This window comes from Fructobacillus sp. ESL1129, assembly GCF_058507945.1.
On sequence record NZ_CP196668.1, the window covers coordinates 810,001 to 867,671 of the forward strand.

49 protein-coding genes, 6 tRNA genes and 2 rRNA genes (2 of these 57 only partly in view) are annotated in these 57,671 nt (G+C 43.8%); 14 read left to right on the forward strand and 43 right to left on the reverse strand.

The window, feature by feature from the left end; genetic code table 11:
- The 4 genes from ACSYSL_RS03945 to ACSYSL_RS03960 form a co-directional block, all read right to left on the reverse strand.
- Window positions 1-1,085: ribosomal RNA gene (locus ACSYSL_RS03945) — 23S ribosomal RNA — on the reverse strand (it extends 1,823 nt beyond the left edge of the window).
- Between the two features lie 181 nt (window positions 1,086-1,266).
- A tRNA-Ala gene (locus tag ACSYSL_RS03950) sits at window positions 1,267-1,339 on the reverse strand.
- A gap of 100 nt (window positions 1,340-1,439) precedes the next feature.
- A 16S ribosomal RNA gene (locus ACSYSL_RS03955) occupies window positions 1,440-2,989 on the reverse strand.
- The 16S and 23S rRNA genes sit together here with 1 tRNA gene alongside, the layout of an rRNA operon.
- Before the next feature lie 356 nt (window positions 2,990-3,345).
- Window positions 3,346-3,906, reverse strand: a complete 561-nt coding sequence (locus ACSYSL_RS03960) for a guanylate kinase (RefSeq protein ID WP_187753949.1) — start codon at window positions 3,904-3,906, stop codon at window positions 3,346-3,348.
- Between the two features lie 106 nt (window positions 3,907-4,012).
- Between ACSYSL_RS03960 and ACSYSL_RS03965 the strand changes: the two genes are divergently transcribed.
- Window positions 4,013-5,419: an APC family permease gene (locus tag ACSYSL_RS03965; protein ID WP_491708412.1), complete on the forward strand. Its 1,407-nt coding sequence runs from the start codon at window positions 4,013-4,015 to the stop codon at window positions 5,417-5,419.
- 38 nt (window positions 5,420-5,457) lie between these two features.
- On the opposite strand, the gene ACSYSL_RS03970 is transcribed toward ACSYSL_RS03965, so the two are convergent.
- Entirely contained in the window at window positions 5,458-7,161 is a 1,704-nt protein-coding gene (locus tag ACSYSL_RS03970) for a septation ring formation regulator EzrA (protein ID WP_491708413.1), read from the reverse strand.
- Between the two features lie 340 nt (window positions 7,162-7,501).
- On the opposite strand from ACSYSL_RS03970, the gene rpsD reads away from it, so the two are divergent.
- The 4 genes from rpsD to ACSYSL_RS03990 all read left to right on the forward strand — a co-directional run bounded on the left by rpsD (window position 7,502) and on the right by ACSYSL_RS03990 (window position 10,761).
- The gene (rpsD, locus tag ACSYSL_RS03975; RefSeq protein ID WP_056995000.1) at window positions 7,502-8,113 is read left to right on the forward strand and encodes a 30S ribosomal protein S4; all 612 of its coding nucleotides are present in this window, start codon (window positions 7,502-7,504) and stop codon (window positions 8,111-8,113) included.
- Window positions 8,114-8,225: 112 nt separating this feature from the next.
- Window positions 8,226-8,594 (forward strand): DUF1694 domain-containing protein, encoded by a 369-nt coding sequence (locus ACSYSL_RS03980; RefSeq protein WP_010690431.1) that lies wholly within the window; start codon window positions 8,226-8,228, stop codon window positions 8,592-8,594.
- Between the two features lie 65 nt (window positions 8,595-8,659).
- Complete coding sequence (locus ACSYSL_RS03985) at window positions 8,660-9,958, forward strand: replication-associated recombination protein A (RefSeq protein WP_491708414.1); 1,299 nt, start codon at window positions 8,660-8,662, stop codon at window positions 9,956-9,958.
- Between the two features lie 356 nt (window positions 9,959-10,314).
- Window positions 10,315-10,761: a universal stress protein gene (locus tag ACSYSL_RS03990; protein WP_491708415.1), complete on the forward strand. Its 447-nt coding sequence runs from the start codon at window positions 10,315-10,317 to the stop codon at window positions 10,759-10,761.
- Between the two features lie 35 nt (window positions 10,762-10,796).
- Here the strand turns inward: ACSYSL_RS03990 and ACSYSL_RS03995 are convergent, their stop codons facing one another.
- The 7 genes from ACSYSL_RS03995 to ACSYSL_RS04025 form a co-directional block, all read right to left on the reverse strand.
- Window positions 10,797-11,945 carry a D-alanine--D-alanine ligase family protein gene (locus ACSYSL_RS03995; RefSeq protein ID WP_010690434.1) on the reverse strand — a complete coding sequence of 383 codons (1,149 nt, stop codon included), beginning with the start codon at window positions 11,943-11,945 and terminating at the stop codon, window positions 10,797-10,799.
- 40 nt (window positions 11,946-11,985) lie between these two features.
- Window positions 11,986-12,975 carry a DUF2785 domain-containing protein gene (locus ACSYSL_RS04000; RefSeq protein WP_491708416.1) on the reverse strand — a complete coding sequence of 330 codons (990 nt, stop codon included), beginning with the start codon at window positions 12,973-12,975 and terminating at the stop codon, window positions 11,986-11,988.
- A 9-nt stretch (window positions 12,976-12,984) separates the two neighbouring features.
- A complete protein-coding gene (locus tag ACSYSL_RS04005; protein ID WP_187753951.1) occupies window positions 12,985-14,196 on the reverse strand; it encodes an FtsW/RodA/SpoVE family cell cycle protein in 1,212 nt (403 codons plus the stop codon).
- Window positions 14,197-14,266: 70 nt separating this feature from the next.
- Window positions 14,267-14,476, reverse strand: a complete 210-nt coding sequence (locus ACSYSL_RS04010) for a DUF2969 family protein (protein ID WP_491708417.1) — start codon at window positions 14,474-14,476, stop codon at window positions 14,267-14,269.
- An 11-nt stretch (window positions 14,477-14,487) separates the two neighbouring features.
- Window positions 14,488-15,471, reverse strand: coding sequence for a rod shape-determining protein (locus ACSYSL_RS04015; RefSeq protein WP_010690438.1), 984 nt, complete (start codon window positions 15,469-15,471; stop codon window positions 14,488-14,490).
- 233 nt (window positions 15,472-15,704) lie between these two features.
- The gene (locus ACSYSL_RS04020) at window positions 15,705-16,241 is read right to left on the reverse strand and encodes a ComF family protein (protein WP_491708418.1); all 537 of its coding nucleotides are present in this window, start codon (window positions 16,239-16,241) and stop codon (window positions 15,705-15,707) included.
- A gap of 104 nt (window positions 16,242-16,345) precedes the next feature.
- A complete protein-coding gene (locus ACSYSL_RS04025) occupies window positions 16,346-17,611 on the reverse strand; it encodes a helicase-related protein (protein ID WP_491708419.1) in 1,266 nt (421 codons plus the stop codon).
- A gap of 62 nt (window positions 17,612-17,673) precedes the next feature.
- Here ACSYSL_RS04025 and ACSYSL_RS04030 point away from each other — a divergent pair, with 62 nt between their 5' ends.
- Window positions 17,674-18,309 carry a YigZ family protein gene (locus ACSYSL_RS04030; protein ID WP_491708420.1) on the forward strand — a complete coding sequence of 212 codons (636 nt, stop codon included), beginning with the start codon at window positions 17,674-17,676 and terminating at the stop codon, window positions 18,307-18,309.
- A gap of 18 nt (window positions 18,310-18,327) precedes the next feature.
- Window positions 18,328-18,399 (forward strand) — tRNA-Arg (locus ACSYSL_RS04035).
- A gap of 45 nt (window positions 18,400-18,444) precedes the next feature.
- Here ACSYSL_RS04035 and ACSYSL_RS04040 read toward each other — a convergent pair.
- The 4 genes from ACSYSL_RS04040 to ACSYSL_RS04055 form a co-directional block, all read right to left on the reverse strand.
- Window positions 18,445-19,020 carry a DNA-3-methyladenine glycosylase I gene (locus tag ACSYSL_RS04040; protein ID WP_338342645.1) on the reverse strand — a complete coding sequence of 192 codons (576 nt, stop codon included), beginning with the start codon at window positions 19,018-19,020 and terminating at the stop codon, window positions 18,445-18,447.
- 95 nt (window positions 19,021-19,115) lie between these two features.
- Window positions 19,116-20,441 (reverse strand): phosphopyruvate hydratase, encoded by a 1,326-nt coding sequence (gene eno, locus ACSYSL_RS04045; RefSeq protein ID WP_491708421.1) that lies wholly within the window; start codon window positions 20,439-20,441, stop codon window positions 19,116-19,118.
- Between the two features lie 177 nt (window positions 20,442-20,618).
- Entirely contained in the window at window positions 20,619-21,395 is a 777-nt protein-coding gene (tpiA, locus tag ACSYSL_RS04050; RefSeq protein WP_491708422.1) for a triose-phosphate isomerase, read from the reverse strand.
- Window positions 21,392-21,727: a hypothetical protein gene (locus ACSYSL_RS04055; RefSeq protein ID WP_187753937.1), complete on the reverse strand. Its 336-nt coding sequence runs from the start codon at window positions 21,725-21,727 to the stop codon at window positions 21,392-21,394. Before ACSYSL_RS04055 ends, tpiA begins: the two co-directional genes overlap by 4 nt.
- A 122-nt stretch (window positions 21,728-21,849) precedes the next feature.
- Between ACSYSL_RS04055 and ACSYSL_RS04060 the strand changes: the two genes are divergently transcribed.
- Window positions 21,850-21,935, forward strand: a tRNA-Leu gene (locus ACSYSL_RS04060).
- 53 nt (window positions 21,936-21,988) lie between these two features.
- Here ACSYSL_RS04060 and ACSYSL_RS04065 read toward each other — a convergent pair.
- The 16 genes from ACSYSL_RS04065 to pth form a co-directional block, all read right to left on the reverse strand.
- Window positions 21,989-22,708 (reverse strand): SDR family oxidoreductase, encoded by a 720-nt coding sequence (locus tag ACSYSL_RS04065; RefSeq protein WP_491708423.1) that lies wholly within the window; start codon window positions 22,706-22,708, stop codon window positions 21,989-21,991.
- A 54-nt stretch (window positions 22,709-22,762) separates the two neighbouring features.
- Window positions 22,763-23,032, reverse strand: a complete 270-nt coding sequence (locus ACSYSL_RS04070) for an ArsR/SmtB family transcription factor (RefSeq protein WP_491708424.1) — start codon at window positions 23,030-23,032, stop codon at window positions 22,763-22,765.
- Between the two features lie 139 nt (window positions 23,033-23,171).
- Window positions 23,172-23,244 (reverse strand) — tRNA-Thr (locus tag ACSYSL_RS04075).
- Between the two features lie 3 nt (window positions 23,245-23,247).
- Window positions 23,248-23,320: transfer RNA gene (locus ACSYSL_RS04080), tRNA-Asn, on the reverse strand.
- A 182-nt stretch (window positions 23,321-23,502) separates the two neighbouring features.
- Window positions 23,503-24,753 carry an MFS transporter gene (locus tag ACSYSL_RS04085; protein ID WP_010690448.1) on the reverse strand — a complete coding sequence of 417 codons (1,251 nt, stop codon included), beginning with the start codon at window positions 24,751-24,753 and terminating at the stop codon, window positions 23,503-23,505.
- Between the two features lie 176 nt (window positions 24,754-24,929).
- On the reverse strand, window positions 24,930-26,189 hold the full coding sequence (locus tag ACSYSL_RS04090; protein ID WP_010690449.1) for an MFS transporter: 1,260 nt from the start codon (window positions 26,187-26,189) through the stop codon (window positions 24,930-24,932).
- Window positions 26,190-26,332: 143 nt separating this feature from the next.
- A tRNA-Asn gene (locus ACSYSL_RS04095) sits at window positions 26,333-26,405 on the reverse strand.
- Window positions 26,406-26,475: 70 nt separating this feature from the next.
- Window positions 26,476-27,960, reverse strand: coding sequence for a lysine--tRNA ligase (lysS, locus tag ACSYSL_RS04100; RefSeq protein WP_248657238.1), 1,485 nt, complete (start codon window positions 27,958-27,960; stop codon window positions 26,476-26,478).
- A gap of 105 nt (window positions 27,961-28,065) precedes the next feature.
- Window positions 28,066-29,025, reverse strand: coding sequence for an Hsp33 family molecular chaperone HslO (gene hslO, locus ACSYSL_RS04105; protein WP_491708425.1), 960 nt, complete (start codon window positions 29,023-29,025; stop codon window positions 28,066-28,068).
- A 51-nt stretch (window positions 29,026-29,076) separates the two neighbouring features.
- Window positions 29,077-31,167 (reverse strand): ATP-dependent zinc metalloprotease FtsH, encoded by a 2,091-nt coding sequence (gene ftsH, locus ACSYSL_RS04110; RefSeq protein ID WP_010690452.1) that lies wholly within the window; start codon window positions 31,165-31,167, stop codon window positions 29,077-29,079.
- Between the two features lie 84 nt (window positions 31,168-31,251).
- Window positions 31,252-31,788 (reverse strand): hypoxanthine phosphoribosyltransferase, encoded by a 537-nt coding sequence (hpt, locus tag ACSYSL_RS04115; protein WP_010690454.1) that lies wholly within the window; start codon window positions 31,786-31,788, stop codon window positions 31,252-31,254.
- Window positions 31,788-33,122 (reverse strand): tRNA lysidine(34) synthetase TilS, encoded by a 1,335-nt coding sequence (tilS, locus tag ACSYSL_RS04120; RefSeq protein ID WP_491708426.1) that lies wholly within the window; start codon window positions 33,120-33,122, stop codon window positions 31,788-31,790. Before tilS ends, hpt begins: the two co-directional genes overlap by 1 nt.
- A gap of 46 nt (window positions 33,123-33,168) precedes the next feature.
- Window positions 33,169-33,555 (reverse strand): FtsB family cell division protein, encoded by a 387-nt coding sequence (locus ACSYSL_RS04125; RefSeq protein ID WP_010690458.1) that lies wholly within the window; start codon window positions 33,553-33,555, stop codon window positions 33,169-33,171.
- 76 nt (window positions 33,556-33,631) lie between these two features.
- Window positions 33,632-33,907 (reverse strand): RNA-binding S4 domain-containing protein, encoded by a 276-nt coding sequence (locus ACSYSL_RS04130; RefSeq protein WP_010690460.1) that lies wholly within the window; start codon window positions 33,905-33,907, stop codon window positions 33,632-33,634.
- Window positions 33,897-37,448 carry a transcription-repair coupling factor gene (gene mfd, locus ACSYSL_RS04135; protein ID WP_491708427.1) on the reverse strand — a complete coding sequence of 1,184 codons (3,552 nt, stop codon included), beginning with the start codon at window positions 37,446-37,448 and terminating at the stop codon, window positions 33,897-33,899. The genes ACSYSL_RS04130 and mfd overlap by 11 nt, the downstream gene beginning before the upstream one ends.
- Window positions 37,449-37,450: 2 nt before the next feature.
- Window positions 37,451-38,017: an aminoacyl-tRNA hydrolase gene (pth, locus tag ACSYSL_RS04140; protein ID WP_491708428.1), complete on the reverse strand. Its 567-nt coding sequence runs from the start codon at window positions 38,015-38,017 to the stop codon at window positions 37,451-37,453.
- A 112-nt stretch (window positions 38,018-38,129) separates the two neighbouring features.
- Between pth and cbpA the strand changes: the two genes are divergently transcribed.
- Window positions 38,130-38,780 carry a cyclic di-AMP binding protein CbpA gene (gene cbpA / locus ACSYSL_RS04145; protein WP_010690464.1) on the forward strand — a complete coding sequence of 217 codons (651 nt, stop codon included), beginning with the start codon at window positions 38,130-38,132 and terminating at the stop codon, window positions 38,778-38,780.
- A 53-nt stretch (window positions 38,781-38,833) separates the two neighbouring features.
- On the opposite strand, the gene ACSYSL_RS04150 is transcribed toward cbpA, so the two are convergent.
- On the reverse strand, window positions 38,834-40,057 hold the full coding sequence (locus ACSYSL_RS04150; RefSeq protein ID WP_491708429.1) for a NupC/NupG family nucleoside CNT transporter: 1,224 nt from the start codon (window positions 40,055-40,057) through the stop codon (window positions 38,834-38,836).
- Between the two features lie 257 nt (window positions 40,058-40,314).
- On the opposite strand from ACSYSL_RS04150, the gene rbsK reads away from it, so the two are divergent.
- Window positions 40,315-41,250 (forward strand): ribokinase, encoded by a 936-nt coding sequence (rbsK, locus tag ACSYSL_RS04155; RefSeq protein ID WP_491708430.1) that lies wholly within the window; start codon window positions 40,315-40,317, stop codon window positions 41,248-41,250.
- 13 nt (window positions 41,251-41,263) lie between these two features.
- Entirely contained in the window at window positions 41,264-41,962 is a 699-nt protein-coding gene (gene rpiA / locus ACSYSL_RS04160; protein WP_491708431.1) for a ribose-5-phosphate isomerase RpiA, read from the forward strand.
- Window positions 41,963-42,028: 66 nt separating this feature from the next.
- Here rpiA and ACSYSL_RS04165 read toward each other — a convergent pair whose 3' ends face one another.
- From ACSYSL_RS04165 to ACSYSL_RS04185, 5 genes are all read right to left on the reverse strand, one after another.
- The gene (locus tag ACSYSL_RS04165; RefSeq protein WP_010690469.1) at window positions 42,029-42,676 is read right to left on the reverse strand and encodes a DUF421 domain-containing protein; all 648 of its coding nucleotides are present in this window, start codon (window positions 42,674-42,676) and stop codon (window positions 42,029-42,031) included.
- Entirely contained in the window at window positions 42,676-43,119 is a 444-nt protein-coding gene (locus tag ACSYSL_RS04170; RefSeq protein WP_010690470.1) for a DUF3290 domain-containing protein, read from the reverse strand. The genes ACSYSL_RS04165 and ACSYSL_RS04170 overlap by 1 nt, the downstream gene beginning before the upstream one ends.
- 146 nt (window positions 43,120-43,265) lie before the next feature.
- Window positions 43,266-44,900, reverse strand: a complete 1,635-nt coding sequence (gene groL / locus ACSYSL_RS04175) for a chaperonin GroEL (RefSeq protein WP_491708432.1) — start codon at window positions 44,898-44,900, stop codon at window positions 43,266-43,268.
- Between the two features lie 68 nt (window positions 44,901-44,968).
- A complete protein-coding gene (locus tag ACSYSL_RS04180) occupies window positions 44,969-45,253 on the reverse strand; it encodes a co-chaperone GroES (RefSeq protein ID WP_010690472.1) in 285 nt (94 codons plus the stop codon).
- Between the two features lie 129 nt (window positions 45,254-45,382).
- Complete coding sequence (locus ACSYSL_RS04185; protein WP_491708433.1) at window positions 45,383-46,126, reverse strand: nitroreductase family protein; 744 nt, start codon at window positions 46,124-46,126, stop codon at window positions 45,383-45,385.
- A 90-nt stretch (window positions 46,127-46,216) separates the two neighbouring features.
- On the opposite strand from ACSYSL_RS04185, the gene ACSYSL_RS04190 reads away from it, so the two are divergent.
- A complete protein-coding gene (locus ACSYSL_RS04190) occupies window positions 46,217-46,780 on the forward strand; it encodes an FUSC family protein (RefSeq protein ID WP_491708434.1) in 564 nt (187 codons plus the stop codon).
- Window positions 46,781-46,977: 197 nt separating this feature from the next.
- On the opposite strand, the gene ACSYSL_RS04195 is transcribed toward ACSYSL_RS04190, so the two are convergent.
- The 4 genes from ACSYSL_RS04195 to ACSYSL_RS04210 form a co-directional block, all read right to left on the reverse strand.
- Window positions 46,978-47,445 carry a hypothetical protein gene (locus tag ACSYSL_RS04195; RefSeq protein WP_491708435.1) on the reverse strand — a complete coding sequence of 156 codons (468 nt, stop codon included), beginning with the start codon at window positions 47,443-47,445 and terminating at the stop codon, window positions 46,978-46,980.
- Between the two features lie 21 nt (window positions 47,446-47,466).
- Window positions 47,467-50,430: a YobI family P-loop NTPase gene (locus tag ACSYSL_RS04200; RefSeq protein WP_491708436.1), complete on the reverse strand. Its 2,964-nt coding sequence runs from the start codon at window positions 50,428-50,430 to the stop codon at window positions 47,467-47,469.
- A gap of 241 nt (window positions 50,431-50,671) precedes the next feature.
- Window positions 50,672-52,438 (reverse strand): DUF2075 domain-containing protein, encoded by a 1,767-nt coding sequence (locus ACSYSL_RS04205; protein ID WP_491708437.1) that lies wholly within the window; start codon window positions 52,436-52,438, stop codon window positions 50,672-50,674.
- A gap of 155 nt (window positions 52,439-52,593) precedes the next feature.
- Window positions 52,594-53,205 (reverse strand): hypothetical protein, encoded by a 612-nt coding sequence (locus ACSYSL_RS04210; protein WP_491708438.1) that lies wholly within the window; start codon window positions 53,203-53,205, stop codon window positions 52,594-52,596.
- A gap of 809 nt (window positions 53,206-54,014) precedes the next feature.
- Between ACSYSL_RS04210 and ACSYSL_RS04215 the strand changes: the two genes are divergently transcribed.
- Both ACSYSL_RS04215 and ACSYSL_RS04220 read left to right on the forward strand, forming a co-directional pair.
- A complete protein-coding gene (locus ACSYSL_RS04215; protein ID WP_491708439.1) occupies window positions 54,015-55,352 on the forward strand; it encodes an AbiH family protein in 1,338 nt (445 codons plus the stop codon).
- A 652-nt stretch (window positions 55,353-56,004) separates the two neighbouring features.
- Window positions 56,005-56,574 (forward strand): SAV1803-related protein, encoded by a 570-nt coding sequence (locus ACSYSL_RS04220; protein ID WP_491708440.1) that lies wholly within the window; start codon window positions 56,005-56,007, stop codon window positions 56,572-56,574.
- A 127-nt stretch (window positions 56,575-56,701) separates the two neighbouring features.
- Here ACSYSL_RS04220 and ACSYSL_RS04225 read toward each other — a convergent pair whose 3' ends face one another.
- Window positions 56,702-57,671: the 3' portion of a hypothetical protein gene (locus ACSYSL_RS04225; RefSeq protein ID WP_491708441.1), read on the reverse strand. 485 nt of this gene lie beyond the right edge of the window; the window shows 970 of its 1,455 coding nt (coding positions 486-1,455); its start codon lies off the right edge, out of view; its stop codon occupies window positions 56,702-56,704.

Consider the following 57,671-nt stretch of genomic DNA (forward strand, 5'->3'; position numbering starts at 1 on the left):
TCTATGCACTATCACATCGTTTTCCACTTAACATATATTTGGGGACCTTAACTGGCAGTCTGGGCTGTTCCCCTTTCGACGGTGGATCTTATCACTCATCGTCTGACTCCCATTCATACATATCTGGCATTCGGAGTTTATCAAACTTTGGTAACCCGAGATGGGCCCCTAGGCTTAACAGTGCTCTACCTCCAGTATGCTTATAATGAGGCTAGCCCTAAAGCTATTTCGGAGAGAACCAGCTATCTCCAAGTTCGTTTGGAATTTCACCGCTACCCACAGTTCATCCGAGGAATTTTTAACTTCCACCGGTTCGGCCCTCCAGTAAGTTTTACCTCACCTTCAGCCTGACCATGGGTAGGTCACCTGGTTTCGGGTCTACAGCATCGTACTTGTCGCGCTATTCACACTCGCTTTCGCTGCGGCTCCGGTCTTTCCACCTTAACCTTGCACGATACCGTAACTCGCCGGTTCATTCTACAAAAGGCACGCCATCACCCATTAACGGGCTCTGACTTCTTGTAGGCGTCGTGGTTTCAGGAACTATTTCACTCCCCTTCCGGGGTGCTTTTCACCTTTCCCTCACGGTACTGGTTCACTATCGGTCACTAGGGAGTATTTAGCCTTACGGGATGGTCCCCGCAGATTCCGACCGGATTTCTCGTGTCCGGCCGTACTCAGGATCCTGTCTAGAGGTAAGTCATCTTTCGGTTACGGGATTATCACCCTCTTTGATAACGCTTCCCAACGTTTTCACCTAAATGCTTACTTGGTAACTCAACGACAGTCCTACAACCCCAAGATGCAAGCATCCTGGTTTGGGCTCTTCCCGTTTCGCTCGCCGCTACTCAGGGAATCGATTTTTCTTTCTGCTCCTGCTGCTAATGAGATGTTTCAGTTCACAGCGTATTCCTTCTAAAAGCTATGTATTGACTTTTAGATAACATTATAATGTTGGGTTTCCCCATTCGGAAATCTCCGGCTCATAGCGTACTTACCGCTCCCCGAAGCTTATCGTAGTTAGTCACGTCCTTCATCGGCTCCTAGTGCCAAGGCATCCACCACGCGCCCTTATTCACTTAACCACAACTATTTATAGTTGGATCAGTTTTATGAGTTGGTCATTTTTCAGACCTGCGATTAAACCGTTCTTTTTAAAGAACTTGTGTTGTTTCTCGGTTTATTTAAGAATCAATTTCTTGATTTTAAAAGATTTTCTTGATTATTCAGTTTTCAATGTACAAGCTTGGTTACCGAAGCAACCAATGGAGAATATCGGGATCGAACCGATGACCCCCTGCTTGCAAAGCAGGTGCTCTCCCAGCTGAGCTAATCCCCCGTACCCAAATTCGGTAGAGTTCACACACTCAAAACTAAACAAAACTTTGTAACAAATCAAATTGACACTTAAGTCCCTGTAACGTTCCGGTTATCCTTAGAAAGGAGGTGATCCAGCCGCAGGTTCTCCTACGGCTACCTTGTTACGACTTCACCCCAGTCATCAGTCCTGCCTTAGACGGCTCCTCCCCGAAGGTTAGGCCACCGGCTTTGGGCATTACCAACTCCCATGGTGTGACGGGCGGTGTGTACAAGACCCGGGAACGTATTCACCGCGGCATGCTGATCCGCGATTACTAGCGATTCCGACTTCATGTAGTCGAGTTGCAGACTACAATCCGAACTGAGACGTACTTTAAGAGATTCGCTTACCTTCACAGGTTTGCTGCTCGTTGTATACGCCATTGTAGCACGTGTGTAGCCCAGGTCATAAGGGGCATGATGACCTGACGTCGTCCCCGCCTTCCTCCGGTTTGTCACCGGCAGTCTGTCTAGAGTGCCCAACTGAATGCTGGCAACTAAACATAAGGGTTGCGCTCGTTGCGGGACTTAACCCAACATCTCACGACACGAGCTGACGACGGCCATGCACCACCTGTCACTTTGCTTCCGAAGAAGACAGCACTATCTCTAGTACCTTCAAAGGATGTCAAGACCTGGTAAGGTTCTTCGCGTTGCTTCGAATTAAACCACATGCTCCACCGCTTGTGCGGGTCCCCGTCAATTCCTTTGAGTTTCAACCTTGCGGTCGTACTCCCCAGGCGGGATACTTAATGCGTTTGCTTCGTCACTAAAGGGCGGAAACCCTCTAACAACTAGTATCCATCGTTTACGGTGTGGACTACCAGGGTATCTAATCCTGTTTGCTACCCACACTTTCGAGCCTCAACGTCAGTTGCAGTCCAGTAAGCCGCCTTCGCCACTGGTGTTCTTCCATATATCTACGCATTCCACCGCTACACATGGAGTTCCACTTACCTCTACTGCACTCAAGTTGCCCAGTTTCCAAAGCCATTCCACAGTTGAGCTGTGGGCTTTCACTTCAGACTTAAGCAACCGTCTGCGCTCGCTTTACGCCCAATAAATCCGGATAACGCTCGGGACATACGTATTACCGCGGCTGCTGGCACGTATTTAGCCGTCCCTTTCTGGTATGGTACCGTCACTGTCTAAGCATTTCCTCTTAAACCCGTTCTTCCCATACAACAGTGCTTTACGACCCGAAAGCCTTCATCACACACGCGGCGTTGCTCCATCAGGCTTGCGCCCATTGTGGAAGATTCCCTACTGCAGCCTCCCGTAGGAGTTTGGGCCGTGTCTCAGTCCCAATGTGGCCGGTCAGTCTCTCAACTCGGCTATGCATCATCGTCTTGGTGAGCCTTTACCTCACCAACTAACTAATGCACCGCGAATCCATCTTAAAGCGCTGCAAACGCAGCTTTTAACCTTAGTGCATGTGCACTTGGGTTTTATCCGGTATTAGTCACTGTTTCCAATGGTTATCCCAGACTTTGAGGTAGGTTATTCACGTGTTACTCACCCGTTCGCCACTTACTTGGAAAGTGCAAGCACTTTCCGCTGTTCGTACGACTTGCATGTATTAGGCACGCCGCCAGCGTTCATCCTGAGCCAGGATCAAACTCTCATGTTAAAAGTTTGAAGATTGCTCTTCGATTAAACTGACTAGTTGCTATCTCTCGATAACGCCTATCCGTTTATTGTTTGTTACGAATTGACTTCGCAAATTTGTTCGATTTAGCTGTCAAAGCTAAATCGCGTTACAGATTTGTTTGTTCAAAGTTTTGTTCAGTTTTCAATGTGCTAACCCGTTTGGGCAACTCATATATCATAGCAGGCATCATTTCTTTTGTCAACTACTTTTTATTGAGTTTTCTTGCCCTTCGACCTTTGCCGAAGCGCTTGTCCCTCGCAAGGAACAATAATTAGTATACTGACTTTCTTCCTCCTGGTCAATGCTTTTTTTGAAGAAAATTCTTAAGAAAAGGTTTAGTCACTTTCAAAGCCCTCAACCAGTGCGTCTACAACCTTTTTTGTCTTTTCCCAATCATCATTAATCACAACGTTTGCATCATTTTTCAAGATTTTGGGAAGGACGAGATCTCTTTTGAATTCAGTTGAGTGCAATCTTTTTTGGATTGCTGCTGATTGGTCGCCCCTCTTTTCAAGACGTTTTTCTAGTACCGTAACGTCAGAGACCGTGATGTACCAAAGCCAGGCTCTTTGCCCGAGCTCTTGGCGATACGTCGCGGCACCCTTTGTGTCCAATACAATGGAAATCAATCGATTTTGTTGCCAACCAGCAAGCAATCCCTCGTGAGAGGAACCGTATTGATGACCTGAGTACTCGACTTTCTCTAAATAATGGTTCTTTTTGAAGGAAGTTGGGCTTTCAAAATAGTAATCGCGACCGTTTATTTCACCAGTTCGCATTTGGCGAGTGGTATGGGTAATCACTTGTGGAATTCCCCACCGTTTTTTTAAATAGGAAGCAACCGAACTTTTACCGGCCCCAGCCGGTCCCATCAATACAATGACACGCTTTTCCATTACTTTTTAACTCCTTTATTATTGGCCTATTCTACCATTAAAAATCGACAAGCGAAAAGTGACCTGCTACAATAGTAACCAATATTAGAAAAAAGTGAGAAAAAACATGAATCTTGCGAAACGTGCCTTCCAAAAGGAATCAGTGGAAGGTTACTTGGAAAAAGACGGCCAAATGGCCCGTGTCTTATCGACTAAGGACTTGATTGGCTTGGGCGTTGGAACCGTTATTGGATCTGGAATTTTCATTCTACCCGGACATGAAGCTGCAAACAACGCCGGTCCGGCCGTTGCCATCGCCTTCCTACTCGCTGCCGTCTTTTCTGGCATTTGCGGCATGGCCTTTGCAGAGTTCTCTTCTGCCATGCCCGTTGCCGGTTCCGCCTACTCATATGGCTCTGTCATTTACGGTGAAGTCATTGGCTGGGTACTCGGATGGTCGCTTATTTTGGAGTATTTCTTAGCTGTTTCAGCCATTGCAACCGGTTTTTCAGCCTATTTCAACTCACTGTTAAAAGAAGTTGGCCTTTCTTTACCACAGACGCTACAGGCGGGGCCTGAACAGGGAGGCTTCGTCAACTTAATGGCCATCCTCGTCATTCTTGTGGCTACCTTCATTCTTTTTGCCGGATTATCCCAGTCAAAGAAAGTCGAGAACGCCGGCGTTGTTTTGAAGGTTGGTATCATCTTACTCTTCATTGTTGGGGGTCTTTTCTTTATTAAACCTGCTAATTACGCTGACTTTTATCCTAAGCAATTCCAAACTGGTCTTTGGGGCCTAGGCGGAATTACGGCAGCAACCGCATCAATCATCTTCTCCTTCCTTGGCTTTGATACCATTGCTGCCCATGCTGCAGAAGTAAAGAACCCGACAAAAACCATGTCACGTGGTATTCTCGGGACGGTTGTCATTTCGTCAACACTTTACACGTTGTTTGCCATTGTATTGACAGGAATTGTTAATTATAAAAAATTAGGTGTTGATGATCCTGCTGCCTTCGCCTTGCAAACAATTAAGCAGACGCAGTTTTCCGTTGTGATTACAATTGGTGCCTTGATTGGAATGTTCACAGCCATCCTGGCTTTGATTTTCGCCTCATCACGACTAGCCTACTCATTCGGCCGTGATGGTTTGATGCCTCGCACTCTCGGAAAAGTCAATCGACAACATCTTCCTAAAAACGCCATTATCTTGGCCGTTGTGGTCGAATCAGTTCTGGCCGGTTTTATTCCACTTTCCACGTTAACAAACCTAATTAACATTGGTACCTTAACCGCCTTCATGTTTATTTCCTTCGGCGTTCTCTTCCTACGTCGCCGAAAGGATTTGAAGCACAATGGTTTCAAAATGCCTCTTTATCCAGTATTACCTGCTGTTTCAGCGGCTCTATCGCTCTTCTTAATTATTCGCCTGCCATTGGCTACCTTGAAGCTGTACCTCGTCTGGGTCATCATTGGCTTACTTTGGTACTTCCTATACGGCATTAAGCATTCTGCTATCAACCAAGACCAATAAGAATTCAAAAAAAAGAATCCACGAAGTGGATTCTTTTTTTACAATTCAATTGAATTTTGGTTAGCAACCAAGCGCGCATAGGCGTCGGGCTCGATTTCATTGAGTACCGGTTTGATTTCGCCAATAACGGCAGCATAATCGAATTCATCATTGTACAACTTCGAAGCCTTCTGTAAGGCTTGCGCCATTTGGCCATTCTCGTCCACATAGCGACTGGCATATTGCATAAGGGCAACGGACAAGTCTGCCTGCTCTGCAACGACTTTTGCTTCTTCTTTCATTGTATCCAAGTCAGAAGAAACAATGTTAACTTGACGTTGAACGGCGTCCAAATCAACCTGTGAGGCGTTTACCGCTGTATCAAGACGGGCCATTTCGTCCGATAGAGCAAAGAAATGATCCAAGAAAAGCTTGGGAAGGCCTGGTAAATCACGACGTTCGAGCGAACGTTTCAAGTCCTTCAACTGGCCGATGTAGTCATCTGAATAGGTTTTAGCAGATTTCAAAGCCGGTTGGAAAGCCTCAATTTGCTTATACAGTGCCACCTGATCCCGGTCCAGCTCCTGCATCACCGTTAACCACTTTTCTTGACGAGCAACGGCTTCCGAATAAGTCATGGTTTTATCTGACAAAGCTGACGACACTTCCTGTTGGCCAGTTACTAAGTCTTCAATTTCCTTAGCATATCCCTGTTGTTGACCATCTTCATCATTAGCAAATTGAAAGCGTCCTTTGAGGTAAGCCAATTCAATCATCAAGGAATGGTTTTGTTCTGAAATTCGGTCAAAGGCTTCTTGGACGACTTCTTGTTGCTTAAAATACAGTCGGTAGGCATTTAATTCTTTTTCCAAAACATCATACAAATCCTGGATTTCTTGATTAAGACGCAACTGCAAATCAGTTGCTTCCTTTATTTTAAGTGATTCAAGCGCATCAAGCGCTTTTAATCGATCCTGATCAATTCTTTCCAAATCGGCTTGAACAAGCTGATTGTCAAAAATAACCCCACGTTTTTCTAAATCAGCCTTACCTGAAACAATCTCTTGAATCTGTTCAATAAATTTTTGGTTCAATTGTACAAAAATTAACGGAATTGACTGCAAATAGTGCGTCAACTGCCCTGCTTCCATACCGAGTGTTTCAAAGACTTCAGAGGCCTCAACGGCTTCACCCTGCTCAACCAAATCCAAATAACGTTGATAGTTATCTTCGCCATCTTTAACAAAGTCGATAAGGGCCTTGGCTGAAGGACCAAAGTTCTCAGGTTCGTCCTCAATGCGTTTCAAGATAACAGCACGTTCCTCGTGCAATTGATGAATAATCGCGTGATGACGTTCATTTTGCTTATAAAGATTATTCAAGCCATCTTTAATACTTGCCTGTACTTGAGCAGCTTCCTTCGTCAACGCTAAGAGTGTACGCAAGGAATGCTTCGTTGCCCAGACGTTTAACCCAGCAGTTTTTCGCTCCGCCTCTACGCGTACTTGATCCATTTGTGCAAAAAGCGTCTTCTTTAAATAGGAACACTGTCCTTGAATCGCTTCATATTCTTTCAACGCCTGCCCAGACAATGAAATCTTTTTAGCCTCTTTAATTGACTGGTCAACATGCTCATTCAAGAGGGCCTTTTTGGCTAATTCAAAATCAGCCACTTGTCCGGCGGCCTTACGCTGCTCCATAATTGCCCAAGAAACCGCTGCAAAAACGAGCAGTACAAGCATAATTCCAATGATAATCCACATGGTGTTGCCCTCTTCTTATCTCTAATCTTCTACCACAACTTTACACTATTTCATTAATAATGCTTACTTCAATAAAAGCTTTTAGACTTTTCTTAACTTTTTACCTAAGTAAAGTAGGAAGAAAGGCGGTCCATTCTTTCTAAACCTTGCCATCGCAACTTCTAACTGGTATACTTATCAGAGTTGTATTGGTAGCAGTCTGCAAAGAAGCGCGTCAACAACGTCCCAACTCGTTAGTAAGAACTGAGCTACGGTTTCTGAGAAACGAATCAATCGACGTTGCACGCATCTGGTGCAGGCCCTCAAATGTACAGCAAACTACATTTTGGAGGACATATATATGTCACGTTATACTGGACCAAAGTGGCGTGTTTCACGTCGTTTAGGTGTTTCTCTTTCAGGAACTGGTAAGGAATTGGCACGTCGTGCCTACGCCCCTGGTGACCACGGACAAGGTCGTCGCGGTAAGGTTTCTGAATATGGTGTTCAACTTCGCGAAAAGCAAAAGTTGCGCTTTACTTACGGTTTGACTGAACGTCAATTCCACGGTTTGTTCAACAAGGCTGGTAAGATCCGCCAAGGTACTCACGGTACCAACTTCATGATCTTGCTCGAACGTCGTTTGGACTCATTGGTTTACCGTCTCGGTTTGGCAACGACGCGCCAACAAGCACGTCAGTTGGTTAACCACGGCCACATCTTGGTTGACGGCAAGCGCGTTGATATCCCTTCATACGAAGTGGTACCTGGCCAAGTGATCTCTGTTCGTGAAAAGTCAAAGAACATCGTTCCTATCCAAATCGCCATCGAATCAGTGGTTTCACGTCCACAGTTCGTTGAATTCGATAAGGAAAAGTTGGAAGGTAAGCTTGTTCGTTTGCCAGAACGCGAAGAACTTGATGCCGACATCAACGAAGCTTTGATCGTCGAATACTACAACCGTTTGGGATAATTTTTTATCACAATTGGTTGTTTCAAAAAGTCGCTGCAATTGCAGTGGCTTTTTTGTATCTACTATTCTTTTTACGTATAATAGACGGCAGAAGAAACAAAGGAGTATGCACATGGATGTCAACGAACGACTCGAACAAAACCAAACAGGTAACGGCCCTAGCCTTAAGCCTGACGAGAAACGACTCTATCTAGGTACCTATCGTGAGCGAGTGATTTTGGCAATCAAAACCTCCCAAGTTAATTCTGAACAAGCCAAACAGGTGTTAGCCGATAAATTAACACAATACCCAAACGCCACACTGCTAATCGACCAGAATCACGCGGGTGCTGCTTACATTGATTATTTACAACTTGCCATTAAATCAGGTAATCAGTATTCATTACTTTCAAATAACGAAACAAGCAAGCAAACTGAAGATCCCTATGCGATTGTCTTAGCTGACCACGGGGCAGTTAACCTTGAACACATTGAACTCTAAGAAAATCGTTTCTAAAGTGATACTTTTATATAAGTCTGCTTATTTAATAGCAAGAAAGGACAACCATGACCGGACAAAAACCACTAGCTTACCGAATGCGTCCACAAAAAATCGACGACATCGTTGGGCAACAAGACCTGGTCGGTCCAAATAAAATTATCTGGCGTATGGTTGAAGCAAAGCGACTGTCCTCTATGATTCTCTATGGACCACCAGGAACAGGAAAGACATCCATTGCCTCTGCTATCGCCGGTTCAACAAACTTTGCCTTTCGTGCTCTCAATGCGGCAACTGATTCTCAAAAAGATTTACAAGCCGTTGCAGAAGAGGCCAAAATGTCTGGCACTGTTGTTTTACTACTTGATGAAATTCATCGTTTAAACAAGGTGAAGCAGGACTTTCTTCTCCCCCATCTCGAATCGGGCGCGATTATTTTAATTGGGGCAACAACTGAAAACCCATACCTGAACGTCACCCCAGCCATTCGGTCCCGAACCCAAATTTTTCAGGTTCATCCGTTGGCAACAGAGGATATTAAAAAAGCCATTGACCGAGCATTGGCTGATTCAGAAAACGGTCTTGGTCACTATCCTGTCCAAATCACGGATGAAGCCAAGGAACACTTGGCACAAGCAACCAATGGCGATCTTCGATCTGCGCTCAATTCACTCGAACTGGCCGTTCTCTCCACAAAAGAAAACAAAGAAGGTGTGATTCCGATTACGCTCGAAGTAGTGGAAGAAACGTCACAAAAACAAGCCTTAGTGGCGGATAAAGACGGAGACGCCCACTATGATGTTATTTCTGCTTTGCAAAAGTCCATTCGCGGCTCTGATGTTGATGCCGCCCTTCACTATACCGCTCGATTAATTGCAGCAGGCGATTTACCCATCTTAGTTCGACGTCTGACGGTGATTGCTTATGAAGACATCGGTTTGGCCAATCCAAATGCCGCCTTTCGTGCCGTTACAGCAATTCAGACAGCCGAAAAATTAGGCTTACCTGAGGCACGGATTCCGCTAGCCAATGCTGTGATTGAGCTGGCCCTTTCACCAAAGTCGAACGCTGCTTACAAGGCAATGGATGCCGCCCTAGCGCAAGCCAGCCGCTCCAAGGCCCAAAAGATTCCCGCCCATCTTCGGGACGCTCATTATTCCGGTGCGTCCAAGCTCGGCCACGGAAATGAATATGTTTATCCGCACGACTTTGATAATGATTGGGTGGCTCAGCAATACCTACCGGATGCCATTAAGGATGACCGTTACTTCCAGCCAAAGGGTAATTCGACTTTTGAACAACAGTTGAAAGACGTCAACGAAAATCTGAAGAAGAACCAAAGCAAGGGATTGAAGAATGCCAAATGACTGTCAACATTGTCGAAACAAAATTCTAGGCATGTCAAGACTGTTTTTTTAAACATTTTTTTCTTATACTAGATACGAATACTTCGGTATACGCGTTGCTGCAATACCAGCTTTTTCCTTACAACCTTTTTATTAGGGCGAGAATCCCGAACGGAATGTCAAGCCTTCTCATTTGGTAGACATTCCTTAAGGTGCATCACCCACCTCGATAACTTCGAGGAAAATCTGAGCAGCGATTAACGGTACCAAGGAAGTATCGTAGGCATGACCTACGAGTCCACTTGCGGGTGGGCTTTTTTTATTGTTCTTTTTTCTTACTTTGGCTTATACTAGGGGCAAATGAGGAGGACAAAACCATGTCACAGTTTTACCAACAGATTCTCGTACCCATTGATGGATCAAAGGAGTCCGAAGCTGCCTTACACCGTGCTATTACATTAGCAAATGCTGATGGCAAAAAGACAAAAATCATGCTCGCCAACGTGATTGATACACGCGCCATCCATAACATTTCCGCCTTTGACAATTCCATGATTGACACCGTCACTGAAGACGCAAGGCAAATGCTTGAAAAGTATCAGCAACAAGTAAAAGAAGCCGGGATTGAAACGGTTGATTACCGTATCGATTACGGTTCACCAAAGGCACTTCTAGCCCATGATATTCCGGAAGAAATTCATGCCGACCTGGTCATCATCGGTGCCACCGGATTAAATGCCGTGGAACGACTAGTCGTTGGTTCTGTCACTTCTTATGTCACTCGAATCAGCCAAGTGGATGTGCTTGTTGTCCGCGAAAAATAACCAAAAAAAAGAAGACCTAACGGTCTTCTTTTTTTTTACTTTTTTTGCCCATTGAAGGTTCCGACTTTTTCTTCACCTAATGACTCGAATGAATATGAAATCTCCTTGGACTTCTTATAAGCATCGAATCCATACTGCACAAGCAAATCAGCTAGTTTAGCATTGTCGATGTCGGAATAGTCCCAAAGGCGCTTAAACAAAGACATGTTAGTAAAGCCAGGTAACGTATTGGGTTCCCCTAGATACGGTACATTGTCTTCATCAATCAGAAAGTCCATTCGGGCCTCTCCCTGCAAATTCAGTGCACGGTATGCCTTTGCTGACATTTCTTTAATTTCTTGCGTAACGGCTGCTGGTAGCTTTGCTGGAATTTCAAAGGCAACGGAAGAGTTATCAACGAACTTAGAATGGTAATCATACCAGCCCTTGCCATCACCACCCTGATCGGGTACCTGGTGAGCCCCGATTTCAGAAACCAGAATCTCATCGTTTCCAATGACACCAACTTCCAACTCCCGTGGGCCGTTAACGGCCGCTTCCACCAAAACTTTGTGGTCATACTGGAAGGAATCCTTCAAAGCGGCCTCAAATTCAGCTTCATTTTCTGCACGGGAAATACCAACTGAAGAGCCTTGGTTCGCCGCTTTAACAAAGACAACGGACCCCAACTCTTGTTGCACCTTTGCCCAAGTCAATGGTTGCTTATCAAAAGCATAAGTCACCAGGTACTTCGTATTCCGAATGTTATTTTGAGTCAAAATTTCCTTCGTCAGCACCTTATCAAATGAAACAGCATGACCACGGAGAGCAGCGCCAACAAAGGGCTTGTCCAACAAACGGAACAGTCCTTGTAAGGTCCCGTCTTCTCCTAGATTACCGTGAACAACGGGGAAGAAAATATCAATCGCTGGCAGTGTTTCTAAGGCCTTGATGGGTGACAAAATCCCCTGTTCCTTCAATTCTGCCATGTAGGAATCAACCAATGGCTGTTCCTCTTCTTGCATCATGATTTTCATGGAACGGTCGGGATCCAGAAAATAACCATTTTGGGCAATTGCGACAACCGAAAGAGCGTACTTTCCAGTTTTTTCTAATGCCTTATAGTAATTATACGCAGAACGCTTTGAAACATCGTGTTCCGAAGAATTTCCACCAAAGAGTAAAACGACGTGTTGTTTTGCCATAACCTTTTTCCTTTTCTACAATCAAGTTGATGAGTAACGTTTATGAAAGATAGTTTTTCGTATTTTGGGCATATTCCCAAATAATTTCAGGAGAAGCAGTTGGCCCATAAGCCAAAATTTGTTGAAAAAAATCCACCCGGTTATATAACATTTGCCAGCTCGCCCGACTTTGAGCAAAGGGTTCGTTAACCAAGTCCTGTCGCCAAAGCTTTAACGTTAACAAAAAATAATCGGCATACAACTGGTGTTGCTTGCTTAGTTGCAGCACGGTGCCGACTAAGCGACCCATTTCGCCCATTGTTAACGGCGTATTAATGGTTCGCATGTTGGTCATTAAGCAGGCCAAAAGGTAGAGTTTATCCGCCCTTTTCAAGTCTTTTCGTTCAAAAAGTAAGCCGAGGACATTAGCCAGATGGGTATAACTGTGAACCCAACCGTGTTCTTCAACAAAACCACGTGTATCTTTTTCAGCAAGGAGATAAATCCCAATTTGAAAGAGAATGTGCTCTAAAAGCTTATTTGAGATGAAGGGGTCTGCTCGAACAGCGTCCTCATTCAACAAAATAGCTAAAACAGCGAGGCAATACGAACGGTAATAAGCCGCATCGTTTTCTTCTTCCAACAGATGATCAAACAGCCGGTTATCGGCCATTAGTTCCTCAGTGAGCCAAACCATCTGAGCCTTGCTTAGATGGCCGTTTTGAATGGCGTTACCTAAAAAGAAGAAAGTGCCTGTATCACGAACCGATTCATCCGGTGAAGAAAGTAAGGCAACAAAGCGACGTAAATCAGCATCCTCAAGATAAGCAACCTGCCCTTCTTCAAGCTGATTCCACTGTTTTTGGTAGGTGGTCATTTGCGCCAAAGATTCATCAGCACCCAGTACGGGTGTAACCGGCGTCGCCTTTTCATAAACCAGTTCTTCTCGAATCGCCCGCAGTAAGTCAGGCAAAGACTCGAATAAATCGCCGGCATGGAGTTGCCGAAGTAAAATGCTTTGTTTTTCTGCAATCGTTGTTAATTGATTCATACAGCAACCTTAGAGAGAGAAATCATTTGATTCGTTAAAAGTACGACTTTGCTGCTGATAAGACATCGACATAACCAAACCAACCCCTATCATATTTGACAGCAGTGACGATCCCCCCTGCGAGATAAATGGCAATGGAATACCAGTAAGCGGAAGTAAACCAATGTTCATCCCAATATTTTCAAATACGTGGAAGAGCACCATGACAACAACGCCAGTGGCGATGTAGGCGTAAAATGAATTTCGCACTTTAAAAGTCACTCGAATCATTAAGTAAAGCAAAAGAAAATAAACCGCAATCAAAAAGGCGCCACCGACAAAACCAAAGGATTCTCCCATAACGGAAAAAATCATATCCGATTCACGGACTGGGACAAAGACTTTCATGTTACCGAAACCAGAACCAAAAAGCTGTCCTGAGCCAATGGCCTTCAAATTCTGATAAGTCTGATAACCCGTATCAGATGTATCCTGACCGGGATGTAGCCATGCATCAATTCGAGCAAATTGATAAGCCTGAAAGCCAAACGCTCCTAGGATACTGCGCCCGATGGACGAAGTCACCAGGAAAAGCATGCCACCGCCGAGTGTACCGGCAGCAATCAAAATTGGTCCAAGAATGCGCCAAGTAACACCAGAAACAATGGTAATACCACCTAAAATAGCAATGAAAACCAGAAGCGTTCCCAAATCGTTTTGCAATGCAATCAAAAGCGCAATTGGCAAAAAGACGCCAACCATTTTTCCAATCAATAACCAGTCAGAATCCGTCGTGTGCTCTGGATAAAGTCGATTGTGATTGGCAACCACCTTCGACAACATCAGGATGAAAGCGGGCTTGACCACCTCAGAGGGCTGCAGTGAAACTGGTCCAAAAGCAATCCAAGACTTGGCCCCGGCGGAAGCCGCTAACGCACGGTTATAGAAAAAGAGCACGCCAATCAATAAGACAATCCCTAGACCATAGGCGATTGGTGCTAGCCGCCAAAGTTGAAAAGCATCGAATCGCATAATAAAGGCAATCATTACTCCTCCAACCGCCCAATAAAGCAGCTGCATAATAATTGCCCGAAGGGGCGAAGCATCTTTCCCACCGTTTAAAATGGCAAAGTATAGTGAATAAAGGCCGATTAACATCAGCAAAATCAATACCAGAATCATCCCCCAGTCAAGCTCTGAGGCAGATGTTCGATTCGATTGATGAGCAGCTCTACGTTGCATCATGTTCTCCCTTATTGTGAAGTCATTATGTACAAAAACCCCTTGCCGAAGCAAAGGATTCTTTTAAAAATTAATAGTAAAGGTTATAGGAAGCCAACATGGTTTGCAAAGCTTCATCCTCAGATTGTGCCGCAGCAATCACAACTTGCTTGCCCAATGTCCCAACAAAGGCACCTTGGTTTTCTTCAATCTGACCGATTTCTTGATCATCAACGAATACCTTCAAAAGCTTATCTTCATTTTTTAGCGAAACAGCAAAGCTCTGATTTTTCTTTGACATTCAAAAACTCCTTAACCCTTAGCCTTCATGTGTTCAAGCAATGCACCCGTTCCCTTTGCGACATTATCCAAAGGTGATTCTGCGATGAAAACAGGCACTTCAAGACGGTCAGCCAAGAACTTATCAATTCCGTCAAGCAATGCACCACCACCCGTCAACATGATACCACGGTCAATGATATCCGCTGCCAATTCAGGTGGCAACTTTGACAAAGCCAAGTGAGCAGCATCGGCAATCTGAGCCAACGTTTCATGAAGGGCAGTTTCAATCTCGTTTGCATTAACCGTAATGGTCTGTGGCATTCCCTGGAAGTTATCACGACCACGAACCGCCATCGTCTTTGGTTCTTCGGATGGCAATGCCGAACCGATTTCAATCTTAATCGTTTCAGCTGAGCGCTCTCCGACCACTAAGTTATGTTCGCGCTTCAAGTAGTTAACAATATCAATGTTCATGCGGTCACCCGCAACACGGATAGACTCGGAAACAACAATATCACCAAGTGACAAGATGGCAATATCAGAAGTTCCACCACCCATATCGATAACCATTGAACCAACTGGCTTGAAGATATCAAGTCCGGCACCAATAGCGGCAACCTTTGGTTCGTAGTCCAAATAAACCTTTGCACCACCGGCCTTTTCGGCTGCTTGGATGATTGCCTTACGTTCAATTTCAGAAATGTTGGTTGGTGCGCAGATCATGATGTTTGGCTTTGACATAAAGCCTTTCACGTTCAACTTGTTCACAAAGTATGTCAACATCGCTTCCGTGATGTCAAAGTCAGAAATGACGCCATCCTTCAACGGACGAACGGCCCGAATGTTTCCTGGTGTACGGCCAACCATCCGATAAGCTTCAGCACCGACAGCCAACACACGATCTGTCTTATCGTCAACGGCAACAACGGATGGCTCATTCAAGACCACGCCTTCGCCTTCAACATAGATCAATACATTGGCTGTTCCCAAATCAATTCCAATATCTCTTGCCATGGTTCATTTTCTCCAAAATATAGGTTACCTGAGGAGAGTCAAAATACTCCCCTACAATCCTTTCGATTATACCATATTTGGAGCTAAGAAAGACCAACTTTCAGGCGAAAGATAAGGATTTCTTAAGGGTTCTTGGTCAAAAAGCAATGATTATTTCCTAACACAAACGACCTCCATTACCGTGCCAACGTTATTGAAAATACGGCGGCCGCTCCCGCACTTTTTAATCGCGCTCACGCATGATAAAGGGTTCGCCCCGTCGTATAAACATCATCAACTAACAGGATCCGTCGCCCCCTAATCCGTGGTTCCATTCCTTCTTTAAATTCAAAGGGTTGTGTCGTTTGAAGTCGATCGACTCGTGTTTTAGATGACTGATCGACTTTATGATTGCCAGAAACGGTCAGTGGTTCAAGAAATCCCTTACTGATTGGAATAAAAACATGCACTTGGTTGAAACCGCGTGTTTGCAGCCGCTGACTACTGATGGGGATGGACGCAACCATATCAATTTTCTCAGCACGCATTCGTCGACGGATTTGTTTTCTCATCCCACCTTTAAACAACACGCGCAACCGATAGTCACCAATAAACTTGTAGCGCGCCATGTAATCCTTCATTTGCTGGTTATAAACATAAAGCGCCCGATTTTCAATCAGTGTCTCTCCCTTGTCCTGCCAGGTTTGACAATCCTGACAAAGTCTTGCATCCCCGCTCATTCGACCACAGCCCGGACAGATTGGACCAGTAATCTCCTGAAATTTTTGCAAACAAGTCTGACAAAATTGCTCTTGTGCTCCCCGATAACCTGTTAATAAGGTGAGTAAGGTTAATTCGCTTGTGAGCGATTGCTGACACAGTAAACATTGTTCCATCAATCCATCCCTGCTTTTTCATTTAATAGTCGAATTTCTTTTTGGGCCGCGCGAATCGTACGGGCTGGTCCAGAAGCCACCGCGAACACTACCCCTTCTGTTGCAACACGCGAGCGTCCGACACGACCAGCCATTTGTAATAAGGCCTCTTTTGTAAAAGTCGGATCATCCGCCCCCAATATCACAACTTGTAATTTCGGTAGCGTCACTCCCCTCTCAAGGATGGTTGTGCTCACTAAATAACGGTAATGGCCGGCACGCATGTCCGCTACTTTTTTCAAACGATCCGGGTCGTTGGCATGAACCGTAGTACCGTTACTAGGGACCATGGCAGTGACGTGTCTAAAAACAGGGTTTAAATGACGAACCTTTGGAACAAAGATGATGAATGGTAACTCCTGTCGTTCAAATCCAAGTAACAACTGTTTTAATCGCCTGGAGAACCGTTTCTCCCAATTTGCATGAACATGTAACGTAATCTCAGGAAGGTGCTGCCCATGGAAGCGTTCAGGTAGCATAAGTAACCGCCCGCCTCGCTCTTTGAGCTTGTTAAGGAGTCGTTTGGAGGGCGTGGCCGTCAACATTACCAGATGTCCACTACTCTTTACTGATTGCCTCACAGCGCGTTCCAAAAGGCGATTACCGCGGTATGGAAAGGCATCCACTTCATCAATAATCAATAGATCAAAGGCCTGGTAAAAACGCAATAATTGGTGGACAGTTCCAAGCACTAATTGACTATATCGATAGGGTTCTTCTTGTTCACCATATAAAACCTGTAATGATACCGAAAAAGCCGCTTGTATTCGGGGAGCAAGTTCCAGCACTACATCAACTCTTGGTGAAACAAAGCCAACGCGTAGCCCCCGTTTTAATGACTGTCCAATTAACGGAAAAAGCATCTCGGTCTTGCCAGCACCTGTTACTGCCCATAACAGCTGGTCGACTCCTTCGCTGTAATTCTTAATCAGCTGGCAACTAATCTTTTCCTGTTTTGCAGTTAGTTGACCGTTCCAATGCATCGTGCCAACTGTTTCAAAGTCATTTGGCTCCGGCACCGTTAGTAACTTATCCAGTGTGGACACACGTCCTATCGTTAAACAGTCCAAACAATAGCTTTGCTTCCCAGGTAGCGTGGCCCTTGTTCGACCACCACAACGGCCACAGCGCCCTTTCAGTAGAGAGGGCATCGCCACAGTACCTTCGGGACATTCGCGTGCTTTTGGCCAGGTTACTAACCGACCATAAAATTCCTCTAAGTTCATTTGTTCATCCCATCCATCCTAAAGCAGTTCGCATCCGATTGCTTCATGTTATAATACGAAATATGGCAGACTTTTACTTACTAAAACCCCAGGAAGGTCACTGGGAACAAACAATTAAAAAATCAGACTTCTTGATTTACCTTGCGCGGGTCAATAGCGAAGAAGAAGCGAAAGAAAAAATCGAACAGGTCAATAAAGAACATTACAAGGCCACTCACAACGTCTTTGCCTACGTTATTGGTGATAACGATGAAATCAAGCGCTACTCCGATAATGGTGAACCATCCGGCACAGCCGGTGTTCCGATGCTAGAAGTTCTCCAGAAACAGGGCGTTCACAACGTCTTGGCCGTTGTCACTCGCTATTTCGGGGGAATTAAGCTTGGAGCAGGTGGCTTAATTCGTGCCTACGCCGGGACAACAGCTCAAGGCCTTGAAGCCCTTGGATTGGTTGAACGGCTCAATCGGACCGTGCTTGAGCTAACCGTTGATTACGCCAATAATGACGAATTAACCTACTGGCTAAAGGAGGAAGCCTTTCCTCTGATTGACACGACTTTTGATACCGCTGTCCATCACCAAGTGGCCGTCGATCCAAATACTGTAAAAACTTTCGAAGAAACCCTTACAAACCGCTTTGCAGGGCGCATTACCTTTAAAAAGATTGGCGAGAGTTACTTGGAAATTCCAAAAAAGTAGGTTATAATAACATAGTTCGCGCGGTTGGTGTAATGGATAGCACGCAAGATTCCGGTTCTTGCAATCCGGGTTCGACTCCCGGATCGCGCATACTATGAAAGCAAAAAGAGGAAGAGCAAACAGCTCCTCCTCTTTTTATTTTGTCATCAAATGATGCCAGGCACAGCCCTGATCGTGGCCATTATGAATGCCAACAGCTTGCAACAGCGATTCAACGACGACTGGACCCGTAAAGGAGAAGCCAGCATCCTTAAGCGCTGCTGAAACCTCCTTTGATAAAGTCGTGCTAGCTGGCAACTTTTCCCCATCTTCAGGACCAATATCGACACTTTTCCCTTCTGTAAAGGACCATAAAAAGTCAATGAAGCGTCTTCCCTCCGCATGCCAGTTCACAATAATCCGTGCATTGTGGATGACCGCCTCAATCTTACGACGGTTTCGGATAATTCGAGGATCCTGCATGAGGGTTGCAATATCATCAGTACCAAAGGCGGCAACTCTCGCAATGTCATTGTTCGCAAAGTCTTCCTTCAAGGCCACACGCTTTTTTAAAACCGTCTGCCAAGACAACCCGGATTGAAACAGTTCCATCACCAAGTATTCAAAGGCTAGCTGTTCGTCATGAACTGGTCGGCTATACTCTTTATCATGGTAATCAATCAGTTCCTGACTCAGCATTCCACTTGTCACCCAGCGGCACCGTTGCAACATCGTTCCCCTCCTTTTCAAACACCCTTGAACAGCTTTCAACTAATTATACGAAAACAAATAAAAAAACGCTCCATACGGAGCGTTTTTTAAAGCAATTACTTTGCTTGAATTGCTTCACGAGCTTGTGCTGACAAGTTGTAGAAGGCGTGAATACCCTTGTACTTTGACGTGTCACCAATCAATTCTTCGATACGAATCAATTGGTTGTACTTTGCAATACGGTCAGTACGTGACATTGAACCAGTCTTGATTTGGCCAGCGTTTGTGGCAACAACCAAGTCAGCGATGGTCGTGTCTTCCGTTTCACCTGAACGGTGAGAAACGATTGCCGTGTAACCAGCTTCCTTAGCCATTTCGATGGCATCCAAAGTTTCAGTCATCGTACCAATTTGGTTAACCTTGATCAAGATTGAGTTAGCGGCACCCATGCGGATTCCCTTAGCCAAGTATTCAGTGTTTGTAACGAAGAAGTCGTCACCAACCAATTGAACCTTCTTGCCAAGTTCCTTCGTGATTTCAGCCCAGTCATCCCAGTTGTTTTCGTCGATAGGATCTTCGATTGAGATAATTGGGTAACGGTCTGCCAAGTCTTCCAAGTACTTGATGAAGTCTGCCGTAGCAAATTCTTCCTTCGTTGACCAGCGCAAAACGTACTTTTGCTTTTCAGCATCCCACAATTCAGAAGAAGCAACATCGACAGCGATGGCGATGTCCTTACCTGGCTTATAGCCGGCACCTTCAATGGCCTTGATCAAGTACTGCAATGGTTCTTCGTTGTTAGCGAAGTCAGGAGCAAATCCACCTTCGTCACCAACTGAAGTAGCCTTGCCGTCAGCGGCCAACAACTTCTTCAATTCGTGGAAAGTTTCTGAACCATAACGGATGGCTTCCTTGATTGAAGGAGCACCAACAGGCATGATCATGAATTCTTGGAAATCAACCTTGTTATCTGAGTGTGCACCACCGTTGATAACGTTCATCATTGGCGTTGGCATCACGTATGAGTTCATACCACCAATGTATGAGAACAAAGGCATACCCAATTCATCGGCAGCTGCACGAGCAGCAGCGATTGAAACGGCCAAGATGGCGTTGGCACCCAACTTACCCTTGTTAGCCGTTCCATCCAAATCGATCATTGCTTGGTCGATGGCACGTTGGTCAGTTACGTCGAACTTACCAACCAAAGCCTTGGCGATTGGACCGTTAACGTTGGCAACAGCCTTCGTAACACCCTTACCACCGAAACGGTTCTTGTCACCGTCACGCAATTCAACAGCTTCGTGTTCACCAGTTGAGGCACCGGATGGCACGATACCACGTCCGAAACCACCAACTTCAGTGATTACTTCGGCTTCAACCGTAGGGTTTCCACGGGAATCCAGAACTTCACGTGCAATAATATCTGAAATCAAAGACATTTAGTTGTTCTCCTTTTGTCTGTGGGTTATTCAATAAATAATTCCACTTAAAGTATACCACCCTTATTTAGCAAATTGAACAGTAAACTAGAAGACTTCCTCCTTATTTACAAATAAAAAACAGACAACGTTAATTGTCTGTTTTATTTCAAAGTCGTTTCCAAGCAACCCACCGATTTAATGCGTTGCCTGTGCGATATCAATTAATTCTAAGAACTGCTTTGGATCCAAGGCAGCCTTTCCCACCAAAACACCATCGATATCGTTTTGGGACAAAAAGGCAGCCGCGTTCTTGGTCGTGACAGAACCACCGTAGAGGATCCGAATTTTTTCAGCGACACCGGCTGAGTACAAGTTCTTCAAAGATTGGCGAATTAACACGGCCGCCTTTTGGGCAGCCGTCGCTGAGGCAGCTTCACCAGAGCCAATCGCCCATGTTGGTTCATAAGCGATGGCCACCTGATCAAGCTCTTCTGCCGAAATACCCGCTAATGCGGCTCGCAACTGCGCTAGGACAACGGTGTTCGGATTAACCGTATCATAGGTCGACATATCTTCATCGAGATCAACGATGACTTTCAACCCGTTTTTCAGGGCCGCCTTGGTTTTTAAATTCACTCGCTCATCTGTTTCATTGAAAAGTTTGCGTCGCTCAAAATGACCAATCAAAACATAGGAAACACCAATCTCAGCTAACGCTTTTGGCGAAGTTTCGCCCGTATACGCACCTTCGTCCGTCCAATGAGCGTTTTCGGCTGCTATGGCAAGGCGGGTGTTGGTTGTTGCTTTCACCATTTGTGCCAAGTACAAATCTTGTGCGGCAATGGCAACATCGGCGCCGGTGTCTTTTTCAACTTCGGGAATCACTTGGTCAAGATAGGGAAGAACCTGCGAGGGTGTCATGTTCATCTTCCAGTTAGCCAAAACAAGTGGTCGACGTTTCATATCCGTCATTTGTCCTCCCCCCGTCCCATAAAGATGATGAAGGCTGCTTCAATTAGCAGGATCCAGGGCAGATTCGCGTTACGTTCGCCGAAGAAAACCAGTAATCCGTAAGATAGCGCCAGAACAACCAGCCCCATGCCAATCCGAATCACCCGGTTCTTAAAACCAGAGCGAGAAAGTAAATCTTCCATGTGTTTCTTTTCAGCTTCAAGCTCCGTAATGTCAAGCTTCAGCGACTCGATATGATCAAGCAATCGATCATTTTCCGCTTGGAGAAACTCAATTCGACTGAGTTCCTTTTTATCTTCCTGGTCTTGTTTGGACCAATTAAATAATTTCATAAGCAGTTCTCCATTCCATACATAGTTTACCAAATATTTGGAAAGTCGAGGAGAATAATCGAAACTTTCATACCCTACTTGACAAAAGTCGCAATACACTGTAAAATTCTAAAAGTTAAGTTGCGGATGTGGCGGAATTGGCAGACGCGCAGGATTAAGGATCCTGTGTCCGCTTTAGGACGTGCGGGTTCGACTCCCGCCATCCGCATCATAGAAAAAAGCAGACCTTCGGGTCTGCTTTTTTTGTTGGTTTAAAACTTATTAAAGTATATTCTTTAAAATACGATTAGCACTTTCCACGTTGTACTTCTTCTCTGATAATGGAACAAGATTACCCACTTCATCAAAAAATTCCCCGCTCACCTTTTTAATATTCTTCGACAAAGCAAGATAAGCACCCACTGGAACATCAGTCCTTAGCAGACTACGAGTGTAAGGCATTAATTCACTATGGACATCACCCGGAAAGAAAGCATTGACTGTAATCCCATCCATTGTCAATTCAGCCGCCATTTTTTTAACAAGCAATGTTTTTCTTGATAATAACCACATTGCTCTCTGCATCGTTGTCAATTGTCCAGTGATGATGGGTGCATTTTTAACGGCAAGGGGATTACCAGTAACCAATAAAACTCGCCCACCCCGTAATTGTTGACGCAACGCCATTGTCAAAAAATAATGAGGTCGAATATTCACACGACGATTTTCTTCTCCTGTTTTTGGAAAAACACCTGCACTATGAATGAGAACATCCAACTTGTCGGGAAATGCTCGTGAAGCCTTCTCAACAATTTCAACGCCTTGTTCACTACTAATATCTGCTTGAATAAAGTGAAACAAAGGACCTAGTTGTTCCTGAACAAACTGCCCCTTTTTCTTATTACGCCCCACACCCAAAACCTGATACCCTTTTTTAATCAAGTCTTTTGCAATCGCAAGACCCACACCCGATGTACCACCCGTAACTATAATAAATCCCATACCCCCACCTTTATATCGTTATATTTCGATAAATAGTCAATAAACTCAAAAAAATTATTCTTCTAGATATTTCACCAAACAATCAATTTGCTTTTCGTTTCTCCTATAATAAGTCCACTTGTCATGTCGCTCGCTTATCAATAGATCAACTTGTACCAATTGTTTTAAGTAAGCAGAAACCGTTGACTGAGCCAGTTTTGTTTTAGCAACAATTAGAGTCGCACACACTTCACCATAGTTTTCAACCATATAGTTAATGTTTGCAACAGGCACTTCATCAGTTGCAAACACTTCCGGTCGTCGTAACCATTTGAGTATTTTCAATCTACTATCGTTAGCCAACGCTTTAAAAATTTATTCATTAATATCCATAACCACACTATATCGAATATTTTCGATATGTAAAGTTTTTTTTACAAAAACAGCAACAAAAAAGCGCCTCACCGAAGTGAGACGCTTGGGATGCCGACGAAAGGATTCGAACCTTCGACCCCAGGTTTACGATACCCGTGCTCTACCAACTGAGCTACATCGGCATACTCCGAATGTCGGGCTCGAACCGACGACAACACGATTAACAGTCGTGTGCTCTACCAACTGAGCTAATTCGGAATAATGCGTTTGTTGTATCAAAACAACTATTTAATTATGCCATCTACCCCCATAACTGTCAAGATTTTTCTGCAAAAAAAGAAGTTTTTTTCAATCAGAGAACCCTTCCCTTTTTCAAGAAACGAAATGGCAAAAATATCGCACGAACTAAAAAAGTCACCCCGCAGGATGACTTTTTAAAATTAGAATTGAACGTCTTTCCGGCGCAAAGCTGGAATGGTTAACATAATGATCAATGAAAAAAGATAACTTAAGGTAAAGAAAAGGAGCACGTAGGTGAAGGAGAACTTGTCCATCAACACACCAACAATCGCTGGGAAAAAACCACCAAGGAACTTTCCACCTGAAGAAACGACAGAATTAGCCGTCACACGTGCTTCAGCTGGGTAAAGTCGTGAAACAATGACACCAAAGCCGGCGTACATCCCGTTCGAGAAGAAGCCAACAATCAGCATGATGATCAAAAGACTCAACGCATTGTTAGCAAAAGTTGGTAAGTACAGGGCCAGGGCGGAAAAGGATAAGAAGAGTCCGAAGGCTTTTCGTGGCCCAAACTTATCCAAGAAGGAGCCGAAGAAGTACATTCCAAGAGACATCCCAATTACCATGGCCACCGTCCACAATGTCGACTTTCCAACCGGCAAGCCCAAGTGGGCCTGCATGGTCTTTGGCAACCAAGTCAAAATACCGTAATAACCGCCAATCTGAACCATCATCATCAACACCAACGCTGTGGTCTGATAAGCTAGGGCTGGCGTTTTGAAGACCTCAATAATTGGCAGTTGCTGCTGCTTCTTTTCAAGATCACGCTTTCTTCTTGCTTCCTCAAATTCAGCCGAGTCCTTCAGGTTCCGGCGAACGAAGAAGGCAAAGGCAATAGGCAGCAAACCGAATAAGCAAAGGGCGTTCCAACCATACTTTGGCAGGATAACCGCTGAAGCGATCGCGGCCAAAATCGTTCCTGTTTGGCCACCAATGTGGGCAAGTGAGGTCAAGCGACCAATTTTCTTGCCAGCAAAACTTTCGGCAATCAGTGTCACACCGGCCCCGTATTCGGCCGCCGTACCAAAGCCAGCGATGAATTTTAAGAAGTAAATTTCATAGATGTTATCGGCAAAGTAAAGGGCGGCTGTGGCAAAGGCCACCACAAAGATCGTCCAGTTGAAAATACGGGCACGGCCGATTTTATCGGCCAACATTCCAAAGAACAGGCCACCTAAAAGTGTGCCTGTCATGGCAAAAGTCGTAATTAATCCGGCCGCCGCTTGGGTTACCCCAAGGGAGGCCACAATGGCAGTCGTCGCGATTGGAATCAAGGAATGATCCATGTGTTCCAAACTGAAGCCAGCAGTCGTGGAAAGCATCGTTACTTTCTGCTGCTTAGTAAAATCCTTATAATGGATCGCCTCAGCATCGTGGGCAGTCTTTGTCATTTATTCAATTTCCCTTTCAAAACCGAGGCTCACGGGCCTCAATTATTTCGTCTAAACATTATTTGGTTAAAAACACCACCTGCTACTATACAGAAATTTGCAGGGTGGCGCAATCACTTTTTAAAAAAGAAAAAGAGCCGCAAAAGCGACTCTTTAATCATGTTAGTAAACTTTTATTAAAACTCAATATCCTTACGACGAAAGGCTGGAATCGTCAACATAATCAAGAACGAGAATAGGTACATGGCCGTAAAGAACATCATGACATGGCTCAACGTGTACTTATCCATCAACCAACCGATGATTGGTGGGAAGAAGCCTCCCAGCAATTTTCCAACAGAGGAAACGACTGAGTTGGCCGTCACACGAGCAAAGGTTGGGTAAAGCCGTGAGACAACCACGCCATAACCACCGTACATGCCGTTTGAGAAGAAACCAACGACCATCATGATGATTAAGAGTGACCAAGCGCTGTGGGCAACTAAGAGCAAGTAGACGGAAACCGCTGCCAAGAGCAAGAAGGCTCCGAAAGCCATGCGTGGTCCAAAGTTATCCAGCACGAAACCAAAGATATACATTCCAAGGGACATTCCAACAATCGTGACAATCATCCAAAGGGAGGAACCTGAAATTGACAAGTGCAGTTGCTTTTGCATGATTTTAGGCAACCAGTTCATCAAACCGTAGTAACCACCGATTTGAATCATCATCATCATGATCAGTGCAAACGTTTGGTAAGCCAAAGCTGGCGTCTTAACAACCTCTAGGATTGGTGCCTTTTCAACAACGGATTCTTTCTCTGTCTTACGCTTTGCCTGTGTCTTCAAGAATTCCTCTGGTTCCTTCAAGTGACGGCGCAGAATAAAGGCCAAGAGCACTGGAACCAAGCCAACTAAGAAGAGTGCGTTCCAGCCAAAGGTTGGAATGATGATGGCGGACGCGATGGCTGACAAAACAGCCCCCACCTGACCACCGATTTGAGTCAAGGACGTTAACTTACCAATCTTTTTACCAGCAAAACTCTCAGCAATCAATGTGACCCCGGCCCCGTATTCGGCCCCGGTTCCAACTCCCGCAATGAAACGGAAAGTGTAAACCAGCCAAATATTATGAGCGAAGTAAATGGCACCCGTGGCAAAGGCCACAATGAACAGCGTCCAAGTAAAGACGCGCACACGACCAATTCGATCAGACAACATTCCGAAGAAGAGTCCTCCAACCAAAGAGCCAAACATGGAAATCGTTGAGATAAACCCTCCTGCAAAGTTCGAGATATGCAAAGAGGCAATGATGGATGACATCGCGAAGGAAATGAAGAGCTGATCCATGTGCTCCAAACCAAATCCGGCGGTAGTTGACCAGAGCGTTAGCTTCTGGTTCGTCGAAAAGTCGCGGTAGTGCAAGTGTTCGACAGGCTGTGCTGTGTCTTGTGACATTATTTTTTTCCTTTCAAAATTGACGCTCTCGGGCATCAGTTATTTTGTCAGTGCATTATTTATCGTAATTCACCATTGGCTACTATACCGAAAAAAAGAAGTTAAATCAAATAAAAAAGCCGCCAAAGGCGACTTTTTAAGTACTCCGAATGTCGGGCTCGAACCGACGACAACACGATTAACAGTCGTGTGCTCTACCAACTGAGCTAATTCGGAATAATTAGTGCTTAACTAACTCAATAAGTATACAAAGAAAAGCTAAGCACGTCAATCATATTTTTAAAAATTATGGACGCATCGTTGGGAACAAGATGACATCGCGAATCGTGTTCGTGTCCGTCAACAACATCACCAAACGGTCGATTCCAATTCCCAATCCACCTGTAGGTGGCATACCATATTCAAGGGCTTCGATAAAGTCGTCATCAATGTTTTCAGCTTCATCGTTACCGTTTTCACGTTCCGCCGCCTGCGCCTCAAAACGAGCACGTTGGTCAATCGGATCGTTCAACTCGGTAAAGGCGTTACCATATTCGGCCCCCATGATATAGATCTCGAAACGATCCGTAAAGCGTGGATCGTCATCATTCTTCTTTGCAAGTGGGGAAACTTCAACGGGATGACCATAAACAATCGTTGGTTGTTCCAAAGTATCTTCAACAAACTCTTCGAAGAAGGCGTTAATAATGTGACCAACACCCCAGAACTCTTCGTACTTAACACCCTTTTCATCCGCTAGTTGACGGGCTTTTTCAACCGTCATTTCCGGCCAGAAGTCCACACCGGACTTTTCCTTAATCAAATCAACCATATGCTTACGAGCAAAAGGCTTGTTCAGGTCGATTTCAGTTCCCTGGTAAGTAATCTTCAAGTCGTCTGAGACAACCGCAGCGGCTGCCTTAAAGATGCCTTCTGTTTCGTCCATCACATCGTGAAAGTCCCAATAAGCTGCATACGACTCCATCGTCGTAAATTCGGGGTTATGCTTAGGGTCCATTCCTTCGTTACGGAAGATCCGGCCAATTTCATAGACTCGCTCCATGCCACCAACGATCAAGCGCTTCAAGTAGAGCTCAGTAGCAATCCGCATGTACATGTCGATATCCAAAGCATTGTGATGGGTCACAAAGGGACGAGCAGCAGCACCACCAGCCTGCGTCTGGAGGATAGGTGTTTCCACTTCTAAGAAGTCCTGCTTTTCCATGTATGCACGGATGGCCGAAATAATCTTTGAGCGCTGTTGGAAGCGAACGAACGATTCCTTATTGGCAATCAAGTCAAGGTAACGCTTACGGTAACGAGTTTCCACGTCAGAAATTCCGTGGAACTTGTCTGGCATTGGCCGCAGGGCCTTGGACAAGTGCGTCAAATGCGTGACCAAAACCGTTAATTCACCGGCTTCCGTCTTCATCATTTGACCTTCGATTCCGATAAAGTCACCTAAATCAGCACGCTTAATGATTGGATAGTTCTCACCCAAGTCATCACGCCGAGCGTAAATTTGAATTTGACCCGAACGGTCACGGATGTCTGCAAAGATTACCTTTCCTGCACCACGCTTGGCGACCATTCGTCCGGCAATAATCACCTTCACTGGGTTTTCTTCCAGTTCTTCTTGGCTCTTACCATCGAATTTTTCGTGGAGGTCTGCGGCCAATGAATCACGATCGAAACGGTGGCCAAACGGATCAATCTGAAGATCATCTTGCAGCGCTTGCATCTTTTGACGGCGAGCGCGCATTTGATCATTAAGGGCTTTTTCTTCAGCCATTCATCTTACCTTCCTGTCAGCGATTTTCTCGCATTTTCTCTACTAATCAGTATAGCAAATCCACCTGCATTTAAAAAGTCGGCCGTAGCCGACTTTCAACAAAGTTTATTTTTTTTCGTCCGCTGAATTGGCAGCATCAGAATCATCGTCTTGCGCCTCTTCGTTTTTTTGCTGTGCTTCTCGTTTCAAAACATCCTGCAAAATAACGTCTAATTCATGTGCGGAGAACTGGTGGCGCTTACCAGAGAACTTACCACGAACTTCAGCCCCACCATCTTCATCAATCATGGCTTGGATTTCATGAGAAGGCAACGTGGCCAATTGGGCTGCATAAGCATCCTTCGATGGCTCTGCCGCCAAACCAATGCTAACCGATTGCAACTGACTGTAGTTTTGCTCCCCTAGAATGGCATCCAAAATGGCTAGCGGCCCCTTTTTGTTACCCAGAAGAGTGGCTAACGCCGGCATCTTTTGCAACTTTTCGTTCAATTCCGTCAACTGGTCATCGCTTGCACCAGGCAATGCTTGAACCAAAAAACCACCGGCCGCTTTGACCGTGTTATCAGGGTTCATCGTCACCCCAACCCCAATCACGGAAGGAATTTGTTCCGAATGCGTTAAGTAGTAGGTAAAGTCATCGCCAATTTCACCAGAAACCATGATGGATTGTCCGATGTAGGGATTTGAATAAGGTGCAAACTTCGTCACTTGGAAGGAACCGTTATTGCCAACAGCACCGGCAACGTTTAATTGATTATCATCGTTCACGATTGGTTCAATCTCGGGGTTGGAAACGTAGCCACGAACAGCCCCCTTTGTATCGGCTTCTGTAACGATTTGCCCAATGGGACCACGGCCAGCCATTTTAACGTTTAATCGTTCTTCACCCTTGAGTGTGGCTTGCGCCAGAATTTCAGTGGCCAACAGCGCCCTTCCCAAGACTACCGTCGCCAAACGTGAGGTTTCGTGCGAGCTTGCTGCTTCTTGAACTAGCTTTGTTCCATCAACCGCAAAGGCACGAAAAGCCTCGTCTTTTGTAATTACTTTGATTAATTGATCTGCCATCGTTTTCCCCTTTCAAGAAAAAAAGTTGGCCGAAGCCAACTTCAAAAGATTTTATTGCTTAGAATCGTCATCCGAGTCAGAACCATCATCAACAGATTCTGGTTCATCTGGATTGTCATCCAAAGGCGCATCCGGATTCTTCGCACCTTCCTCTTCAGCCTGTTCCACTTCGTCTTCCTTGTGATCCAAGGCAGCCTTTGCTTCGTCATAGGACTTGGCATCGTTCTCGTCCTCTTCGCCCTTGCGAGTGAAGTGACCAGTTTCATAAATATCTTTAATTTGCTTTTCATCAAGCGATTCAACTTCAAGCAAGGCGTTCGCAATTTCTGCTAACTTATCCTTGTGTTCAGTCAAAATCTTGGTTGCTTCTTCGAAGGCTTCCTTTGTCAATCGACGAACTTCTTCGTCAATCAAGGCAGCCGTCTCATCTGAATATGACTTGGCACCGCCACCTTCACTATATGAAACCGAAGCATTACCTTCCAACTGGACCATGCCCAACTTATCAGACATTCCATAAGCCGTAACCATTTGGCGAGCCAGGTTGGTTGCTTGCTGGAAATCGTTAGCTGCCCCTGATGAAGCTTCATCAAAAGTAGCCAATTCAGCGGCGCGACCACCCATCAGACCAGCCAACTGTTCAAGTGCTTCGGAGTAGCGAATGTTGTAACGGTCCGTCTTAGGAGTCATCAACGCGTACCCACCGATACGACCACGAGGCACAATCGTAACCTTACGCACAACGGAAGCGTTGGATTTCACCAGTCCGACCAAAGCGTGACCAGCTTCGTGGAAAGCCGTTGTCTTCCGTTCAAGGTCTGACATCGCCTTGTTGGCCTTGGCAGGTCCTTGGAAGATTCGGTCTTCGGCTTCATCCAAGTCGGCGGCATCAATGTTTTTCTTGTTACGACGAGCGGCCAACAGAGCTGCTTCGTTCAACAAGTTTTCCAAATCAGCCCCTACGTAACCTGGGGTTTGGTGAGCAATGGCTTTCAAATCAACTGAGTCGGCCAATGGCTTGTTCTTAGCGTGAACCTTTAAGATGGCTTCACGGCCCTTCACATCAGGAGCGCCAACCATAATCTTTCGGTCAAAACGACCAGAACGGAGCAATGCCGGATCCAAAACATCAGAACGGTTCGTTGAAGCCAAGATGATAACCCCTTCGGAGTTATCAAAACCGTCCATCTCAATCAGGATTTGGTTCAACGTCTGTTCACGTTCGTCGTTTCCACCACCAATACCAGAACCACGACGGCGACCCACGGCATCAATTTCATCAATGAAAATGATGGCAGGGGCACTCTTCTTGGCTTGATCAAAGAGGTCACGAACACGGGAAGCCCCAACACCAACGAACATCTCAACAAAGTCTGATCCAGACATTGAGAAGAATGGTACGGAAGCCTCACCGGCAACGGCCTTAGCCAGCATCGTCTTTCCAGTTCCTGGAGGTCCCTCAAGTAAGACACCCTTTGGAATACGGGCCCCCATTTGAGTGAACTTCTTCGGTGACTTCAAGAATTCAACAACTTCAACAAGTTCTTCCTTCTCTTCGTCTGCACCAGCGACGTCGGTAAAGCGTGTCTTGTTGTCCTTTGGATCAGAAGGCTTTGCCTTGGACTTGCCAAAGTTGCCCATCATGCCGCCTTGACCACCCTTGCCGGCTGACTGTGACATCATTAAGTAAATGATTCCCACAATCAACAGCATTGGCGCAATGGTGATAATTAGGTTTAACCAAAAGCCGGATGAAGCCGCTGGCTTCGTCGTCATTTCAGTATTGGACTTCTTGGCAGCAGCCGTAATGTCCTTAATTGATGAGTCGTTCTGCAAGACAGAAGTCTGGAACTTTGTCGTCGTTGATTGCTGGGCAATCAGGGCGTTCAATCCAGAATTTGAACTCTTCTGCTTTTGACTATTCTTGTACGTTCCCGTTACGTTATAAACATCATTTCCGGGCTGGATAGAAAAGGAATCAATATCCTTATCAGAAAGTGATTTGACAAATTCCGACTGTGAAATCGTCTTCGTCGTTGTTTTGGAACCACCCATGAAGGTGTAGATTCCAGCAATCACCGCTAGGAAAATGATGACGTATAGGAAGGAGCTTCGAAAGAAGCCACCATTTTGATTTTTCATCTGTAATCCTCAATCTTCGTTTAAAAAAATTTATGGCCAAACAACCTCTAACCGTTGCATCGCCAGACAGGAAGCCCTTCCTGCTTAACTATAAATACTTTGTTTCAAAATACCAACGTATGGTAGGTTCCGGTAAAGGCCTTTGTAGTCCAAACCGTACCCAACAACGAATTCGTTACGAACATCAAAACCAACGTAGTCCGCCTTGATGTCCACCGTCCGGCCACCCTTCTTGTCTAAGAGCGTTGCCACACGAACGGAATTAGCGCCACGAGACAAAATTAACTCTTCCAAGAATTCAAGGGATTGCCCAGTGTCGACAATGTCTTCTAGAATCAATACGTCGCGTCCCTTTACGTCAGAATGGATGTCTGTTACCAACGAAATTTCATTGGATGACGAAACCCCACCATGGTAGGACGAAATTTTAATAAATTCAAGGTCAACATACAAGTCGATCTTTCGAATGACGTCCGCTGTCCACAAGTAGGCCCCTTTCAAAACTGAAAGAACCAGGGGCTTTTGCCCAGCGTAATCCTCGGTAATGGTTTTACCCAAGCGATCTGCAGCCTCTTGGATTTGCTCTTGGTCAAATAATACTTCCTCAATATCGTTATCCACTAGTTTTCCTCAATTCGCCATACTAAGCAATGTTTGCCATTTGGTTGTCCTTTGGGCCAGTCTTGCGTAAAATACCAGCGTTTCTGTCCCAAAAAAACAGCCAAAATATTCTCTTGTTGGTCCTTGAGAAGCAGGGTTTTAGCCCTGTCTTCCACCGGTATTTTTTCATCAATTTGCAAGCGGCGAACCGTTTTATGTCCATTTGGAATCGAAAGGCGGTCACCCTTGCTTGCCAAGCAAATTGAAAGCGGTCCTTCCAGTTGTTTCGGTAGTGCAATCCACTGATCATTTACCGGAAGAAAGGCATTCGACTGTAACTTTAGCATTGAATCGGTAAAAAAATACCATTGGTCTAATTCTAACACAAGAGGGCCGTTCTGTTGGCTGACTTTCACCAATTTTTTATTCGAAACAGGCGCGGTCGTTTCTTTTTTCTTCAGCGCAATTTCGTAATAGGTTTTTTCAAAAAAATAGCCATCCCCTAAGTCAATCCGACCATTGGGTCGTTGCCGGTGATGTAGCAACTGACAAAACTGATCAATTTGTTCTTTTTTTAAGCGATAGTAACCGGATCGAGTTGCCATTTCCTTTAGACAGGCCGGCCACCATTCATCCGGAACACTTCGATAATCTTGGACAAAATCGGCATAATAGCGCACTGCCTGCCCCTGAATCAAAGCCTGCTGTTCCGCCATTTGCGTCCCTAATTCCAACAAATGTTCGGGAAAACGAGCGTTCATTTCCTGCAAGGCGGGGATAATAACCTGACGCAATTGGTTCCGCTTTGTGTAGTGGGGGTCCTGATTTGTCTGATCCTCCCGCCAGGCCAAGCCCATTTCTTTGGCAGCCGCCAGCAATTCTTTCTTTGATAGAGTCAAAAAAGGTCGTCGATAACGGCCACTCTCAGCTGCCATTCCCGACTTATTTTGCCAGGCCCCGCCGCGAATCAGTTGCAACAAAATGGTCTCCACCTGATCGTCTCGATGCTGGCCCAACAAAACGGCCGCACTGCCCGTTTCCGACAATACATCATCAAAAAAGCGGTAACGAATTTGTCGGGCTTTTTCTTCAACGCCAATTTCCATTTTGGATAAATCCGCGACCCGGTCATAAAAGGGCAACCCATGCCGATCGGCCAAACGACGAACAAAGTCGGCATCCCCCGTACTTTCAGAACGCAAGCAATAGTTGACATGGGCAACGGTCACTTGCACCTCCGGTCGGAAACGACAGAGCGCCTCGAGTAGGAGCGTTGAATCGAGACCACCCGAGCAAGCCACGACCACCCGCCTCGGTAAGGAAACTGATTGAATTGTTTGTTGAATTTTGTTCATTACCTATTCTAGAAAAGCCACCCCGGAGGGTGGCTTTTGATTTCAATTATTCTGGCAAATTATAAATGGTTTCGTTCTTCTTTGAATAACCGTACTTATCACGCAAAATTTGCTTTAAGTAGTTTTCGTCATTCAACTGCTTCGATTCTTTCTTCAAAGAATCGTTGGTCTTTTGAACCGAGACCAATTGATTTTCCGATTTCGTCAGGGTCTTGTTGGCCGCGTGCAACCGCACCTGTCCGAAGACCAGCTGCATCATGAAAACGGCTGCAATGGCCAAGCCGACGAAGATAATCTGCTTTTTGCGGCGACGGTGAGCACGAGCATAGTGCTGACGAGCTGCCTCGCGCTTGGCGTCCGAAGCAGCAATTTGCTGAGCAATTCGTGCGTTCAGCGGTCGAATATTTGGTTGTAAACGACTACTGTCTGCCATCGTCACCTCTCCTTAAAAAATATTTTCACACATTTTTGGTTAAGTTACAAGGCAGTTTGTCAAAGTTTGTAAAACTTTAAAAATCCTGCCGGTCACCCTCTTCATACTTTTCAGAAATTAACTCGTAGAGATCCTGCGCTTCATCCTTCTTCACGATGTCTTGCAACTTAAGCACCTTAAAAGTCGCAGTCTTATTTCCAAAACGAATTTCGACTTCGTCATTAGTACCAACGTTTGCCGAAGACTTCGCTACTTTTCCGTTGATCGAAATCCGACCCTGGTCGGCCAATTCCTTGGCCACCGTCCGACGCTTAATGATTCGAGACAACTTTAAAAACTTATCAATCCGCATTCGTTTCTCCATTCTTTTCATCTGTTACCGAAAGGGCTTCTTCCAAGAAATCCTTCACCGCATTCAACCAATAGGCCGATTCCTGCTTCAGGTCAATTGTCAACGTCACGGCTAACTGAGTAGACTTGCCATCAACCACTGCCTTGTAAGGCACGTCTTTTAAGGCCACAAAAACGTTTTCGCCTGCCAATCGCTGAGACATTGTTTCGTCAAAGCGGATAGTGACCTTGTCCTTCAAACGGCGAATTTGCGTCACCTGAGCCTCGTCAGCCACTGTCTTCAAACGAGAGACCAGAATCAGACGGGCCGCCTCATCAGGCAACTCACCGAAACGGTCCGTTAAGTCGTCTTCGACCTGATCAAAGTCCTCATCCGTTCGTGCCTGGCGAATCTGCTGATAAAGGGCGACTTTCTGGGCATTATCCGCCACATAGTCGTCGGGCAAAAAGGCCAAGACCCCGAGCACCAACTCGGCATCGGTCCGATGGGCGTTGGCCTCATCAGGTAACGTTTCGCCCTGCTTCTTAGCAACCGCTTCCTTCAGCATTTGTGTATACAAATCATAACCAACTGAATCGATAAAGCCGTGTTGCTGCTTTCCTAGCAAGTCCCCAGCCCCTCGAATGGACAAATCGCGCATCGCGATTTTGAATCCAGAACCAAGTTCCGTAAAGTCACGAATGGCTTCCAAACGCTTTTCTCCCTCTTCAGACGGTGTTCGAGTGAATGGGTAGGTGAAGTAGGCGTAGGCCAACCGGGCTGAACGGCCGACACGACCTCGCAACTGGTAGAGCTGCGACAAGCCCATGTGGTCGGCGTTATCGACAATCAACGTATTGGCATTGGGGATGTCGACCCCCGTTTCAATAATGGTCGTTGTGACCAAAACATCGTATTCCTGGTTCAAAAAGTCATACAGCACCGATTCCAACTGAACTTCAGACATCTGACCGTGAATAACAGCCACGCGAGCATCCGGCACAATCTCCTCAATTTGCGAGCGAATGCTGTCCAAATCCGCGACCCGGTTGTGCAGGTAGAAGACCTGTCCGTTACGGGCCAACTCTTTTTGAATCACGTCGCGAACCAAGGTCCAATCCAGTTCCACCACGTAGGTTTGGATTGGGAAACGGTTCAGCGGTGGTGTTTCAATGACCGACAAATCACGGGCGCCAACCATCGCCATGTTTAGCGTACGCGGAATTGGCGTCGCCGTCAGCGTCAACACATCAATGTTGGCTTTCAACTGCTTCAACCGTTCCTTGTGCTTAACACCAAAACGTTGCTCTTCATCAATCACTAACAAGCCCAGGTCCGCAAAGGAAACATCCTTTGATAGCAAACGATGAGTCCCAACAACAATGTCCAGTTCATGCTTTTCCAAGGCCTCAATCGTTTTCTTGTTTTCCGCCGCCGTTTGGAAGCGGGACAAGTGGCCAATTCGAATCTCTGGAAAGTCGGCAAAACGCTCAACCATGGTCTCGTAGTGCTGCTGAACCAAGATGGTGGTTGGCGCGAGGAGCGCCACCTGTTTACCAGCATGGGCAGCTTTGAAAACAGCACGCAGGGCCACTTCCGTTTTACCAAAGCCAACATCCCCCACCAAGAGGCGGTCCATTGGCCGCTTTTTTTGCATATCGACTTTAATTTCTTCAATCGACCGAATTTGGTCGGGCGTTTCTGGATATGGAAAAGCCGTGTCAAACTTCAGCTGCGCCTGATCATCGGCAGGAAAGGCGTAGCCTTGCTTGGCTTCACGCTCGGCATAAAGGGCCAAGAGGTCGTCGGCAATGTCTTCAATTTTCGACTCAACCTGCTTTTTGGTCTTCTGCCACTCCGTGCCCCCAAGCTTATTAATCTTGGGCCGTTTACCAGCGTCCGAGCCACCAATGTATTTTTGAATCAGGTTCAACTGGGTGACTGGCAAGAAGATTTTGGCATTCTTTTGGTAAGCAATGACCAAGTAATCCTGCTTCCCACCGTTGGCTTCAATTGACTCCAATCCCTGGTATTGTCCAATCCCGTGGTTAATGTGAACAACGTAGTCGCCCACGGACAGTTCGTTATAGGATTTGAGCCGTTCGGCGTTTTGCAGCTTCTTTTGCTTGCGGGCAATTGGCTTACGGGCTTTGGCAAAGAGTTCGCGCTCAGAAAGTACGTTCAAGTGGGCCATTGGCCACTCAAAACCAGCCGAGAGATTGCCTAAGAGAACCTGCACCTGATTGGCTTTGACTTCCTGATGGATGGGCACCTGAACACCCCGAGAATCCAACGATTCAACGAGTCGGTCCGCCCGGTCCTTCGACCCGACCAACAAGACCCAGGTCAAGCCCCGGTCCTTGGCAAAAGTCAAATCGGGCAGCAAGGCGTCTAACTGACCAAAATACTGCTTAGCCGGACGAGACGTCCATTCCAATAAATGGTCAAAAGTCAACTGATTCAGCCCACGCTTCAGGTTGGCCAAGTAGGTCTGGGCCTGTTGAACAGACGCCAGCCGTTCCCCTAATTCGGCCCGCAAAGAAAGCGGTGGAATCAGCTGATTGTTTTCAACCTGCAGGTCAAACCAATCTTGATCCAAACCAGTTTGTGTCAACAGTGATTCTTGCAGACGAGCATATTCGTCCACAATCAAAAGCGCATCCTTAGCCAAATAGTCCTGAACGGTCTGTTTGTCAGGATAGAAATAAGACAAGTAAGGCAGGATTGCCTCATCTCGGCGGCCATCATCCAACGCCCGTTGCGTTGGGGCAAAGCCCTCCGTTACGTGCTTCTTTTCAACCCCAACCGCCTCTTGCCGGTAGGCTGAAAAAGCCGCTTCCAAAGCTTCCTTTCCCGCTTGGTAAGCCTGTTCAGTCAAAACGATGTCCGAGGCAGGTAGGATTTGGGCTCCCTGAACGGTCCCCGTTGACTTTTGGGTTGCCGGGTCAAAGGTTTTCATTTGATCCAACTCATCGTCAAAAAAGTCGATCCGGAAAGGCTCGTCTTGGTCAGCGGGATAAACGTCGATGATCGAACCGCGTTGGGCAAACTGCCCAATTTGTTCAACCTGTGGTGCGTTCACATAACCTAGGGTCACCAGACGACCTTTCAGCTCTGCAAAGTCATACTGTTCCCCGACTGAAAGCGACAGACAAGCCGCCTGCAAATCCTTTGCCAGTGGCTCGTAACGGCAAAAGGCCGCGGAGTTTGTCAAATAGACGCCGGGTTGATTCGTAGCCAACGCTGTCAAGGCGGCGACTCGGTCGGCCACGTAATTGTTCGACGAAACTGCCAGTTCGGTCGCCACCGCTTCCTCAGCCTCAAAACGGTAAACCGCTTGGTTGCCAAGCAGTTCCGTGAGGTCCTGGGCAAGCTCTTCAACGTGGGCAACGGTATCCGTTAACACCAAAATTTGCCGGGGACGGTTCTGGTAGAGCGCTGCTAATCCCGCCGCCTTGGCCGATCCATTGAGACCAAGCAGTAGCTGCCGCTCGCCCGGCTTTTCCTGCTGGGTTAACTGTTGAAATTCTTTTTCCTGTGCTAAGTAATTAACTAATGTCATACCTATCCGTTGTAGCGGTTACTCAAAGCCGCTGCGTCTGCTCCCTTTATCCAGTCCAATAGGGCCTGATCTGTCTTTTCAAACACCTGGTCCCAATAGGCCAAGTCTTCCTTCGAAAACTTCCCCAGTACGTAATTAATCACCGCTTGATGCGTGTGATCAGGGTGTGAAATCCCAAATTTTAGCCGTAAGAAGTTCTGTGTTCCCGTGTGCGCCATAATGGACTTCAAGCCATTGTGACCACCGGCAGAACCCTTAGCCCGGAAACGCAATTTACCAAAGTCGGAATCCAGGTCATCGTGGAGAATCAAAATATCATCACCATTTCCACCGTAAAAGTCTAAAAAGGCCCGCACTGCCTGACCCGAATCGTTCATATAAGTCGTCGGTTTCACTAACCAAACCGTCTCACCGTCAACTTGTAGCTTGGCAGCCGTTGCAAAAAGCTTGGTTGGGTTAAAATCAACACCCTGACTAGCAGCAAAATGATCCAAAGCCATAAAGCCAATGTTGTGTCTTGTTTGGTCGTATTTGGCCCCGATATTTCCTAAACCAAAGATGAATTTCATGGATTTTCCCTCCAAAATGTCTTGTACTCTAATCTTAACATGTAAAGGCGGTGATTTTTGGCAAAAGTATGCTAGGATATAGGAAAGAACGCCATTTTAAAAGAGGTTTCTCATGTTTCCACAATCAATGATTATTAAAAAGCAAGATTTGCTGACCGTTACCGAAGACACCACGATTGGTGAGGTTTACGATATCTTCGAAAATTCCAAAGAAGGGGCTCACCTCCGAACAATTCCAATCTTGGATGCCACCGGTCACCTTTTCCGCGGAAACATTTACCGGCAACACGTTTATGAATTTGTCGCCAACAAGGGGGACCTGAACCAAAAGGCCACCACGATCATGCGGAACTCGACCAAGTTCATTTCAACGACGGCCGATTTCTATGAATTGTTTTTCGCGATTCGGGACCTCCCCTACATCGCAGTGGTCGATGACGGTCATCACTTTGTCGGCATCCTAACCCACTCCGCCTTGATGGACCTGCTTTCCAAGTCCTGGTCACTGGCTAAGGGGGGCGTAGCCATCGCCGTCAAGGATCGCCAACGTCGCGGCGACCTCCAACGAATGGCCCGCATCATTACCCGCTATACCAACATTGAATCCGTCTTGTCCCTGCAAGTCCAGAATTCAGGGCCACTGGCCGTCCTGTTCACCCTGCCGTTAACGGCCGATTCCCCGGTCCTTCGTAAGATTATTACGAAACTCGAGCGGAAACGTTTTTCCGTCGTTGCCCAAGAGGACCTTTCCCAATTTATGTAAACTAAAAAAGTCGCCTTCATGGCGACTTTTTTGATTCCCGTTCATGCCATTGGTCACCAGACAAAGAGTCCCGCCATGGCTGCCGATAAGAACGAAACCAGAACTCCTGCTAACAACATTTGTGGTACACGAGCGGCCACGTATTCGCTTTTTTCCGCACTTACCAAACCCTTGAAGCAGGCAACAATCATACCGACGGTCCCGAGATTGGCAAAGGATGTTAGAAAAACGGATAAAACAATACGGGCATGTTGGTTAGCAAAGAGTCCAGTTGAGTGCAACATAGCCTTTGAAACCTGGCCCATCACAACGAATTCATTGGTCACCAGCTTCGTTCCCATATACTGGGCCAATTGAAAGGCATCCCCCACTGAGAAGCCCAATAACCAAGCAAAGGGAAAGAGCACAACGCCGAAAATATTCTCCAAAGTTAACCAGGAAAGGCCAGTCAACCCGAGCAACTGATTAACCAATTCGCCGAGTGAAACGAAGGCAATGACCGTTCCCGTAATGATGAGGACTAGTTTTCCAGCCGACAAAATGGACCCACCTAAGAAGGAGAAAAAGGGTTCTCGACGACCGGCTTTAGCCTGTACTTGAACAATCACATCGTCCTTCTTTGAAACCGTCGTTGGATTCAAGATAGCCGCGACCGCAATGGCACCTAAAATATTGAGGGGGATGGCCGTCAAAACGTACTGCCCCGGAATCATCTGGGTATAGGAACCAATGATGGACGCCGACACACAAGACATCGACATCAGAGCCAGTGTCATGTTTCGCCGGGCTGACATTTGGTTCAACTGGGTCTTCGAAACAGCCAACACTTCGGTGTTTCCCAAAAACATCATTTCGATTGAAAAGAAGGCCTCAAACTTTGGTTGCCGTGTAATTTTAGACAGACCCTTCCCTACCCATTTGATGACCCAAGGCAGAAAATGGCAGTAAGACAAAATATCAAAGAGAGGAACTACCAGAAGCATCGGCAATAAAGCCGCGGTAACAAAATTCGGTCCCCCGTGATTGGACGTTAACCACTCTGGAAAGGCAAAAGCAATTCCCTTCCAGGCCGCCTTAACTAGCCAGGAAAAACCGTCAGCCGCCGCCATAACGGCCAAGCGTCCCGCTTGGAAATTCGTGAAAAACCAAGCTAAGACAAATTCCAAGCCCAATACAATCAAAACGGATCGCCAATGAATTTGTCGGCGATTATTTGACAATGCATAGGCAATGCCAACAAAAACAACAATACTCAAGATGTTCACTGTAACTAGCATGTTTTCTCCACCTTTTTTATTCGACTAACAAGCAGCAATGAACAACCTAGAAACCTTCTCTCCATCCGCTTATCCTTAATCGATTGCGACAAAGATTCCAAGTTATTTCACCAATAGTCAATCAAATGGAAAGGGCTTTGACCAGCTAATCTTCAAACATTTGTTAATTAGGGCACAAATTCAACCACTTTTGCCAAATGCCTGCCTTCGCCCGCCTTTCTTACCTAAAATAAAAGAAAAACCAGGAGGAGCTAACAATGAAAAACATTGTGGTGATTGGTAGTTTGAACGTGGATGTCTTGCAACGGATTGTCCGCCTGCCAAAGGAAGGTGAAACCCTCAGCATCCTAAACAAATCCAGCAACTTTGGTGGTAAAGGAGCTAACCAAGCGGTGGCCGCCGCTCGTCAAGGTGCCATTGTTTCCTTCATCGGAGCCGTTGGTGCCGATTCCGAAGGACAACGTTTCATCCAATTATTAGAACACGAAGGCATCAATAGTCAGTTCATCCAGACGAAGGATGGCAGCACCGGTACGGCATACATCATGCTTGAAGAAGACGGTCACAACACCATTCTTGTTCACGGTGGCGCCAACGCTGATCTAACGGTTGATGATGTTGAACAGGCCCGTTTACTCATCGAAAACGCCGACATCGTGCTCGCCCAACTTGAAGTACCAAGAACCGTTATCGCTCACGGCTTTGCCATCGCCAAGGCAGCCGGAGCCATGACCATTCTGAACCCCGCTCCGGTGACTCGCCGCATCGAAGCGGACATTCTCAGCCACACGGACTTGCTCATCCCCAATGAAACGGAAGCAGCAGCCCTGCTTAATTTACCAGCTAGCACTGATTACCAAACCTTGAAAGAACGCCTGCCACTTTACCATGAACAACTTGGAATCCAAAACCTAATCATCACCCTGGGTGAGGCTGGAGCTTTCTTCGCCATTGGTCAGCACATCGGCCCGGTCAAAAATTTTCACGTAGCAGTCGAAGACACCACCGCAGCCGGTGACACCTTTATCGGTACCATTGCAACCACCATCGAACCGGACTTTACCAATATTGAACGCACGCTCCAGAAGGCTGCAGCGGCAGCGGCCATCGCGGTCTCAAAACCCGGTGCCATCCCGTCCATCCCCTATCAAGAAGAAATCGCTCGCAAGTTGGCACCCATGGCCATGAGCTAAAGGAGGCATTCCAATGGATCAAAACGCCCAAAAACAGCGTGCCGCTTTAGCCGCTCTTGATGAGATTCAAGACGGCATGACGGTCGGTTTAGGCACGGGCTCAACAGCCACTTTCTTCATTCAATCGTTAAAGCAAGCCCTGGTGGAACGTCATTGGCAACTCACCACCGTCGCGAGTTCAACCCGTTCTGCCGACGTGGCTCGCTCGCTTGGTATCACCGTTAAGGATATTGACGAAGTAGACAATATTGACGTGACGATTGATGGCGCAGACGAATGCGATTGGTCACTAAATGGCATTAAGGGTGGTGGTGCTGCCTTACTCTATGAAAAAGTGCTTGCCGTGCGTTCCAACCGAAACATCTGGATTATTGATGAGTCCAAGCTATCCGAGCAGCTCGGTCAGTTCCGTCTCCCGGTGGAAGTGATTCCTTTCGGTGCGGAGCAAGTGTTCAATCGATTCCAGGACATGGGCTTAGCCCCTTCTTTCCGAATGACCAATATCTGGGACCGACTGGTCACCGATGCTGGTCATCACATCATTGATTTAGACGTTTCTAACGTCAACAATCCGTACCGGTTAGCGGACGACATCAAGGCCATGACCGGTGTGGTCGAACATGGTTTCTTTTTGGACATTTGCGACCGTGTCATCATTGGCACCGATCCCATCCAAACCATGGTCCGACCAGTCGAGTTAAAACAACCTTGAGGAAAACCTGCCCAAAACCAACTCTTTTTGCACAGAAAAAGCCTTCTCCATCGAGAAGGCTTTTGTTTACTTCTTTTTTTGATCGTTATAAGGGGTCAGGCTGATTTTACCAGACAGGTACTCCCCAACAAAGATGTCAGAAAAACTGTTATAGCCCTGCTGCTTCACTTGGTCAAGAAGCCAATCCTCATCTTGATCAATGGCGACCAACACATCATCGTTGGCTTGGCCATCGTAAATGATTGGGTACTTTGGTGATTCATCACCATATTCGATAACCGTCAATTGACCATTTTGTTCCAACACAGCGCGCTTGACTTTGGAAACGTCGTAAACTTCCTGCTCACGCAATTTAAACATCAAATCCGAGGCAGACTGCCCAGCCAAAATCACTGCCTGAACGTCAATCTTCCCGTTCTTAATCAGCACCGTTGGCTTACCATCGAGCAAGACTTTGGCATAGTGGTTATGCTGCTTAGCGAACTTGAGCACCATGACAAGCAGGGTCCAGATAATCATGACCATCATGAATTCGAAGACGGTAATCGAGGCCGTGTAAATCGTTCCACCAATAATACCACCAAGCACGTAGTTCTGAACTTGGTCTAGCGCGTTGGTTGGGGCCAGGTTACCCTTACCAAAGATATTAATCTGAATGATGATGACAATCAGACCAATCCCCAACTTTAGAAATATGGGCATGTAAACTGACATTACTGAACCACCTCCGCTTTGGTGTTAATCAAGTAAACTTCCGTCCGGCTGTAAGACTGTTGGTCCTTGGACAGGGTAATTTGATAGAACTTATTTCCCTCTTTGGCGATCATGCCGTCCTGCATGGTCGTGGAGTTAAAGGACAGTTCGGACTTCTTCACGTCCTGATCTTTAGCATAGGACTTGGCAAAAGCCGCCATTTGGTTCTGCTGCAAGCTTTTCGTTTGCGTGTTCTCCAAATTGGTATAGGTTAGTCCTGCGAGAAAGAGAAAGGCCAAAAAGGCAATGATGGTTAAATCCCGATAGCGCATGTTTAGCCGATTCCGGAAAGAGGCAATCAGCCCAATGCCTACCGCCAAGAAGGCGACAACCAATAGGCCAATATAAAGTTTGTTCGTAAAATTATTTTGACTCAGCAAATAGTCCAGAGAATAAAATGTCATGAGACCCTCCAATAGGTAATAGTGTAGCACAAAGCTGAACTAGCAACCAGCAATTACTAAATTAGAAAGCGACCGGTAGGTCCCCCATTTTCTTGCCTTTATTCCACAAAAAAAGAAGTGGCTTGTACCACTTCTTTTTAACTTGCTTACATCATGCCGGGCATGCCAGCTTGACCAGCCATGGCAGCGGCTGCAGCACTTGCGTCAGCACCCTTTGGTTCTTCGGCAACAACCGCTTCGGTTGTCAACAACAAGGCGGCGACAGAGGCTGCGTTTTGCAAAGCTGAACGGGTCACCTTGGTTGGATCCACGATACCGGCCTGGACCATGTCGACCCAGCGGTCGGCCTTGGCATCATAACCCGTTCCCTCTGGTTGTTCCTTCAACTTGTTGACGATGACGGATCCTTCCAAACCAGCGTTTTCAGCGATTTGACGAACGGGCGCTTCCAAAGCAGCCACGACCGTCTTCACACCGGTCGCCACGTCGCCCTCAGCTTCAACGGATGCGGCAGCATCAATGGCGTTAACCAAAGCCGTTCCACCACCAGCGACGAACCCTTCTTCAACGGCCGCACGGGTGGCGTTTAAGGCGTCCTCGATGCGGTACTTACGTTCCTTCAATTCGGTTTCGGTGGCCGCACCAACGTTAATGACAGCGACACCACCGGCCATCTTAGCCAAACGTTCTTGCAACTTTTCCTTATCAAAGGAAGACGTCGTTTCTTCAATTTGCTTCTTAATCGTTTCAACACGGTTCGCAACAGCGGCTTTATCACCGGCCCCTTCCACAATCGTCGTGTTGTCCTTGGAGATGTTGACTTTGTTTGCCGAACCAAGCTGGTCAACGGTCACATCCTTCAAGTTCAAACCGAGGTCGTCGGTAATCACCGTGCCACCGGTCAAGACGGCGATGTCTTCCAACATGGCCTTCCGACGGTCACCAAAACCAGGGGCCTTAACGGCGACAACGTTAAAGGTACCACGCATCTTGTTCAAAACAAGGGTTGGTAGGGCCTCACCCGTAATGTCATCGGCAATGATTACCATTGAACGTCCCTGTTCCACTACGGACTGCAAAACTGGCAAAATGTCTTGAATGTTACCAATCTTCTTATCCGTAATCAGGATGTAAGGGTTGTCCAGGTTGGCTTCCATCTTCTCGTTGTCGGTCACCATGTACTGGGACATGTAACCGCGGTCAAAGGACATTCCTTCAACGACCTTCAACGTCGTTTCGATTCCCTTTGATTCCTCGATGGTAATGACACCGTCGTTGCCGACTTTGTCCATGGCGTCAGCGATTAACTTTCCAACTTCTTCGTTCGCAGCTGAAATCGAGGCGATTTGCGCAATTTCATCCTTGGTTGACACCGTGTGGGACATCTCGTGCAGCTTCTTCACAGCGGCTGCCGTGGCCTTTTCGATTCCAGTCCGGATGCCAACTGGGTTGGCGCCGGCCGTCACGTTCTTCAAGCCTTCACCAACAATGGCCTGGGCCAAAACCGTGGCCGTAGTCGTTCCATCACCGGCGATATCATTGGTCTTTGAAGCCACTTCGGCAACCAACTTGGCCCCCATGTTTTCAAAGTGGTCTTCCAACTCGATGGCCTTGGCAATCGTCACCCCATCATTGGTAATCGTTGGGGAACCGTATGATTCTTCCAAGACCACGTTGCGTCCCTTGGGTCCAATCGTTGTCTTGACGGTGTTTGCTAATTTATCAACGCCGACCTTCATCTTGGCCCGTGCGTCTTCTGAAAACTTCAACTCTTTTGCCATGTGAATTACTCCTTTTACTTAATCAAATGAAAAAGTCACTCGGAAACCATCCGATACCTAGCCCTAACTTAGGCCAAAACGCCAATGACGTCTTTTTCGTGCAAAGCCAGTAGGTTCTGTCCGTCGACCTCGATGGCCTGACCGGCAAACTTATCAAAGAGCACCGTATCGCCGGCCTTGACCGTCATGGCGATGGTTTGGCCTGCGTCCGTTACACGACCGGGACCAGCCGCTACGACCTTACCGGTCACGGGCTTTTCCTGCGCGGCCTGGGCAATGACGATGCCGCCCACTTGCTGTTCACCGGCTTCTTCAACCGAAACGATTAATCGATCACTTAATGGTTTCAACATATCACGAACCTCCGTTTATCCTTTTTAGCACTCGTTTATCCCGACTGCTAATTACACTTTTAGTATAACCCAATGAGGCCTTTTTGAAAAGAAAAAAGACCACCTAAGGCAGTCTTTTGTCAAAAACGGTTATTTCAGATTCAAGCCCTTGTCCATTGGGTACTGGGACAGGCGTGGGTCGGCGGGAATCATCTTAAAGAGCTTGGCGTTGTGCTTCGTCCAGTTGGTGTCCATGTCACGCTCGGCGTAGTAGTCGGCCATGGTCTTGTCGTAATCCTGAACGGCTGCTTCGACTTTGCCTTCGTCATAGCGGTCCTTCATGACGGAACCGGATAACGGCAGCTTTGGCTTAACACCAGGGTTCTGGTCAGGGTAACCAACGGAGAAGCCCATGATTGGCTTGACGTACTTTGGTAAATCTAGTTCTTGTTCGTATAATTCAAAGGCACCCATGACTCCGGCCATCGTGACCGTTCCCAAGCCAAGGGACTCGGCCGCCACTTGGGCACGACCCAGGGTAATCGCCGTCGACACAATACCACCTTCTAGGAATTGGTAGTGTTGAATCCGGTCTTCAATCACGGCCCGGTCTTCAGCCGACTGACCAATCAAATCACGGTTCCAGTCAACGCAGGCCACGTAGAAACGGGGTGCCGACGCAATGTAACCCATGTGGACCGTGTCGGTGATCTTCTGCTTCAAATCCTGGTCCGTAATTTCAATGAAGGTAACCGGTTGATAATTCTGCATGTTTGGTCCAGCAAAGGCCGCCGAGAAGATGGTGTCCATCGTCTCATCCGAGACCGGCTTTTCCTGAAAAGTACGGATTGATTGGTGACCTTGTAATTGTTTTAAGACTTCGTTATCTGCCATAAAAACCTCCAAATTTAGTGTATACTATAATACTTGTGTGGCTCTACGGGCCATCTTACACTTTTCAAAAAAATATTTCTAGGAAGATTCATGAATTTCTTTAAAGTACATATTGGTCTCCGGACCTTCAAAACCGGCCTCGCCGTCATGCTCGTCATGATTGTTTACCACTTCATCGACCGCCCCGCCTTCGTGCCGGCCCTCGCCGCCGTCTTCGCCCTGCGCGACACCTGGGACAACACCATGACCTTCGCCAAAGTCCGACTCATCTCGAACGCCGTCGGTGGTGGCCTGGCCATCATCTACTACCTATTCCGCGAATACACCCACAATGCCGACTGGATCTCCATCGTACTCATCCCCGTCCTCGTCATGCTCGGCATCATCATCCACAACAAACTCGACCAAAGCGTCGGCATCGTCGGCGGCATGGCCGCCTTCCTGATGATCGCCCTGACCATCCCCCTCGACGCCACCATCGACTACGTCATCCTCCGTGTCCTCGACGTCTTCGTCGGCGTCCTCTTCGCCATCGCCATCAACCGCTTCGCCATGCCCGACGAAATCAAAAAGGTCGAAAAAAGCGTTGAAAAAGTCGAAAACAACGCCAAAAAAGTCATTAAAAAGATTGAACATAAGAATAATGAAAAGTAAAAAAGCGTCCGGAAGGACGCTTTTTTGGTTAGTCGGGGTGGGGGATACAACTTAGCTAACTTCGGTCAATCCATACAAACAAATATCTGCATGAAAGACCCCGGTCAACAGCCTCTAGATAGAGAGTAATGATTTAGTTAGCAGAAATAGTTTAGTAATATTTACCAATTACAATACTAACTTTCTAATTCGTGCAGTTATTCTCCAACACGTTCCTTATAAACTGATTGATAAATTAAAAGACGACGTTCTGATTGATTCATACTTCTTCTGCAAATACAATATAAAGGAATGTATGAAATACAAATAATGAAAACGACATTTTGCCCAATTATGAAAATTTTCATTTGAGTCACAAAGAAAATCATGGATAAAAATGTAGGAAAATAAGCGGTTAAATAAAAACGATCTGATGCAACTTCCTTCATCTGTTCAACTATTTGAAATTCTAAATATTCAGTTTCATAGTATCTTGCTAGCTCTTTTTCTTCAGAATATTTATCAAATTTTTTCTTATCTCTCTTGTCAAATCCAAATATTCTATCAATTAAAAATATCAAGCGAGTGAAAAAAGAAAGACGATAGTCCATTTTATCTTTTCTAGATGGGTTTTTATTTTTTTCTATTGCTTTTTCAATAAAGCGTTCAATTTTAAACCTATTCATAATCTTCTCTCTGTTTAAACTCTACTTTTTAAAAATCAGCCTTAATCGACCATTATCCTTTACTTCAAAACCATCAATATAACCCCCTGAACACAGTCGGTTTAATAACAATTTATTATATTCATTGTTGGTAAAGGTACGTGTTGTATAACGCTTTATTCTTTTGACAACGTAACCCAATTTCTGACGCGTATCCCTATCAATAAATTCACTTGTCAAAATATAATCAATTTCAAATTGGTCAAGATATGTGTAGAAAAGCATCTCATTTTTGTCTGAAGTGCTATTAAGAAGCTCTTTAATTAAGTTTGTTTGTAATTTCTCGTCATCCTTAATGAGTTGGTCACGCAAATCATCATTTTTGTAATTAACCGGTAATACCACCCCGTAGTGTTTAATTAGTTCAACAATTCCATCGTCAATTAGAATTTTATTTTCATCAAATAACTTTTGAATGAAACGATAGTCCGCATCAACCAATACTTTTGGAGAAATATCTTTAACATTAGTAAACAGCTCTTCAAATGATGAATTGTTTAATTGCTTGATTTTCAAAAATTGAATTAAAGAGTCAACGGGAATTTCTTCATCAATCACAAGGGAACCCTGATTCACAAAATCAACTAACTCCCTCGTTACACCATACTCAGATATGTAAGCATTTACGTTGCTATTTGTTAATTTTAATAGTTTCTTTTCAACAAACAACGGCCATAAGTGAGTACTAATTTTATTTAAATTGACATTTCCTAACAACGGTGGCTTAGCATTTACAATTTCTCGTTTTAAACCTTCCGATACTTCTTCATTATTCAAAATCGAAAGATATTCTTTTACCTCAAAGAATTTTTGATTCATCCAATCAACTAAAATTTGATAATTATGGGTATCTGCTCTATATAGATTACTTGATGCAATCCCCGATACATCATCAATTGGATTTAATAAATCTAAATTAAATTCAAAAAATGGATTTATGGCAATCATGACTCGACTATATATGTCCGGTCTTCGGTTAATTAATTTTTCTATAAACCCATCGCTTTGCCTCGAACCAATTTCAATCATATTATCGAGTTCCGCTTTATTATTATCAAACATCCAGATAACCAGATCATAATTTAAAGTCTCTTCCTTTCCAAAATCACTTTTATCAATCTTGTCATATGCATCTTTGGGGCTATCTATTAATAAATCATATTGTTTTTTACGATCAATTAATATGTTATTCAAAAGTTGTTGAATATTTTCATCACCATAAAAATGATTCACTATACTACGATAATTAATTCTAATGAATCCATTTTCGACTAATTTGAATATAAAAGATGGCAATCTATCTTCAAGTATTTCCGAATCGATATCGCAAAAATCCGGGTATTTTAAGGCAAGAATATTCTCCTTAAACTGTTCTATCTCGTCATCGTACTTAGAAACCTGAATTTTTCCCTTTATATCAGGATTACTTTTCACAAGATCTGAAAAAGGTAATTTTGGTTTTTCATCAATCGAAATTTTACGATTAGAATTTATAATATCTTCAATAATCGCTTGTTCGGTCGTGCCATAATTATAACGTTGTTCATACGATATCCTATTGTCACTAAAGAAATTTTGCAATAACTCAATTTTCTTTTTAGTCTCATCAGAAATTTTAAGGTTTTCTAGATGATCTAAATTTTCCTGTTTATCTTTTATTTGTTGTGAGATAATGTCCCCAAATTCATTTCTTAAAGTAGCTAATTCGTCTTTACCATTTTGTAGCTGATTAAATGCTCTGGGATTAAAATTCTTATACGCTATTAAAGCAAGCAGTTGATTGTTATCATCACATGGCATCAAATATTTATGATGCTCAAAGTCATTCGCAATACTTAATAGAAGGCGCTCATCATCTAATTCAGTGCCAATAATACGGAATAACTTACTATCAATATCATAATTAGATAACTCCTCCTGAAGCCTATCCCCAGAATTTGCTGTTGTGACATGCGGTAAAACAGGAATTGTTTGTTCGAAAAACTTTACCCGCTCCTTTTGATCTTCGAATAATTCATCCTTCAAAAGATAGATAAATCGCCATCTCGCATTTTGGTTCGAATTTTTAAGATTTTTTCTATTTTTATCATTTTGATTATTAAGTTTGTTATTAAGCTCTCTTAGTTTTTCAAAAATCTCTAAATCACCAAATCGATCTAAATCTTCAACAATAATAATTCGCTGAGGAGCATTAGTGAAAATATAAATTAACTCATCGGTATATCTTTCAAATTGACTATCTGGGCCATAATCAATCTCCGCACCATAATTTTTAAACGCAAATCGCATATGATGAAAATCAATTTTAGATATGAGTATGTACAACAACCATGCCATTCCGAATAAACCGATTGCATCTATAAGTGAATCCATTTGGCTAACAAGAAGCTTCAATATTTTTTTCGATACTATTAATACTTCAAAAATAAGCACGAAAATAGTAAATTTTGAAATCCTTTGTTTAATTCTAAACCGACTCAAAGGTATTAACTGCGAAGGAATCTGATAAATAATTTGATTAATGATATTCACAAAAATTGAATCATTAAACTCTTTATTAAGTTTCTTATTTGATTCATCTTCATCCCTATTTGGAATACCCCTTTCCCCTAATTTATTCTTAACTAAATCTTCATTTCTTTTACTAAAATTAGCAAAACTTATTCGCAGGCAATTCTCTGTATTAACCTCAGAATTTGGATCATTTAAGTAACTATTAACAATTGAAGTTTTACCGCTACCAAATCCACCTGTAATTGCAATATTGGTAACCTGGTTATCCTTCAATAAAGCATCGTCCAATTCTTTTTTATATACTGCATATTCAGATGGATTGGTTTTAAACAAGTCATTTTTAGGTGTTATGTTACGCAATGTCGGCGTCTTCTTATATAATTCAATATCCTCATTTTTCTTATTTGAATATGATTGACTAGTGTTATCCATTAATTTCTCCGCTCCTAATTTATAATTCAAATATACAAATCAAGGTCTAAAAGAACAAGGCCAAAAACAGTCCTCCAAAACGATTGTTCCGGCGGTATTAAACAATAACGTTATTTATAACAAGATAGCTTCGAAATAAAAAGCCTTTCCTTATGGAAAGGCTTTTTTCTATTCACTAAAATACTAAAACGAACATTCATTCGATAAGCTTGAACAACGTTATCACAATAATTATCAGCTACTATTCGATTTCTAACGTTTTTTCCATGTACTTCTTAAAATCATCGTTTCGCCAGAACCCTAAACGGATTCCGTCAATTCCCCTAGTAAGCAAAACATAGTAAATATTCAAAACAAACAAATTAAATTCTTTCTGATTTTCTGGGAGTTCCATCTCTTCAGAAGTAAAGATACCATTTACATTTTTGAAATTATCCTTGTTGGCTTTTAGAACACCATTTTCATCAACTTGAAGGTCGTCACCAATAAGAACACCGACTTTGTTCAAATCAATTCCTTGAACTGCAAAAACTGAACCAATCTGGTCTTCAGCATCGTCATCTTTAGAGTTTACCCAATCTTCTTGAGTTGAGTTCCACCGGAATGATAGACTACCCTCAAACCAGTGCTTAATGGTAGGATTTTTACCATCAGCCTGCTTCCAATCCTCAACTAGTCCTGCTAACACCCTGTCTACATTTTCTGGGTTAATATTACGATCTTCATCAATCCAGTCAAATAAATTGGCTAATGGCTTGTCATCAAAGTATCCGAAGTAGGCATCTAAATTTTTGTCTCGAAACAAATCACGACTAAAATCAGGATTGAAATTCGTTTCCCCTAAGAGATTCGTATCCTTATAAAGTAGATATTTAATACCATTAATATAGTCATCAGAGGTGTAATTCTTACCTTCTGGTGCATGAATCCTGAATTGAGTCGTTAAATAACGCTTTTCAAAGTCAGCAGTCTCAGCTTTGAAAACCTCACGTGAAATATTAGCTGGTCGGATAGCTTGCAGTACATCGTACATTAGAACAATTTGCTTTCCCAATGACCTTAAAATACTCAAATGATTTTCTTCGTCACTAAATTGACCGTCATAAACCTTGTTAAATGAAAAATGTTGTTTATTGTACTTACGAGAAAGCTTATGAGACTCGTCAACAATAATTGCATCAAAATTAGTATGATTTTTATTAAAATTATTTACAAGTTGTGTTGACGTCCCAATGAATACATTTGTACTATTAAGTCCATATACCTTGAATATTTTATCAGCAGTATCTACCCAGTTTGGTTGTACAATAACCGCTATTTTTGAGTCAGGTCGTTGTGAGCTAATTTGTGCAATGAGGTGTGTTAATAATACTGTTTTTCCCGTCCCAGCATCACCGTTAATAACAAAGTTTTTACTAGGATGTTTACAAATATCCTCAATAATACCGCGTTGTTGCGTTGTCAATACTTTAATAGGTGAGTACTTAACTAGGGCTGATGCGCGAAGTGTATCTAGAGTTGGGGTCTTAACCCATCCCTTCTTTGCTAAAACGTCTTGCCAGAATGGTAGCACAACTTCAGATGCCACTGACTCACGTTCACGATAATCATTCACTGAATTACCAGCCGTTAAATTTATAATTTCCTGTTGATCACCAGATTGAATTTTTCCTGGCTGCGCCTTGGGATTATCTGCAACAAAGTAAGTAATCAGTTGACTTTCCACATCATCCAACGCTGACCCATTAAAGTACTTCGAATAAAGGACAATTACTTCATTAAAATCAGCATTATTAAACTTTTCTTCACTCCCATCATAATGTTGTTTATGACGATTTAGAAAATTAACAGATTGACCGATATAAATCTTTTTAGATTTCCTTCCTCGATAGATGTAAATAATATTGTGATTTTCAAGAACTTTTCTCCGATTTTGTGGAACATCATCAATATTTAACACGTTATTTTTATTAATCGTTAATTCAATACACCCGTAACTTTGAACCATGTAGTCCTTCTTCCAATACATATTTATATAAATAGTATAGTTATGTAAGAAGTTAAGCACAAATAAAAAGAGATAAAAGTATAAACTTTTGTCTCTTTTTAAAATATTTAGCTAACTATGAAATCAATAATTACAGATTTCACCCAATAATTTAATTACCTTTTTACTGCTTCAGTATTCTTTTTAAAAACCTCCTCATATGGTACTAAATTACTAACACAATAGGAAAAATTTTTAGTTGGAGTTTCAAATACCAAATTTAATATCGCACTACGATCTCCTTTTCCGTTAAAATCAAAGAACATTATTCGACAGTTAACTACTCCATATGAATCAAGTTTCAACGGAAAAGTACATTTTTGTAATAATTCCTGATGATATTTTCCCTCGCCACCGTTTAGTGAAAATTTGTCTCGCAAGTGCACATCCATATTTTCAACATAAATCATACCTACATTTGTTTCATTAACATTAGCTATAGTAATTGGAGTCGGGGATAAATTTGCAATTGAAAGTTGGCAAACAAAGATATTTGTTTTCTCATCATGAACAGACTGTAATGGAGTTTTATGAGGGTCATCCATTCGATATGCAAACCCCATTTCGGAACGATTCCCGCTCAGTTTATCAAGCACTAAACTATCATATAAATCAAGCGGTCTAATTTTAATATTTGGCTTTGTTTTTCTATCTTTATAAAATTGGTAACCAACCGAAACAAAACTTATAACAGCACTAGCTAAAGCAATGTTTGTACTAGTAAACATTATCATCTTCCTCACATTTATTACTTATCACAATCTTTGAATCTTTGTCCTCTTTGTACATATCTAAATACGCTAACCAATTATTTACCTCATAATATCATGATCAGATAGTAATTTAATGAAATCATCTATTTAATAAACATTTTCGCAAATAATTTACCAATCTTTAATAGAAGCTCAACACTTGATTAGCAATATAAGTCATATTAGGAAATGTAAGTTTAATTAAAATTTCTTGCTTACACGCTTCGCAACTTCATCGATATCCGGCTGTATAATTTTCATAAACAATTTTATGAGAAAAGTTATTTTGTACCTCTATTTTACTAATAAGTGTGGCAAATTCTATAATTAATTCGAACAATCACATTTAAAATAAAAATTGAAAATCGTCTCAGACTAATTTAGTTACCTAAATCAATTGCCAACAAGGTAAATTTAGCGACTTTAAAAATATACAATTCGTTGACTAAAGTCCTTTTACAATTTCCGCTATCAGACTTACCTCATCGAATATCGACCTAAAAAAGTCAGCTAACGAAAAGCAGTCGATAACTGGGAATCGATAATGTTTCATTAAATAGAGACTAAGATAAGATATGTATCATTACTTTTTTAGAGCAAAAAAACGTATTTGTTAGGCAACTAAGGATCAAATAAAAACATGAAGTCACATAAACTATCAGACACCGAATGAAGTTTTTTCTAGGTTGTTTTAATTGACCTTGTAATTTACCTAGTAATGATATACTTAAAAACATCAATAAACTAATTCAATAATTTATTTATCAAATAAAGGAAATTATCACATGGAAACTACATCTTCTCCTAGAACATTACTAATACTCGGAAATGGTTTTGACTTGTCATTAAAAATTAAATCTCAATATTCCGATTTCTATAAGAGTAACTTCTTTAAAAAGAATTATTCCGTTTGGAGCTACATTATTCCGGCATTAATTCCAAATGCGGAATCAGCTGATTGGATGGATATTGAATCTGCAATAGCAACCGTTTTACTAAGTCCTAACTATGGAATTCTAAAGTCATACAAAAATTCCAAATTACCCAAAGCCATTAATTTTATTGATAAATCTGTACAAAGGAACAGAAATCTTATGTGGGGCGAAATAACAGTACCTGAGGAATACTCTATTCCCAGCGATGAAACAGATATAGTCCCATTAGTATTTACGATTGCAAAAATATTTCACACACGTGATTATCAAAATCTATATGAGATAATTGAAGAATTAAGTAACAATCCATATAGTAAAATTGAGCATTACAGACAAGGTCCAAAAACAAAAGATAGCCCAAGTACTAATGGCTTGGCGTCATTTGAAGATAAGTTAAACGATAATCATTATGAATTCTTATCACTAATTTCTGACTTTTTATTAAACGAATTAAAAATATTAGAACAAAATTTTCAAGAATATCTTAATAGTCAATTAGACTCTACTTATTCCACGAAAGCAAGTGAAAAAATAACTCAATTAATTAAAAAGTTTGATTCACCGAATATTGGAAACACAACTAGCGATGTATCAATTCTAAGCTTCAACTATACTAACCTCAATAATACAATGCTCTATTTCACTTCCGATAACATAAAAAAACTTGGAGAAGCCGATATCTTTTCTGATGACATGTTATTTCCTCAAAAAAGTTTTAACGTAACGAATATTCATGGAACACTTGAAAAGAATAACATTATTTTTGGAATAGATTCTCATGATGATAAAAAACTACAAGACAAACGTCTGCAGGTCTTGGTACAACCATTTACAAAAGCATCAAGAAAGTTAAGAATTACCGAACCTAGCCAATTTAATATCGATACCAATATAAAAAATGTTGTTTTCTTCGGGCACTCACTTAGTGAAGCAGACTACTCATATTTTGAATATATTTTCAATGCAGTTCATTTATACTCAAGCGAATGTAATTTAATTTTTAAATATGCAACAGCCTATGACATTAACAATAAGCAAAAGATTAAGGGTGAAATTTGTTCCGCGGTCGAGAAACTAATTAGAAAATATCAAGATAGTTTACCAGCCAATCAACAAAACGATTTATTCAATCGTTTGTTAATACAAGGTCGTATACAAGTCATTGATATTGATGAAGAAATCGTATAATTTTTACAGTTGCTACAATTATCATGATCAATCAAAAAATAAATGATATTATTGAAAATTCATTACCTAAAAGGACCACATTTTAAAAAATGGTCCTTTTTTAATGATTATTATCCTTTAAAAACCATCACATACTATGGCAACTCGTTTTCTATCTTCTCTCTATATTGTCTTATTTCGTTAGCATACTTAATGTAATTGTTAAACTCAAGTTTCAACAAATGTATAGGGGCAATCTGCTTATCAGAAAAGTCATATTTTATTCCGCTCACAATCATTGCAAAATAAACAAGATTTTTATAAACTACCTCACCCTTATTATCTTCATATACAAACTATAGAAAGATTCCCATTAATTTAATTGTTGTAACTGAAAAATAGGAAATAGTATCATTCATTAATTTTTTTAGCTTTTTTGGGTTCTTTAATACAGAGGAAATACCAGTATCGTTAATTATACTTATCCAATGCTCAAGAACATTCTGCATCCCCTCACCATTAAATTAGCGAAAAGAATTATCAATCTGTAATTATTTACTATGATCAAATTAACCAATAGAACAGATGAACCGAAACAATTTATTATTTTATCTTGTAGTACACTAAGGGAGTATCATCCTCTAAAAAATAAGAAAATAGAAAGTGATTACCCATGACTGAAAAATATGAAGAATATCAACAACTGCTCAACTTGGATTACGATGATGCTGTACAGCAGTTATTAACAAAATATGGTGCTGTTCCAGCCGATTATTTTGTGGAAAAGAGTTATCAACGATACATTAACAACGAAATTAAGACTCCCGCTAAGAATAGTAAGGTTAATTCACGTACAAATGACGGATTAGAAATCCACCATATTATGGAAAACCAATATGAAGATATGGGGAATCCAGTCGCTATTCAAAAGCAAAATATTCCCTTTGATTTTCAGGAAGCCCAAACACTTTGCTATGTTGATAAGTGGGAACACACAATCTTACATGCTTTAATCGCCATTGAAACAAAAGGAAAGCATGGATTACCGGGTTTGAATACTTACCTCATACCTACAATTGAAGACTGGTACATCGAAGGTAATGCACCCGAATCTAGTTCACCCCGCACTCAATGGATTGTGAACTGCTACGATAAAGCAAAGTTAGACAAAACAGAGTCAGAATCACTATTAAATAGCATTAAACATAAGCTTGATGATGAATTAAAAGACGTGCGTTTTTAAAAGCAAATAATAAACAAGCACGCGAACTTGTTTATTTAAATAGAGCCAATGAAAAAACAGTTAACCAGTGGCTAACTGTTTTTGTTATGATGCAAAAATTTTAGAAATGTTTACTATTTATATCTTATCAATAATACCCATTATTCCGATCCACCCGTTCAAAGTGGTTGCCGACCTTAGTCATGTTATGGTCGATATTTTGTAGACGATTGTTGGCGTCTTGGATACTTTGGTTGGTACGTTCTTGGATGTCAGCCATCTTTTTATTAGATGCAGTGATGGCTTCAGAACTCTTTTGGATGGTACCTTGCACGTTGGCGAAGCCACTTTGAACAGAGGTGTCCAGTTGGAATAGGAGTTTGGCAATTTTGTTGTTCTGCTCGGCATTTTGTCGAGCTAGAGCGTTCATTGTGTCCAACGTCTTTTGCTGGTTATCCTTGAGTTGGTTCATTAACTCATCATGGTTCTTCGCGTTTTGGTAACGATCGGTAGCTAGTTCGTTGGCGTGGCCCCATTCCGTTGCTTGCATGCTTTGCAATGCTTCCAACATTAGTTGGTAGTATGGCAACTCAAACCGGTACTGATCGGCCATTGGAATGACACGAGGTAGGTTTTGCTTGATTTCGGCAATCCGACGATCAACGGCTGGTAGATCCTGACTTTCTATTTGGTCAATTTGACCGGTCACATCCAAAATGGAATTGTCCACATCGTTTGAATTCGATAGCAAGTTGTTTTTCAAATCCGTCAGCACTGCTTTCGCCTGTTGGACTTTATCATTATAGTCTGCATCGGCTTGTTGAACCTGCAATTCATATTTTTGACGGTTGGCTTTCTCCGCCGCTGCTTCCTCTTGCTTGAAGCGATTGGCTAACTGACCGTTAGCCTGTTTAATCAAGAGGGCCCCCAGAACAAAGTGAGCAATAAAGGCGCCCCATGAAAAGGCAACTTGCAGCATCGTCAGGTGAGAACCAGATGACACCGTCGACATCAGCATGGAAACAAAGATAAAGGAATAAATCAGCAAAGCAACACGGGTGTAGTTCACAACTGGCTTGATTGTTAGGTATTTATTCACGTTATCAAACAACTTATGA

Coding starts and splice junctions, on each gene's coding strand:
- ACSYSL_RS03960 (WP_187753949.1), bottom strand. CDS start 3,906: ATGGAAAAGCGTGTCATTGTATTGATGGGACCGGCTGGGGCCGGTAAA.
- ACSYSL_RS03965 (WP_491708412.1), top strand. CDS start 4,013: ATGAATCTTGCGAAACGTGCCTTCCAAAAGGAATCAGTGGAAGGTTAC.
- ACSYSL_RS03970 (WP_491708413.1), bottom strand. CDS start 7,161: ATGTGGATTATCATTGGAATTATGCTTGTACTGCTCGTTTTTGCAGCG.
- rpsD (WP_056995000.1), top strand. CDS start 7,502: ATGTCACGTTATACTGGACCAAAGTGGCGTGTTTCACGTCGTTTAGGT.
- ACSYSL_RS03980 (WP_010690431.1), top strand. CDS start 8,226: ATGGATGTCAACGAACGACTCGAACAAAACCAAACAGGTAACGGCCCT.
- ACSYSL_RS03985 (WP_491708414.1), top strand. CDS start 8,660: ATGACCGGACAAAAACCACTAGCTTACCGAATGCGTCCACAAAAAATC.
- ACSYSL_RS03990 (WP_491708415.1), top strand. CDS start 10,315: ATGTCACAGTTTTACCAACAGATTCTCGTACCCATTGATGGATCAAAG.
- ACSYSL_RS03995 (WP_010690434.1), bottom strand. CDS start 11,945: ATGGCAAAACAACACGTCGTTTTACTCTTTGGTGGAAATTCTTCGGAA.
- ACSYSL_RS04000 (WP_491708416.1), bottom strand. CDS start 12,975: ATGAATCAATTAACAACGATTGCAGAAAAACAAAGCATTTTACTTCGG.
- ACSYSL_RS04005 (WP_187753951.1), bottom strand. CDS start 14,196: ATGCAACGTAGAGCTGCTCATCAATCGAATCGAACATCTGCCTCAGAG.
- ACSYSL_RS04010 (WP_491708417.1), bottom strand. CDS start 14,476: ATGTCAAAGAAAAATCAGAGCTTTGCTGTTTCGCTAAAAAATGAAGAT.
- ACSYSL_RS04015 (WP_010690438.1), bottom strand. CDS start 15,471: ATGGCAAGAGATATTGGAATTGATTTGGGAACAGCCAATGTATTGATC.
- ACSYSL_RS04025 (WP_491708419.1), bottom strand. CDS start 17,611: ATGAACTTAGAGGAATTTTATGGTCGGTTAGTAACCTGGCCAAAAGCA.
- ACSYSL_RS04030 (WP_491708420.1), top strand. CDS start 17,674: ATGGCAGACTTTTACTTACTAAAACCCCAGGAAGGTCACTGGGAACAA.
- ACSYSL_RS04040 (WP_338342645.1), bottom strand. CDS start 19,020: ATGTTGCAACGGTGCCGCTGGGTGACAAGTGGAATGCTGAGTCAGGAA.
- eno (WP_491708421.1), bottom strand. CDS start 20,441: ATGTCTTTGATTTCAGATATTATTGCACGTGAAGTTCTGGATTCCCGT.
- tpiA (WP_491708422.1), bottom strand. CDS start 21,395: ATGACGGATATGAAACGTCGACCACTTGTTTTGGCTAACTGGAAGATG.
- ACSYSL_RS04055 (WP_187753937.1), bottom strand. CDS start 21,727: ATGAAATTATTTAATTGGTCCAAACAAGACCAGGAAGATAAAAAGGAA.
- ACSYSL_RS04065 (WP_491708423.1), bottom strand. CDS start 22,708: ATGGGATTTATTATAGTTACGGGTGGTACATCGGGTGTGGGTCTTGCG.
- ACSYSL_RS04085 (WP_010690448.1), bottom strand. CDS start 24,753: ATGACAAAGACTGCCCACGATGCTGAGGCGATCCATTATAAGGATTTT.
- ACSYSL_RS04090 (WP_010690449.1), bottom strand. CDS start 26,189: ATGTCACAAGACACAGCACAGCCTGTCGAACACTTGCACTACCGCGAC.
- lysS (WP_248657238.1), bottom strand. CDS start 27,960: ATGGCTGAAGAAAAAGCCCTTAATGATCAAATGCGCGCTCGCCGTCAA.
- hslO (WP_491708425.1), bottom strand. CDS start 29,025: ATGGCAGATCAATTAATCAAAGTAATTACAAAAGACGAGGCTTTTCGT.
- ftsH (WP_010690452.1), bottom strand. CDS start 31,167: ATGAAAAATCAAAATGGTGGCTTCTTTCGAAGCTCCTTCCTATACGTC.
- tilS (WP_491708426.1), bottom strand. CDS start 33,122: ATGAACAAAATTCAACAAACAATTCAATCAGTTTCCTTACCGAGGCGG.
- ACSYSL_RS04125 (WP_010690458.1), bottom strand. CDS start 33,555: ATGGCAGACAGTAGTCGTTTACAACCAAATATTCGACCGCTGAACGCA.
- ACSYSL_RS04130 (WP_010690460.1), bottom strand. CDS start 33,907: ATGCGGATTGATAAGTTTTTAAAGTTGTCTCGAATCATTAAGCGTCGG.
- mfd (WP_491708427.1), bottom strand. CDS start 37,448: ATGACATTAGTTAATTACTTAGCACAGGAAAAAGAATTTCAACAGTTA.
- pth (WP_491708428.1), bottom strand. CDS start 38,017: ATGAAATTCATCTTTGGTTTAGGAAATATCGGGGCCAAATACGACCAA.
- cbpA (WP_010690464.1), top strand. CDS start 38,130: ATGTTTCCACAATCAATGATTATTAAAAAGCAAGATTTGCTGACCGTT.
- ACSYSL_RS04150 (WP_491708429.1), bottom strand. CDS start 40,057: ATGCTAGTTACAGTGAACATCTTGAGTATTGTTGTTTTTGTTGGCATT.
- rbsK (WP_491708430.1), top strand. CDS start 40,315: ATGAAAAACATTGTGGTGATTGGTAGTTTGAACGTGGATGTCTTGCAA.
- rpiA (WP_491708431.1), top strand. CDS start 41,264: ATGGATCAAAACGCCCAAAAACAGCGTGCCGCTTTAGCCGCTCTTGAT.
- ACSYSL_RS04165 (WP_010690469.1), bottom strand. CDS start 42,676: ATGTCAGTTTACATGCCCATATTTCTAAAGTTGGGGATTGGTCTGATT.
- ACSYSL_RS04170 (WP_010690470.1), bottom strand. CDS start 43,119: ATGACATTTTATTCTCTGGACTATTTGCTGAGTCAAAATAATTTTACG.
- groL (WP_491708432.1), bottom strand. CDS start 44,900: ATGGCAAAAGAGTTGAAGTTTTCAGAAGACGCACGGGCCAAGATGAAG.
- ACSYSL_RS04180 (WP_010690472.1), bottom strand. CDS start 45,253: ATGTTGAAACCATTAAGTGATCGATTAATCGTTTCGGTTGAAGAAGCC.
- ACSYSL_RS04185 (WP_491708433.1), bottom strand. CDS start 46,126: ATGGCAGATAACGAAGTCTTAAAACAATTACAAGGTCACCAATCAATC.
- ACSYSL_RS04190 (WP_491708434.1), top strand. CDS start 46,217: ATGAATTTCTTTAAAGTACATATTGGTCTCCGGACCTTCAAAACCGGC.
- ACSYSL_RS04195 (WP_491708435.1), bottom strand. CDS start 47,445: ATGAATAGGTTTAAAATTGAACGCTTTATTGAAAAAGCAATAGAAAAA.
- ACSYSL_RS04200 (WP_491708436.1), bottom strand. CDS start 50,430: ATGGATAACACTAGTCAATCATATTCAAATAAGAAAAATGAGGATATT.
- ACSYSL_RS04205 (WP_491708437.1), bottom strand. CDS start 52,438: ATGGTTCAAAGTTACGGGTGTATTGAATTAACGATTAATAAAAATAAC.
- ACSYSL_RS04210 (WP_491708438.1), bottom strand. CDS start 53,205: ATGTTTACTAGTACAAACATTGCTTTAGCTAGTGCTGTTATAAGTTTT.
- ACSYSL_RS04215 (WP_491708439.1), top strand. CDS start 54,015: ATGGAAACTACATCTTCTCCTAGAACATTACTAATACTCGGAAATGGT.
- ACSYSL_RS04220 (WP_491708440.1), top strand. CDS start 56,005: ATGACTGAAAAATATGAAGAATATCAACAACTGCTCAACTTGGATTAC.